49 protein-coding genes, 3 tRNA genes and 2 pseudogenes are annotated in these 49,620 nt (G+C 66.4%); 27 read left to right on the forward strand and 27 right to left on the reverse strand.

Translation table 11 applies throughout. The features are described 5' to 3' along the window. The coding region (locus BN996_RS08800) for an actin-like salactin (RefSeq protein WP_089778318.1) at positions 1–1,025 on the forward strand (1,025 nt) is incomplete at its 5' end. Positions 1,026–1,450: 425 nt separating this feature from the next. On the opposite strand, the gene BN996_RS08805 is transcribed toward BN996_RS08800, so the two are convergent. After that, the gene (locus BN996_RS08805; protein WP_089778320.1) at positions 1,451–3,574 is read right to left on the reverse strand and encodes a histidine kinase N-terminal 7TM domain-containing protein; all 2,124 of its coding nucleotides are present in this window, start codon (positions 3,572–3,574) and stop codon (positions 1,451–1,453) included. Between the two features lie 322 nt (positions 3,575–3,896). Between BN996_RS08805 and BN996_RS08810 the strand changes: the two genes are divergently transcribed. Beyond that, positions 3,897–4,352, forward strand: a complete 456-nt coding sequence (locus tag BN996_RS08810; protein ID WP_089778322.1) for a FlaD/FlaE family flagellar protein — start codon at positions 3,897–3,899, stop codon at positions 4,350–4,352. 24 nt (positions 4,353–4,376) lie between these two features. Here BN996_RS08810 and BN996_RS08815 read toward each other — a convergent pair whose 3' ends face one another. Beyond that, positions 4,377–5,519 (reverse strand): acyl-CoA dehydrogenase family protein, encoded by a 1,143-nt coding sequence (locus BN996_RS08815; RefSeq protein ID WP_089778324.1) that lies wholly within the window; start codon positions 5,517–5,519, stop codon positions 4,377–4,379. Positions 5,520–5,672: 153 nt separating this feature from the next. Between BN996_RS08815 and BN996_RS08820 the strand changes: the two genes are divergently transcribed. Then, positions 5,673–6,110, forward strand: a complete 438-nt coding sequence (locus BN996_RS08820) for a universal stress protein (protein ID WP_089778326.1) — start codon at positions 5,673–5,675, stop codon at positions 6,108–6,110. 39 nt (positions 6,111–6,149) lie between these two features. Then, a complete protein-coding gene (locus tag BN996_RS08825; RefSeq protein ID WP_089778328.1) occupies positions 6,150–6,947 on the forward strand; it encodes an RIO1 family regulatory kinase/ATPase domain-containing protein in 798 nt (265 codons plus the stop codon). A gap of 57 nt (positions 6,948–7,004) precedes the next feature. On the opposite strand, the gene BN996_RS08830 is transcribed toward BN996_RS08825, so the two are convergent. From BN996_RS08830 to BN996_RS08850, 5 genes are read right to left on the reverse strand one after another with little or no spacing between them, the layout of a single operon-like run. Then, on the reverse strand, positions 7,005–7,742 hold the full coding sequence (locus BN996_RS08830; RefSeq protein ID WP_089778330.1) for an ABC transporter ATP-binding protein: 738 nt from the start codon (positions 7,740–7,742) through the stop codon (positions 7,005–7,007). Continuing rightward, on the reverse strand, positions 7,739–8,545 hold the full coding sequence (locus BN996_RS08835; RefSeq protein ID WP_089778332.1) for an ABC transporter ATP-binding protein: 807 nt from the start codon (positions 8,543–8,545) through the stop codon (positions 7,739–7,741). Before BN996_RS08835 ends, BN996_RS08830 begins: the two co-directional genes overlap by 4 nt. Continuing rightward, positions 8,542–9,666 carry a branched-chain amino acid ABC transporter permease gene (locus BN996_RS08840; protein WP_042663491.1) on the reverse strand — a complete coding sequence of 375 codons (1,125 nt, stop codon included), beginning with the start codon at positions 9,664–9,666 and terminating at the stop codon, positions 8,542–8,544. The genes BN996_RS08835 and BN996_RS08840 overlap by 4 nt, the downstream gene beginning before the upstream one ends. After that, the gene (locus tag BN996_RS08845) at positions 9,663–10,604 is read right to left on the reverse strand and encodes a branched-chain amino acid ABC transporter permease (RefSeq protein ID WP_089778334.1); all 942 of its coding nucleotides are present in this window, start codon (positions 10,602–10,604) and stop codon (positions 9,663–9,665) included. The genes BN996_RS08840 and BN996_RS08845 overlap by 4 nt, the downstream gene beginning before the upstream one ends. Before the next feature lie 52 nt (positions 10,605–10,656). Beyond that, on the reverse strand, positions 10,657–11,970 hold the full coding sequence (locus tag BN996_RS08850) for an ABC transporter substrate-binding protein (protein ID WP_193310951.1): 1,314 nt from the start codon (positions 11,968–11,970) through the stop codon (positions 10,657–10,659). Between the two features lie 180 nt (positions 11,971–12,150). On the opposite strand from BN996_RS08850, the gene BN996_RS08855 reads away from it, so the two are divergent. Continuing rightward, positions 12,151–12,990, forward strand: coding sequence for a proline dehydrogenase family protein (locus BN996_RS08855; protein WP_089778338.1), 840 nt, complete (start codon positions 12,151–12,153; stop codon positions 12,988–12,990). A 30-nt stretch (positions 12,991–13,020) separates the two neighbouring features. Here BN996_RS08855 and BN996_RS08860 read toward each other — a convergent pair whose 3' ends face one another. Next, positions 13,021–13,740 carry a helix-turn-helix domain-containing protein gene (locus BN996_RS08860; RefSeq protein ID WP_089778340.1) on the reverse strand — a complete coding sequence of 240 codons (720 nt, stop codon included), beginning with the start codon at positions 13,738–13,740 and terminating at the stop codon, positions 13,021–13,023. A 132-nt stretch (positions 13,741–13,872) separates the two neighbouring features. Between BN996_RS08860 and BN996_RS08865 the strand changes: the two genes are divergently transcribed. Beyond that, on the forward strand, positions 13,873–15,399 hold the full coding sequence (locus BN996_RS08865) for an aldehyde dehydrogenase family protein (protein WP_089778342.1): 1,527 nt from the start codon (positions 13,873–13,875) through the stop codon (positions 15,397–15,399). A gap of 53 nt (positions 15,400–15,452) precedes the next feature. Here BN996_RS08865 and BN996_RS08870 read toward each other — a convergent pair whose 3' ends face one another. The 4 genes from BN996_RS08870 to BN996_RS08885 all read right to left on the reverse strand — a co-directional run bounded on the left by BN996_RS08870 (position 15,453) and on the right by BN996_RS08885 (position 17,155). Then, complete coding sequence (locus BN996_RS08870) at positions 15,453–15,770, reverse strand: DUF7526 family protein (RefSeq protein WP_089778344.1); 318 nt, start codon at positions 15,768–15,770, stop codon at positions 15,453–15,455. Between the two features lie 441 nt (positions 15,771–16,211). Continuing rightward, on the reverse strand, positions 16,212–16,643 hold the full coding sequence (locus BN996_RS08875; protein ID WP_089778346.1) for an SRPBCC family protein: 432 nt from the start codon (positions 16,641–16,643) through the stop codon (positions 16,212–16,214). A gap of 43 nt (positions 16,644–16,686) precedes the next feature. Continuing rightward, entirely contained in the window at positions 16,687–16,911 is a 225-nt protein-coding gene (locus BN996_RS08880) for a DUF7123 family protein (protein ID WP_089778348.1), read from the reverse strand. A gap of 61 nt (positions 16,912–16,972) precedes the next feature. Further along, positions 16,973–17,155 (reverse strand): DUF7525 family protein, encoded by a 183-nt coding sequence (locus BN996_RS08885; RefSeq protein ID WP_089778351.1) that lies wholly within the window; start codon positions 17,153–17,155, stop codon positions 16,973–16,975. 152 nt (positions 17,156–17,307) lie between these two features. Here BN996_RS08885 and BN996_RS08890 point away from each other — a divergent pair, with 152 nt between their 5' ends. Both BN996_RS08890 and BN996_RS08895 read left to right on the forward strand, forming a co-directional pair. Further along, on the forward strand, positions 17,308–18,495 hold the full coding sequence (locus BN996_RS08890) for an LEA/WHy family protein (protein WP_089778353.1): 1,188 nt from the start codon (positions 17,308–17,310) through the stop codon (positions 18,493–18,495). Between the two features lie 174 nt (positions 18,496–18,669). Beyond that, a complete protein-coding gene (locus tag BN996_RS08895; RefSeq protein WP_089778355.1) occupies positions 18,670–19,113 on the forward strand; it encodes a DUF7528 family protein in 444 nt (147 codons plus the stop codon). A gap of 50 nt (positions 19,114–19,163) precedes the next feature. Here the strand turns inward: BN996_RS08895 and BN996_RS08900 are convergent, their stop codons facing one another. Continuing rightward, positions 19,164–20,195 (reverse strand): phosphate signaling complex PhoU family protein, encoded by a 1,032-nt coding sequence (locus tag BN996_RS08900; RefSeq protein WP_004970831.1) that lies wholly within the window; start codon positions 20,193–20,195, stop codon positions 19,164–19,166. A 318-nt stretch (positions 20,196–20,513) separates the two neighbouring features. Here BN996_RS08900 and BN996_RS08905 point away from each other — a divergent pair, with 318 nt between their 5' ends. Continuing rightward, entirely contained in the window at positions 20,514–20,888 is a 375-nt protein-coding gene (locus BN996_RS08905; protein WP_187367337.1) for a carboxymuconolactone decarboxylase family protein, read from the forward strand. 169 nt (positions 20,889–21,057) lie between these two features. Here the strand turns inward: BN996_RS08905 and BN996_RS08910 are convergent. The 6 genes and pseudogenes from BN996_RS08910 to BN996_RS08935 all read right to left on the reverse strand — a co-directional run bounded on the left by BN996_RS08910 (position 21,058) and on the right by BN996_RS08935 (position 25,790). Next, positions 21,058–22,138, reverse strand: a pseudogene (locus tag BN996_RS08910) (ATP-NAD kinase family protein). A 273-nt stretch (positions 22,139–22,411) separates the two neighbouring features. After that, positions 22,412–23,107 carry a competence/damage-inducible protein A gene (locus BN996_RS08915; RefSeq protein WP_089778357.1) on the reverse strand — a complete coding sequence of 232 codons (696 nt, stop codon included), beginning with the start codon at positions 23,105–23,107 and terminating at the stop codon, positions 22,412–22,414. Between the two features lie 87 nt (positions 23,108–23,194). After that, the gene (locus BN996_RS08920; protein ID WP_089778361.1) at positions 23,195–23,950 is read right to left on the reverse strand and encodes a DUF5803 family protein; all 756 of its coding nucleotides are present in this window, start codon (positions 23,948–23,950) and stop codon (positions 23,195–23,197) included. Positions 23,951–23,954: 4 nt separating this feature from the next. Further along, positions 23,955–24,632: a DUF2110 family protein gene (locus BN996_RS08925; RefSeq protein WP_089778363.1), complete on the reverse strand. Its 678-nt coding sequence runs from the start codon at positions 24,630–24,632 to the stop codon at positions 23,955–23,957. Further along, entirely contained in the window at positions 24,633–25,163 is a 531-nt protein-coding gene (locus BN996_RS08930) for a transcription factor (protein ID WP_058567252.1), read from the reverse strand. It abuts the gene before it with no gap. Positions 25,164–25,247: 84 nt separating this feature from the next. Further along, a complete protein-coding gene (locus tag BN996_RS08935) occupies positions 25,248–25,790 on the reverse strand; it encodes a tRNA (cytidine(56)-2'-O)-methyltransferase (RefSeq protein ID WP_089778365.1) in 543 nt (180 codons plus the stop codon). Between the two features lie 144 nt (positions 25,791–25,934). Here BN996_RS08935 and BN996_RS08940 point away from each other — a divergent pair, with 144 nt between their 5' ends. The 3 genes from BN996_RS08940 to BN996_RS08950 all read left to right on the forward strand — a co-directional run bounded on the left by BN996_RS08940 (position 25,935) and on the right by BN996_RS08950 (position 28,282). After that, entirely contained in the window at positions 25,935–26,882 is a 948-nt protein-coding gene (locus tag BN996_RS08940) for an NAD-dependent epimerase/dehydratase family protein (RefSeq protein WP_089778367.1), read from the forward strand. A 157-nt stretch (positions 26,883–27,039) separates the two neighbouring features. Beyond that, positions 27,040–27,786 carry a DUF2797 domain-containing protein gene (locus BN996_RS08945; protein ID WP_089778368.1) on the forward strand — a complete coding sequence of 249 codons (747 nt, stop codon included), beginning with the start codon at positions 27,040–27,042 and terminating at the stop codon, positions 27,784–27,786. Positions 27,787–27,844: 58 nt separating this feature from the next. Then, positions 27,845–28,282, forward strand: coding sequence for a hypothetical protein (locus tag BN996_RS08950; protein ID WP_089778371.1), 438 nt, complete (start codon positions 27,845–27,847; stop codon positions 28,280–28,282). A gap of 26 nt (positions 28,283–28,308) precedes the next feature. On the opposite strand, the gene BN996_RS08955 is transcribed toward BN996_RS08950, so the two are convergent. Both BN996_RS08955 and BN996_RS08960 read right to left on the reverse strand, forming a co-directional pair. After that, positions 28,309–29,424, reverse strand: a complete 1,116-nt coding sequence (locus BN996_RS08955) for a glycosyltransferase (RefSeq protein ID WP_089778373.1) — start codon at positions 29,422–29,424, stop codon at positions 28,309–28,311. A 101-nt stretch (positions 29,425–29,525) separates the two neighbouring features. Then, positions 29,526–30,587 carry a glycosyltransferase family 4 protein gene (locus BN996_RS08960; protein ID WP_226908727.1) on the reverse strand — a complete coding sequence of 354 codons (1,062 nt, stop codon included), beginning with the start codon at positions 30,585–30,587 and terminating at the stop codon, positions 29,526–29,528. A gap of 108 nt (positions 30,588–30,695) precedes the next feature. On the opposite strand from BN996_RS08960, the gene BN996_RS08965 reads away from it, so the two are divergent. The 3 genes from BN996_RS08965 to BN996_RS08975 all read left to right on the forward strand — a co-directional run bounded on the left by BN996_RS08965 (position 30,696) and on the right by BN996_RS08975 (position 32,236). Then, complete coding sequence (locus BN996_RS08965; RefSeq protein ID WP_042666662.1) at positions 30,696–30,971, forward strand: ribonuclease P protein component 4; 276 nt, start codon at positions 30,696–30,698, stop codon at positions 30,969–30,971. A 111-nt stretch (positions 30,972–31,082) separates the two neighbouring features. Further along, positions 31,083–31,331 (forward strand): YhbY family RNA-binding protein, encoded by a 249-nt coding sequence (locus BN996_RS08970; protein WP_042666663.1) that lies wholly within the window; start codon positions 31,083–31,085, stop codon positions 31,329–31,331. Next, entirely contained in the window at positions 31,328–32,236 is a 909-nt protein-coding gene (locus BN996_RS08975) for a mechanosensitive ion channel family protein (RefSeq protein ID WP_042666664.1), read from the forward strand. Before BN996_RS08970 ends, BN996_RS08975 begins: the two co-directional genes overlap by 4 nt. 90 nt (positions 32,237–32,326) lie before the next feature. On the opposite strand, the gene BN996_RS08980 is transcribed toward BN996_RS08975, so the two are convergent. Both BN996_RS08980 and BN996_RS08985 read right to left on the reverse strand, forming a co-directional pair. After that, positions 32,327–33,139 carry an HD domain-containing protein gene (locus tag BN996_RS08980; protein WP_089778375.1) on the reverse strand — a complete coding sequence of 271 codons (813 nt, stop codon included), beginning with the start codon at positions 33,137–33,139 and terminating at the stop codon, positions 32,327–32,329. A gap of 81 nt (positions 33,140–33,220) precedes the next feature. Continuing rightward, the gene (locus BN996_RS08985) at positions 33,221–33,721 is read right to left on the reverse strand and encodes a redoxin domain-containing protein (protein ID WP_089778377.1); all 501 of its coding nucleotides are present in this window, start codon (positions 33,719–33,721) and stop codon (positions 33,221–33,223) included. A 260-nt stretch (positions 33,722–33,981) separates the two neighbouring features. On the opposite strand from BN996_RS08985, the gene tatAt reads away from it, so the two are divergent. From tatAt to BN996_RS09030, 9 genes are all read left to right on the forward strand, one after another. Further along, complete coding sequence (gene tatAt / locus BN996_RS08990) at positions 33,982–34,257, forward strand: Sec-independent protein translocase protein TatAt (RefSeq protein ID WP_089778378.1); 276 nt, start codon at positions 33,982–33,984, stop codon at positions 34,255–34,257. A 78-nt stretch (positions 34,258–34,335) separates the two neighbouring features. Further along, positions 34,336–34,408 (forward strand) — tRNA-Arg (locus BN996_RS08995). Between the two features lie 440 nt (positions 34,409–34,848). Further along, positions 34,849–38,103: a type II/IV secretion system ATPase subunit gene (locus tag BN996_RS09000; protein WP_089778381.1), complete on the forward strand. Its 3,255-nt coding sequence runs from the start codon at positions 34,849–34,851 to the stop codon at positions 38,101–38,103. Then, positions 38,104–40,146, forward strand: coding sequence for a type II secretion system F family protein (locus tag BN996_RS09005; RefSeq protein ID WP_089778383.1), 2,043 nt, complete (start codon positions 38,104–38,106; stop codon positions 40,144–40,146). Continuing rightward, positions 40,143–40,640: a DUF7287 family protein gene (locus tag BN996_RS09010; RefSeq protein WP_042666669.1), complete on the forward strand. Its 498-nt coding sequence runs from the start codon at positions 40,143–40,145 to the stop codon at positions 40,638–40,640. Before BN996_RS09005 ends, BN996_RS09010 begins: the two co-directional genes overlap by 4 nt. Further along, positions 40,634–41,269: a DUF7288 family protein gene (locus BN996_RS09015; protein WP_042666670.1), complete on the forward strand. Its 636-nt coding sequence runs from the start codon at positions 40,634–40,636 to the stop codon at positions 41,267–41,269. The genes BN996_RS09010 and BN996_RS09015 overlap by 7 nt, the downstream gene beginning before the upstream one ends. Beyond that, positions 41,257–42,273: a DUF7261 family protein gene (locus BN996_RS09020; RefSeq protein WP_089778385.1), complete on the forward strand. Its 1,017-nt coding sequence runs from the start codon at positions 41,257–41,259 to the stop codon at positions 42,271–42,273. Before BN996_RS09015 ends, BN996_RS09020 begins: the two co-directional genes overlap by 13 nt. Beyond that, positions 42,270–42,782: a DUF7266 family protein gene (locus BN996_RS09025; protein WP_089778387.1), complete on the forward strand. Its 513-nt coding sequence runs from the start codon at positions 42,270–42,272 to the stop codon at positions 42,780–42,782. The genes BN996_RS09020 and BN996_RS09025 overlap by 4 nt, the downstream gene beginning before the upstream one ends. Further along, complete coding sequence (locus BN996_RS09030) at positions 42,779–43,549, forward strand: DUF7289 family protein (protein WP_089778390.1); 771 nt, start codon at positions 42,779–42,781, stop codon at positions 43,547–43,549. Before BN996_RS09025 ends, BN996_RS09030 begins: the two co-directional genes overlap by 4 nt. Positions 43,550–43,607: 58 nt before the next feature. Here the strand turns inward: BN996_RS09030 and BN996_RS09035 are convergent, their stop codons facing one another. The 3 genes from BN996_RS09035 to BN996_RS09045 form a co-directional block, all read right to left on the reverse strand. Next, complete coding sequence (locus tag BN996_RS09035; RefSeq protein ID WP_042666674.1) at positions 43,608–45,122, reverse strand: DUF7289 family protein; 1,515 nt, start codon at positions 45,120–45,122, stop codon at positions 43,608–43,610. Positions 45,123–45,661: 539 nt separating this feature from the next. Further along, positions 45,662–46,798, reverse strand: coding sequence for a phospholipase D family protein (locus BN996_RS09040; RefSeq protein ID WP_089778392.1), 1,137 nt, complete (start codon positions 46,796–46,798; stop codon positions 45,662–45,664). A 294-nt stretch (positions 46,799–47,092) separates the two neighbouring features. Continuing rightward, a tRNA-Ala gene (locus BN996_RS09045) sits at positions 47,093–47,164 on the reverse strand. Positions 47,165–47,684: 520 nt separating this feature from the next. Here BN996_RS09045 and BN996_RS09050 point away from each other — a divergent pair. Beyond that, on the forward strand, positions 47,685–47,903 hold the full coding sequence (locus BN996_RS09050; protein ID WP_089778394.1) for a DUF8149 family protein: 219 nt from the start codon (positions 47,685–47,687) through the stop codon (positions 47,901–47,903). A gap of 375 nt (positions 47,904–48,278) precedes the next feature. Here the strand turns inward: BN996_RS09050 and BN996_RS09055 are convergent. Then, positions 48,279–48,350: transfer RNA gene (locus tag BN996_RS09055), tRNA-Ala, on the reverse strand. Between the two features lie 233 nt (positions 48,351–48,583). Between BN996_RS09055 and BN996_RS09060 the strand changes: the two genes are divergently transcribed. Together BN996_RS09060 and BN996_RS09065 are read left to right on the forward strand one after the other, a co-directional pair. Beyond that, positions 48,584–49,051: a 30S ribosomal protein S15 gene (locus tag BN996_RS09060; protein WP_042666676.1), complete on the forward strand. Its 468-nt coding sequence runs from the start codon at positions 48,584–48,586 to the stop codon at positions 49,049–49,051. 4 nt (positions 49,052–49,055) lie between these two features. Beyond that, positions 49,056–49,620: pseudogene (locus BN996_RS09065) on the forward strand (exonuclease); the annotation flags it as partial.

Raw genomic sequence — 49,620 nt, forward strand, 5'->3', positions numbered from 1 at the left:
CGGCCATCGGCGTCAAGTTCGGGAGCGCCCGGACGGCGCTCGTCTTCGACGACGGCGACGCGGAGTCGACGGTTTGCCTCCCTTCGTGTCTGGCCGACGACGACGAAAGCGACGTCGCGCTCAGCGGCGACGAGCGCGTCCGCTGCGACGAGGCGGCGGTCCGACGGGCTCCCGAACGAGGCGAGTTCATGCTCCGCTCGGGCGTGCCCGCGACCGCCCGCGACGCCGAGTTGTTCGAGCGGTTCGTCCGCGAACTCTGCGAGCGACACGACCTCCCCGCGGAGAGCGCCGTCGTGTACGCGATGCCGACCGTCGACGACAGGGTCGGCCTCGCGAACTTCGGGACCGCGGTCGGCGAATGCGGTCTCGGCGAGGCGCTCGCTCGCGGGGTTCCCGAATCGCTGTGCGCGTCGATTCCGCCGCTCGGCGACGGCATCGAGGCGGTCGACGAGGTCTTCGTCGCCGTCAACCTCGGTGCGACGAGCCTCGAAGCGTGCGCCTACCGACACGGAACGCGATTGCTCCCGTTCGTCTCCGCGGACGCGTCCGGCGACCGCGTCGACCGGCGCATCGCCGAGGCTGTCGAGGCCGAGACCGGCGGTCGCGCGACCATCGACCCCGTCACCGCCCGCGAGTACAAGGAGGGCCACGCCGACTTCGGCGGGTTCGAACCCTTCACCGACGCGGTCGAACACGGGAGCGAGAGCGCACACGAGTTCACCGTCGAACGAGGTGTGATGGAACCGCTCGACGACTACCTCGACGACGCGGTCGCCGAGCTCGGCGACTTCTTCTCGCGGTTGGCGAACGCGCACATGAAGACCTATCAGCTCGCTCGCGCCCGCCCGCTCGTCGTCTCCGGCGGGATGGCGTGCATCCCCGGACTGGTCGAGGAACTCGAATCGCGTCTCGCCGCGGAACTCGACCGCCCCGTCGACGTGGTCGCTCCCGACGACCCGGCGACCGCCGCGGCCGAGGGCGCACACAGGCTCGCGGTGCGACTCCGAGACCGGGACGCGGCCTGAACGGTCGGGAACCTCGTTTTTGCGCTGGCTTTGTTGCAGTCCGTAGAACCGACTAGAGCAGAGATGCACAGGGAGAGCGCGTTCGGCAACGCTTCGGAGAACTGGTGATCGAGTAAGGAGTCAATCGAGTCGCGACACCCAACTCTCACGGGGAACCCGACAGGAGTACAGTTGAAACCTTGAAATACTGACCGCCTACCGCGACTGTCCACCATCTAGATACGTGTGTGAAAGGTGAAGGAATTCCCCACCACCATGGAGAATACCCCACCTTCGTTCCCTTAACCGAGCGGACGTCTCGGTTAGGCAAGCCGGTGTTTTTTGTCAGAGGCACCCCGGCACCCGACAGTATTGGTCTATCGAAACAAAAACGGAGCGATTTATTCAGGATCGCCTCGGTCGTCCGCGGCCGCAATCCGGTCCAGTCAGTCCGTCTCTGACTCGCTCGTCACCGTGCCACCGTCGCCGACGGAGACCGCTCGGTCGGCGCTCCGGAGGCCGACGATTGCGACGGCCCCTCGCGGCTCGTTTTCCGCGAACCGGAGCCGACCGTTCGAGCGGTCGATTATCCACTGGACCAACCAGAGGCCGAGCCCGCTTATGTGCTGGAGCGGCGTCTCGGTTCCCGATTCGAGGACGGACAGTTCGGCGTCGGGGACGCCCGGTCCGTTGTCGGCGATTCGAATCTCGACGTAGTCGGTCGAGGGCTGACTCCGCTCGACGGTGACCGAGACCTCCGGGACGACGCGGTCGTTGTGTTCGAGCGCGTTGTCGATGAGGTGCTTGAGCGCCGACTCGATGAGGTCGTCCGCGGAGACCCACATCTCCTCGGGCAGGTTCCGATGGACGATGGCCTCGGGGTAGTCGGACTCGACGTCGTCCAACTGCGTCTCGATGCGCTCGACCACCTCGACGGGTTCGAGGCCGGACGACTCGCGGGTGAGCGTCGTGTCGATGTGCCGGGTCTGCTCGCCGAGTTCGACCAGCGACGACGCCTTCCGCTTTATCGTCCGAGCGTGGTCTTTCGACTCGGCGGGGATGCGTTCGTCGAGGAGGAGGTCGGCGTGGCCGAGGATGACGTTCATGTCGTTTCTGAGGTCGTGCCGGAGGACCCGGTTCAACACCCGGAGGCGCTGTTCGTAGCGATGCCGACTCGTCACGTCCCGCGAGTTCAACACGACGCCGCCGACGGCGGGGTCGTCGAGGAGGTCCACGCCCACCGTCTCGAACCGCCGCCACGAGCCGTTCTTGTGGCGGACTCTGAACTCCGCGCGCACGGGCGAATCGCCGGTGACGACCTCGTCGAGGGTGTCGGCGACCCGGTCTCTGTCTTTGGGGTGGACGAGGTCGAGCACCGACTCGCCGACGAGCGCCTCGGTCCGATAGCCGAGCACCTCCGTCACCGAGGGGCTCGTGTAGGTCCGTTCGCCGGCCTCGTCGAGGACGGTGATGACGTCCCGCGAGTTCTCGATGAGCGCGCGGAACTCCTCTTCGGTGCGGCGGCGCTCCGTCACGTCGTAGAAGAGGAGCAAGCGCGCCCGGTCGTTCGTCTGGCCGCCGAGGGACTCGGCGCGGACCTCGAAATACCGGCAGGCACCGCCGTCTTCGACGACCGCCTCGGCTCTGTCGCCGCCCTCCAACACCGCCCGAACCTCGGTCGGGACGCGGACGCTTTCGAGGACGGACTCGCCGATGCAGTCGGCGACCGGCCGCGCAAGCAGTTCCGAGGCGGCACCGTTCGATTCGACGATTCGGTCCTGTTCGTCGAGGACGACGACGGCGTCGCGCATCTCCGAGAGAATCGCGTCGCGGGCGATGGGCGTGATGTCGAACAGCTGGTGTCTGAAGAGCGCCCAGAGCACGACGACCGAGCTGACGCCGATAGAGACGGGGATCGGATTGATGCGGAACGGGAAGAAGAACTCGCCGCCGAGCGCGGCGAGAGGGATCACCCCGGCGACGAAGAGAAACCCGGCCTGTCGACGGTGGATGTTCGTGCTCTTGAGGTACGTCCGCGCGATGACGCTCACCCCGATGACGGCGACGCCGAACCCGTACACGGTGTGTGCGGCGAGAACGAGGTCCGGACCGAACGGACCGAGGAAGTCCGCGCCGGAGACGGTGAATCGGTCCGGTCGCGCGGCCCGCCAGAGGACGAGCGGCGACCCGAGCAGTCCGTGCGAGGCGTTCGTCAACTTGAGGGAGATAGCGACGGCGGGTTCGACGGCCAGAAAGCCGAGCATCCGCGAGGAGAGCAGTTGGTCCTCGCCGGCATAGACGAGCGTGAAGACGAGCCATATCGTCGGGAGCACGGCCGCGCCGGCCCACGCCAACTGCGCGTAGAACAGTTCGCTGGCCGGCGTCGTCGCGAGGAAGACGAAGCCGTACGCGGTCGCCCAGACGCTCCCGGTGAGCGTCAAGAGCGCAAAGGGGAGACGGACGCGCCGCGAGTAGAGTCGGAACCGACCGAGAACGACGAGCGTCACGACCCCGGCGAGGATGCCCGCGGCGAACAGCGCGTACGCGTGTGGGTACTCGACGCTGGTCATGAGGTGGTCGTGGCTCGCATCTGTGACTCTCTTGGAACTGTTCTTTCCGATGAGTGTCACATCGGATCGATATCAAACGTGTAGCCGGTTCGGAACTTAAGCGGTTCGCCCTGTCTATCAACGCTGATATCGGGCTGGTTCAAGTCGGATCGGCCGTATAAGTCCCGGTAGCGCACTGTCGTTCCACCTGCCACTCGCCCCCATCATCCGATTATCAGTCACCCAGTTCGGACGACTCGGTCGGCCCGCGGAACCACGGAACTGTCACGCGTCGGACGTTCGCCCGAACGCTTAATTCGGATGGACGCACACGCAGGGATAGATGCCGCGCGAGTCACGTCACCCCGCCGACGCCGACGACCCGACCGGGCCGAGGCCCCGTCGCGGGGCCGGCGACCGAACGTTCGACTGGGCGGACCCGCCGACGAACCGGACGTGGCGCGACGTGGCCCACGAGCGCCTCCTCGCAACGACCGCGGCGGTCACCTCGGACGGCGAGCCGTTCCTCGACGACGTTCCGCGGACCCCGCGGGCCGAGCGCGTGCTCCTCGACTGGTGTGTCCACCTGGTCGAGCGACTCGGCGGGCGCGGCGCGCTGGAGATGGCGTCGTACTACCGCGACATCGGCTGGATCGGCGACGGGGCCCACAACGCGATTCGCGAGCGCGTCGTCTCGTTTACCGTTCCCGCGGACTTCGAAGACGCGCCGACCGAAGAAGACCACGTCCGCAGTTTCTCGTACGTCGCCCGACTGTCGGCGATGGCCGACTCGGAGTGAGTCAGCGCCGGACTCGACGGCCGCTCAGAGGCCGAGTTCGCGGCCGATGATGAGATGTTGAATCTCGCTCGTCCCCTCGCCGATCTCCATGAGTTTCGCGTCGCGGTAGAACCGCTGGGGCGCGAAGTCGGTCGTGTAACCGTAACCGCCGAGCACCTGCACCGCGTCTTCCGCGACCTCGCGGGCGGCCTCCGAGGCGTCGAGTTTCGCCAGCGCGGACTCCCGGCTCACCCGCTCGCCGGCGTCGTACCGCGTCGCCGCCTTGTGGGTGAGCAGTCGCGCACGCTCGGTCTTGCGGTGCATCGAGACGAGTTTGTCGCGGATGGCGTCGAACTTCGCAATCGGCCGGTCGAACTGTTCGCGCTCTTGAGCGTACGATTTCGCGTGGCCGTACGCGCCCTCGGCGAGCCCGACCGAGAGCGCCGCGATGGAGATGCGGCCGCCGTCGAGGGTCTTCATCGTCTGTTTCCAGCCCTCGCCCTCCTCGCCGAGGAGGCGGTCCTCGGGCACCCAGCAGTCGTCGAAGGAGAGCTCGCAGGTCGGCGAGCAGTTGAGTCCCATCTTGTCCCACTCGGTCGTCACCTCGAAGCCGTCGTCGTTCTCGGGGTCGACGATGAACGTCGAGATGCCGTCGTAGCCCGCGCCGGGGTCCGTCACGGCCTTCACGAGGACCGAACCGGCGACGCTCGCGTTCGTGATGAACTGCTTCGTGCCGTCGATGACGTAGCCGTCGCCGTCCCGCTCTGCGACGGTGTCCATGTCGCTGGCGTCGCTCCCGGAGCCGGGCTCGGTGAGCGCCCAGCCGCCGAGGTGCTCGCCGGTCGAAAGCGGCGTGAGCCAGCGTTCCTTCTGCTCGTCGGTGCCGAACAGCTCGATGGGCTTCGACGCGAGGCTGACGTGGGCGGCGTACGACAGGCCGATACCGCCCGAGACGCGACCGAGTTCCTCGACGACGAGGGCGTACATCAACTGGTCGCCGCCGAGGCCGCCGTACGCCTCGTCGATGGGGACGCCCATCACGTCCAACTCGGCCAACTGGTCGAATATCTCCGCGGGGAACCGGTGTTCGTCCTCGATGTCCTGCGCGATGGGGGCGATTTCTTCCTCGCAGAACTCGCGGACGGTGTCCCGAATCATCCGGTGTTCGGCCGGGATGTCGAAGTCCATGCGGCAAACTATCGCCGTGCCGGACATAAACTAATCGAACGACCATGAAGGATATGTGGCCGTGGAGGCGAAAGCGGCGGCCCGCTCCGGGACGCTCCCACCGCGTGGGAATGGCCGGTCGGGTCTTTTTGCGCCGCGCTCCGAGACGCTCGTATGTACTCTCACATCCTCTTTCCGACCGACGGAAGCGACTGCGCGGACGCCGCCTTGGACCACGCCATCGAACACGCCCGCACCTACGACGCGACGCTCATGGCGCTCTACGTCGCGGACGTGCGCGAGGTCGGCTACGCCGCGCCCGCGCTCTCGCTCGAACGGGTCCGCGAGGCGCTCCTCGAAAGCGGCGAACAGGTGTTAAATCGCGTCGCCGAGCGGGCCCGCGAGGCCGGCGTCGAGGTCGAGACCGTCGTCAGCGAGGGCACGCCCGCGAGCGAGATTATCCGCCACGCCGACGAGCAGGAGGCCGACCTCGTGGTGATGGGGACCCACGGCCGGAGCGGCATCGACCGCTACCTCATCGGGAGCGTCGCCGAGCGCGTCGTCCGCGGCTCCGACGCGCCCGTGTTGACCGTCCGACAGGAGTCGGCGTAGGCCCACGAGGTTAAGCCGCCCCTCGTCTTACGGGGGTGCATGGACCTCCGTCGGCTCGTCCGCGGCCGCCTCGGGTGGCCGCGTCTGGAGACGGTCGCCCGCGAACTCGCCCGGCGATACGACCGCGACAGCCTCCACATCCGATTTCTTGAGGCGGACAACTGGCTTTCGACCCCGATGGTCGTCGACGACGAGTGGTTCGTGAAAGTCATCTCCAAACAGAACTCGCTCGTCCACGCCGTCTTCACCACCGGGCGGAACCTCGGCGCGTTCTCCAGCGGGACGGAGGGATTCTTCGGCCACTTCGGGACGCCGCTGGAGATGGCCGAACACGAACTCGAAGCCACGAAGCGACTCCGCGACATCGGCCTGCAAGCGCCCGCGCCGGTCGAGGCGTTCGAGGTGGACGGCCTCGGCGTGCTCGTCCTCGAATACCTGCCGAACTTCCACACCCTCGACACCGCCCCGCGGGAGGAGGTCGAACGGCTCGCGCCGGAGCTGTTCGCGGCGCTCGCGGAGATGCACGACAACCACCTCGCCCACGGCGACCTCAGAGCCGAGAACGTCCTCGTCCGCGAGGACGGCATCTACTTCATCGACGCGACGAACGTCAACGACGAGGGGATGCGCGACGCCCGCGCGTACGACCTCGCCTGCGGGCTGGCCGCGCTCGAACCGCTCGTCGGTCCCAAGCGGGCCGTCGCCGCGGCGCTCGACTCCTACGACGCGGACGCGCTGTTGGACGCCGTCGACTTCCTCGACTTCGTCAACATCCGGCCCGACCACGACTTCGACGCCGCGTCGCTCAAAGGCGAGATAGAAAAGCACGCGGCGTAGTCGTCGGGGCCCGCGAAAACAGAACGAAAAACGCCGGGACGCGGGGCGCGAACCGCGCTACTCGCCCTCGACGCCCTCGTAGTCCGCGCCGCCCATGTAGAGCCGCGAGACTTCGGGGTCGTCGAGGAGGCCGTCGGCGTCGCCCTCGTAGGCGACGGTCCCCTGGTCGAGGACGTAGCCGCGGTCGGAGATTCCGAGCCCCTCGCGGGCGTTCTGCTCGACCATCAGGACCGCCGTCCCGAGTTCGTTCACCTTCTTCACGTCCTCGAACACCGACTGAACGATGTTGGGCGCGAGGCCCGCCGACGGTTCGTCGATGAGAAGCACTTCGGGCTCCATCACGAGCGCGCGGGCGAACGCGAGCACCTGCCGCTGGCCGCCCGAGAGCGTCCGCGCCTTCGCCGAGCGCTTCTCGTCGAGAATCGTGAACTGGTCGTACAGCTCGTCGATGCGGGCCTGCAGGCCCTCGGAGCGGGCGACGCCGCCCATCCTGAGGTTCTCGTCGATGGTGAGAGAGGAAAAGACGTTGTCAACCTGCGGGACGTAGCCCATCCCGACGCGGACGAGGTCCTCTGGCTCCTCGCCGGTGATGTCCTGCCCACTCAGTTCGACCGAGCCGGTCCACGGCTTGAGGAGGCCGAACACCGTCTTGAGGACGGTCGACTTCCCCGCGCCGTTCGGCCCGATGATGCAGACGATTTCGTCAGATTCGAGGTGGAGCGTCAGGTCGCGGAGGACCTGCACCTCGCCGTAGCCGCTGTCGACGCCGGCGACGTCGAGTGCGCGGTTGGTCACGGGCCGGCCCCCCCGAGATACGCCTCGATGACGCGGTCGTCAGAGCGGACTTCGTCCGGCGAGCCCTCCATGAGCACCTTCCCTTGGTCGAGGACGATGATGCGGTCTGCGAGGTCCATGATAAACGGCATATCGTGTTCGATGATGAGGAAGGTCTGGCCCTCCTCGTTGAGTTCGCGGATGAACCGCTTGATGTCGTTCGCGAGCGTCGGGTTGACGCCGGCGACCGGCTCGTCCAAAAGCAGGATGTCGGGGTCCGTCGTGAACGCCCGCGCGAGCTCGACGAGCTTCATCTGCCCGCCGGAGAGGTCGGTCGACGGCTGGTCGATGAGATGCCCGATTTCGAACCGTTCGAGCAACTCGCGCGTCTGTTCGATGTTCGCCCGCTCCTCTTCGGTCACGTCGGAGCCGGAGAGGAAAAGCGAGAAGACGGACTCGCCTTTCTGCGGGCCGGGACCGACGAGCATCGCCTCGCGGACGGACATCCCCTCCAGCCGCCGGGGCGTCTGGAAGGTCCGAACGAGCCCCTTTCGGGCGCGTTCGTGCGGTTCGAGGTCGGTGACGTCCTCGCCGTTGACGGTGACGTGACCGGCGTCGTTCTCGTAGAAGCCGGAGATGAGGTTGAACAGCGTGGACTTCCCCGCGCCGTTCGGTCCAATCATCCCGGTGATGGTCCCGCGGTCGACCTCGATGGAGACGCCGTCGGTGGCGACGAGGCCGCCGAACGCCTTCTCCAAGTCGGTCGTCTTCAGAACGACGTCGTCCTTGTCGAGGCGCGCTCCCTCGTACGCGTCGTCGTTCATCGGTCGTCACCCCCGTTCGAGACGGTCCCGCCGTCGGAGGCGGCACCAGAGGCGGGTGCGCCACCGGCACCGCTTCCGTCGCGCGCCGCCGGCCAGATGAGTTCGTCCTTCGGGGGAAGGAGCCCGTCCTGCCGGAAGCGCATGATGAGGATGATGAGCCCGCCGACGAACAGCAGTCGGAGCGGGGCCAGGTCGACGCCGAGCGTCTGGATGAACCCGATGTCGTTGAGGAAGCGCGTCCCCTCGCGGATGGCGATGACGACGGCCGCGCCGACGACCGCCCCGCGGTTCGACCCCGTGCCGCCGAGGATGACGGCGATCCAGATGTAGAACGTCGTCAGGGGGACGAGGTCGGAGGGGTCGATGTAGAGGTTCAGGTGCGCGTAGAACGCCCCGGCGATAGCCATGATGACCGAGCCGATGACGAACGCCTGCATCTTGAACCGGTAGGTGTCCTTGCCGAGCGCCTTGGCGAGGTCCTCGTCGGACCGGATGGTCCGGAGGACGCGCCCCCACGGCGACCGGTGGACGCGCCGGAGGAACAGGTAGACGACCGCGATGAGGGCGACCACGATTGCGGCCGTCGTCGCGGCGTCGGTCAGCGGCAGCCACGACATGAGGTTCGGGATGCCGCTGATACCGCTCGACCCGGCGGTCCACCGGCGCTCGTTGAGGATGATGGCGCGGATGACCTCGGCCAGTCCGAGGCTGGCGATGGCGAGGTAGTCCTCGCGCAGGCGGAGCGTCGGGATGCCGATGAGCACCGCGATGAACGCGCTCACGACGATTGCCGCGAGGAACCCGAACACCGGGTGGAGTCCGAGTCCGAGCGGGGAGTTCGGCGCGGTCAACAGCGCGGCGCAGTAGGCTCCGATTCCCCAGAACGCCGCGACGGAGAAGTTGATGAGCCCGGCGTAGCCCCACTGGACGTTGAGTCCGAGCGACAGCAGGGCGTACATCCCGACGAGCGCGATTTGGAACAGGAGGAACCGCGGGCCGATGACGCCGACGAAGACGCCGACGACGAGCAACACGGTGACGAGTCCGAGCGTGGCGAAGATGCGCCGCTCGGTCGCGTCGCGGACGAGCGTCTCGCTCACCCACGAGGAGACGGAGCTCATCCGCTATCACCCGCGATTCCGCTCGGGCGAACGAGCAGGATGGCGACCATGATGACGAACGCGACGGCCGCGGCGTACTGCGAGCCGACCGGGCTGATTCCCCACTGGTAGAACAGGGGAACGAGCTCGTGGACCATTCCGATGACGAGGCCGCCGAGCATCGCGCCGTAGACGGAGCCGATGCCGCCGAGGATGACCGCGGCGAAGACGATGAGCAGGATGTCGAAGCCCATGCGCGGGCGGACGAGTTCCTCCAGTCCGAGGAAGACGCCGCCGGCCGCGGCGAGCGCGCCGCCGATGAGCCACATTGCGAAGATTACCTCGTTGGTTCGAATCCCGCTGACCCGCGCGAGGTCCGCGTTGTCCGCGGTCGCGCGCATCTTCCGGCCGAGGGTCGTCCGCGTCAGCGTCAGGTGCAGCGTCGTCACGAGGACGACGGTGAGCGCCACGACGACGAGGTTGCGCGGCGTGACCGCGATGCCGAGCGACTCGCGGACCCACGGAATCGGCCCCTGTCTCGGGACGCCGTAGCGCTCGGGCTCGGTTCCGAACGACAGGAAGACGAGCGCCCGATAGACGAGCGCGACGCCGATACTGGAGATGAGAAGCCCGATAGAGCCGCTTCCCTTCACCGGGCGGTAGACGACGCGGTCGGTGACGACGGAGATGACCGCTGCCGCCCCCATGCCGAACGCGAGGGCGAGGAAGAACCAAAGCGGCAGTCCGAACACGCCCGCGTCGCCCAGCATCGGTCGGAGGAAGCCGACCGAGAACAGCGTGGAGAACGCCCCGACGGTCATGAGGTCGCCGTGGGCGAAGTTGGCGAAGTCCGCGATGCTGTAGACGAGCGACAGCCCGATGGCCGCGAGGACGATGATGCTCGAAAACACCACGCCGTTGGCGACGTACTGGAAGGGGCTGACTTGGAGCGGTATCACGGCTCCGGAACCCTCCCGGCGGTCGTTCGGCGTCCGTTCCGTGCGTGCATAGTTAGCTCGTGATGTAGTCGCCGAAGACGTACTCGTGGTCCTCGACGCTGTAAATCTGGTAGTAGCCCGGCGGGTCGCCGTTCTCGTCGAGGTCGACCGGGCCGCTGACGCCCTGATAGTTGATGTCGCTCGGCGAGCCGCCGTCGCGCAGGACGGCCGCGGCCTCCTCGAAGTTGAAGACCTCCTCGCCCTCGGGGCGGGTCACGTCGCGGACGACGGCCGACAGCGCCTCGCCGGAGAACTCGTCGGCCGCCTCGATGGCGAGCGCCGCCACCGTGACGGCGTCGTAGGCGTACGCCGACCAGACCGTCGGCGTCGCGTCGTAGTTCTCCTCGAACGCGGCGACGAAGTTCTGGTAGTTCTCTTGGTCCTGCGGGGCGCTCTCGGTGATGCCCTTCATGCCGTCCATGCTGCCCGCGGGCGTGTTCTCGATGATGGAGTCGGCGACGGTGGACTCCGCGCCGTAGTAGTCAACCGCGGTGTTGTAGCCCTGGTCGAACCCCTCGTTGACCATGACGGTGTACTCGTTCGCATAGGTGAGGAAAATCCACGCCGAGGCGTCCGTCGACGCCATCTCGGTGAGGATGCCGCTGTACGACGACTGGCCCTGGTCGTGGGGTTCGTTGTAGGCGACCGTGCCGCCGAACTCGGACTCGAACGTCTCGGCGAACACGTCTGACAGCCCCGTCCCGTAGTCGTTGTTGATCCACGTGACGGCGACGGTGTCGTGACCGTCGTCGCTGACGAGGCCGGCGAGCGCCTGCCCCTTCGCCGCCCCCGAGGGGCTCATGCGGAGCAGTTCCGGGCGCGTCGTGAGTTCGGGGCTCGTGCTGTTCTGGCTGATTTGAACGACGCCCGCCTCCTGCGTGACGCTGTCGTGGATGGCGATGGAGACGCCGGAGCCGACGGAGCCGATGAGGAGCGGCACGCCGTCTTGGTTGACGAGTTTCTGTGCGCCGTTGACGCCCCCCTGGTTCGTACTCTCGTCGTCCTCGACGGAGATGTTCAGCGACGCCCCCTCGGAGCCGATGCCGACCTCGTTGACGGCGGCCAGCGCGAGTTCGCGGCCGCGGGTGTTGCGCTCGCCGTACGGCGCGAGCGACCCGGTGAGCGAGTCGACCATCCCGATGGTGTACGACTCGCCGCCACCGCCGCTTTCCTCGGTAGTCGTGGTCGTCTCCTCGCCACCGCCGCCGCCACCGCCGCTTTCCTCGGTAGTCGTGGTCGTCGTGCCGTCTTCTTCGCTTTCGAGACAGCCGGCGGTCGCTCCGACGAGCGCGAGTCCCGATAGTTTCAGTAGCGTTCTGCGGCCCATGTCGTGGGATGACATAACATGCAAACCACTCCAATTATCGTAAATATACCTGTAACCGCCCATGGTCGGGAGTCGGAAATCCGTCGGACGAAACGAGGCTCCCCGGATTATTTCAGATGTATTTTCAAGAATTATTTGGTAGGGTCTCTCTTTAGGGTACGTGTCTCACAATAGCGGGACATGATACCCCCCATCGCGAACAACTTCGTGGCGGGTGAGACGGCCGACGGGGCGGTCTCGCACGTCGAGTCGCTGAACCGAGACGGCATCGCGGGGATACTGAACCTGCTCGGCGAGCACTACTCCGACCGGGCGAACGCCGACGTCGACGCCGACGCGTACGTCGACCTCGTCCGCCAACTCGGCGCGACGAACCTCGACGGCTGCGTCTCGGTGAAGCCCTCGCAGATCGGCCTCGACGTCGGCGACCGCGCGTTCCGGGAGAACCTCGACCGCATCGTCGACGCCGCGGACGCCGAGGGCGTGTTCGTCTGGGTCGACATGGAGGACCACGAGACGACCGACGTGACCCTCGACGCCGTCGACGACCTCGGTCATCGGACGGGCGGGAACGTCGGCGTCTGCGTGCAGGCGAACCTCAAACGGACGCCCGACGACCTCGAACGCCTCGCCGACGTGCCGGGGAAAGTCCGCCTCGTCAAGGGCGCGTACAACGAGCCCGCGTCCATCGCGTACAAGGAGAAGTCGAAGGTCGACGAGGTGTACAGGGACCTCCTCGAACAGATGTTCACCGAGTTCGACGACGGCGTCGCGGTCGGCAGTCACGACCCGCACATGATCGCGCACGCCCGCCGCCTCCACGAACAGTACGGGACGCCCTACGAGGTGCAGATGCTCATGGGCGTGCGCGAGGACGGCCAGCGCGACCTCGCGGCCGCCGGCATCGAGACGTGGCAGTACGTCCCCTACGGGGACAACTGGTTCTCCTATTTCTACCGGCGGGTCCGCGAGCGGAAGTCGAACGCGCTGTTCGCGCTCCGCGCCGTCGCCGGCGTCTGAGCCGGGGCCGGTCCCTCGATTCGGCCCGCGCTACTGCGGGTCGAGCAGTTTCGATTCCGCCTTGCGCAGGTGTTCGAGGAGCGTCGTCTTCGAGATGTCCATCTCGGCGGCGAGTTCGCGGGTCGACACCTCGCGGGGCCAGCGGTAGTATCCTTCTTCGCGCGCGAGCTCGAACGCCTGCCGCTGGCTCCGGGTGAGCGTGTCGAGTCGCCGACTGCGCTCCGGTTCCGCCCCCTCGGACGTGGAGATGGAGGCGACGCGAATCTCCGCGCCGGTCTCGTCCATGACGGTCTGGATGCGCGGCTGTATCTCCCCGCGCGCGCCGGCGAACCAGACCTCCCACCGCTCGCGGCCGTTTTCTATCTGCGTGGGTGCGCTGTGGACGAACCCGTGTTTGAGCAGTTCCGGGCACATCATGTCGCTCGGGTCGTACTCAAGGAAGAACTCGCGGGCGACCGGGCCGGGGGCGACGTGCTTCCCGCGGGAGTCGAACCGCTCCTGGAGTTCCAACACCTCGCCCGTGAGGTCCGAGTCGGCGATGACGTCGAGGAGCGTCTCGACCTCGTCGAGCGACTCGCCGTAGGCGGTGAAAAGCCCGTTCGACCGCTCGACGCCCGCGGTGGGGGCGTCGTAGATGGCGTGTGCGAGGATGCCGCCGTCGTACTCGCTCGTCGATTCGATTGCCCAACAGTTCGGATGCCACAGGTCGAGCGTGAGGCGCGTACCTTCACCTGCCGTGCGCTCGCTCATACACCGGGTAGCACGGCGTTACGTAAGATGTTATCTGTGGTCGCGTGGGGCGACGCCGCCGTCGACTCGCCGAGCGACCCCTTCCATGGGAGGGTCCGGGGTTATTAATCCTAGTTGTGACTCTAGAATCATATGGCGCAGGACGAATATCGGCACTATATCGACGGCGAGTGGACGGACGGAACCGGCGACGAGACGTTCGAGAGCACGAACCCCGCGACGGGCGAGTCGCTGGGGACGTTCCGGCGCGGCACGCCCGAGGACATCGACGCGGCGGCCGCCGCGGCCGACGAGGCCTACGAGGAGTGGCGCGAACTCTCGCACATCGACCGCGCGGAGTACCTCTGGGACATCTACCACGAACTGCGCGACCGCACGGAGGAACTCGCGGAGGTCGTCACCAAGGAGTGCGGCAAGGAGATCTCCGAGGGGCGCGCCGACGTCATCGAGGCGTACCACATGGTCGAGTGGGCCGCGGGCGACGCCCGCCACCCCAAAGGCGACGTGATTCCCTCCGAGATTCCCGCGAAGGACGCCTACATGCGCCGCAAACCCCGCGGCGTCGTCGGCTGTATCACCCCGTGGAACTTCCCGGTCGCCATCCCCTTCTGGCACATGGCCGTCGCGCTCGTCGAGGGCAACACCGTCGTCTGGAAGCCCGCCGAGCAGACGCCGTGGTGCGGCCAAATCATCGCCGAGATGTTCGAGGACGCCGGCATCCCCGACGGCGTGTTCAACATGGTGCAGGGCTTCGGCGACGCCGGCGCGAGCATCGTCGACGACGAGCGCGTCGACTCCGTGCTGTTCACGGGCTCCGCCGAGGTCGGCCACGAGGTCGCGAGCAAGGTGGCCCAACAGCCCGGCAAGCTCGCCGCGTGCGAGATGGGCGGCAAGAACAACGTCGTCATCACCGAGAAGGCGGACCTCGACATCGCGGTCCACTCCGCGACGATGTCGTCGTTCAAGACCACCGGCCAGCGCTGTGTCTCCTCCGAGCGCATCGTCGTCCACGAGGACGTCTACGACGAGTTCAAGGAGCGCTTCGTCGAGAACGCGAAGAACGTCTCCGTGGGCGACCCGCTCCGCGAGGACACCTTCATGGGCCCCCTCATCGAGGAGGGCCACAGGGAGAAGGTCACGAAGTACAACGAACTCGCGGAGAAGGAGGGCGTGAACGTCCTCGTCGACCGCACCGAACTCGACGCCGACGAGATTCCCGAGGGTCACGAGGCGGGCCACTGGGTCGGGCCGTTCGTCTACGAGGCCGACCCCCACGACGACCTCCGCTGTACCCACGAGGAGGTCTTCGGTCCCCACGTCGCCCTCCTGAAGTACTCCGGTGACATCGAAGACGCCGTCGAGATTCAGAACGACACCGACTACGGGCTGGCCGGTGCCGTCATCTCCGAGGACTACCGCCAGATAAACTACTTCCGCGACCACGCCGAGGTCGGCCTCGCCTACGGCAACCTCCCGTGTATCGGCGCGGAGGTCCACCTCCCGTTCGGCGGCGTGAAGAAGTCCGGCAACGGCTACCCCTCGGCCCGCGAAATCATCGAGGCCGTCACCGAGCGCACCGCGTGGACGCTCAACAACTCCAAGGAGATTCGCATGGCTCAGGGCCTCTCCGCGGACATCAAGACCAGAGAAGACGAGTAAGGCCCGCACCGCGCCGCGGCCCCGCACTCGTCCCGCTTTTTTCTGTCGCTCTTTCAGTGTCCGTCGTCCGACTCTGCCTCCCCGTGAGCGGCCGCCTCGACGTAGACGCCGGGCATGTCCGTCTCCTCGACGGTCAGCGTCACCTCCTCGTCCTCCCCGACGCGGCGGTCGGTCACGACGGTCACCGCCTCGATTGGGTCGCGGCGGACGAACGCCCAGACGAGGTCGAGTATCGAGGGATGGCCGCCCTTCCGGACGACGAGGACGTGCCGCGACTCCGCCAGCGCCCGGAGTTCGGGCGACAGCTCCTCGTCGTCGAGTTCGTCCGGCGGGATGGCGTGCAGCACGTCGCCTCGAATCGTCTCGGTCATGGTGGCTCCACGGCCCCCGGGGGAAAGAAGCGTGCGCTCTGAGACGAGTGTGCGTCGCGGCTCGATAGCGGCGCGGCTCGGAGCGAAGCGGTCGTCAAAAGGCGGAGGCGAATTCGCCTCCCGCCGAATCTCGTGTCACCAGTTGGCGAAGTGAGACGAGGGGAGTGCGCTCCCACCGGGCTTGGGAGCGCGAAACGACGTGGCCACGTCGTTTCGGATGCCGCAACGGACCCCGAAACGTTGCGGCGGGTGCGGCGGATGTGGAGTCGCCGACGACTGGCGAGAAAAGCGCCTATTGCGTCGGCGACTTTCGCTTAGGAGCCACGATGTATAAACCCACCGCAACACCCGTTCGCATACCCCGTGAACCCACGGTTCTCGCCGTCTCGAACTCCGGGCCACGGGGGCGACGAGCGCGGACCGACGAAGCCGTCGCCGGCCTCAGGCGGTCGCTTCGAACTCGCGCCGGAGCGCCGATTCGAGGTTGTCGAGTTCGCGGTCGAGGTTGCGCTCGAAGAACGCCTCGACGCCCGGCAGGCGGCCGTCGACGGTGAACTCGTTGACGAGTCGGCTCCCGCCGTCGCGTTCCTCGATGGTGTGTTCGCCCGTCACCCGCATCACCCGCGACTTGCCGACGAACTTCACGTGCGTCGGCTCGTCGACCTCGATATCCTCGGTCTCGACGGTCACCGTCGAGCGGACGAGCGGAATCGGGAGTTCGAGATACCACGTCGCGTGGCGGCCGTCGTCGGCCACGTCGAAGCGGTCGACGACGCTGATAGCCCCCGCTCGCTTGGCCGGGTCGGCGATGAACTCCCAGACGCGCTCGCCGGGAGCGTCGAACACGAACGTTCGTTTCACGCGGACGGTCATGGGATACCATCACACCTCCACAGTAAAAAGCCGTGGAATCGCCTCAGCTTCGGGTGACGCGCCACGTCGTCGAGCGGGCGCGTCCCCACTTCTCGATTTCGACGTCCTCGGACTTCTCGGCCAGCCGCGGCAGGCGGGACCCGACCTGCTTCGCGGTGAGACCGATGGCTTCCGCGATGTTCTTCGCCCGGAAATAGCTCTCTCCGCGGCTGACGCTGTCGCGGAGATAGGCGAGAATGCGTTGTTCCTCGTCGGTGTACTCAGTCATCCTCGGACCGTCTAGGGAATGGGCGTTATTAACGGTTACCCGTGTTCCTCAACGTTGATAGCTACTGGAACAAATGCGCGCCGGAGACGGCGAGCGAGGCCGCGATAATCGCCAGCATGAACCCGAGCGCCTTCGTCAACTGGTCCGGTCCGGCGACCATCAGCCCTGCGCCGACGAGCGTGAGCACGCCGAACAACGCCGCAAAGCCGATGGACTTGTCGGATTGCACCGTCTTGGTTTCCATGTTTCCGACCTTCGCGGGTGCGCACTTAGTTCATTCGACACCGCCTGTCGTGGGGCGACGTGACGAGGGTCGAGGCGTGTGGGAGCGCCCTCAGGGCCGCGTCGCGCTCAGTCGTTCGACATATGTACCACCAGTCTCGTGTGTCAACAACGATGGGACTGAGATCCGCGCTGCTCGGCGGAAGACTCCGTATTGCACTCGTCGCGCTGGTGGTCGTCGCGGCCGGCGTCGGCGGGGCGTTCGCGGCCGGCGTCATCGGCGCGCCGAGCGTCGACCGAGTCGACAATCGGTTCGCCGGCGTCAACGAGACGGCGACCGTCATCGACACCGACCTGTACGTCTCGAACCCCAACCCGCTGTCGGCGAACCTCTCGGGGCTCGAAGTCGACTACGGCGTCGAGATGAACGGCATTCAGATGGCGACGGGGGAGAAAGGCGGCGTCGCTATCGGGCGGGGGACCACGGCGGTTCCGCTCCGGACGACGCTCGAAAACGAGCGCATCCCCGAGTGGTGGGTCTCGCACATCCAGAACGGCGAACACACCGACCTCGCCGTGGACGCCACCGTCACTTCTGAGACGCTCGGCCGGACGTTCGAAGCGCCCGAGATATCCCGGAGCATCGACACCGACCTGCTGTCGGCGTTCAACTCCACCGAAACCCGCGAGATAAACGCGGAGTCGCCGGTCGTCTCCGACCCCGTGTTGTACGTCAACGAGACGAGCGCCGAGTGGGGCGAGTCCACGGGCGAGCGCACGGCGCTCGAACTCACGTTCGTCGTCCACAACCCCAAGCCGTACCCGATTGCGGTCTCCGAACTCGGCTACGACATCTCCATGAACGACGTGGACGTCGGCGAGGGGACGACGAACTCCGAGTACGTCATCTCCCCGCGGTCGACGGAGACCATCGAGGCGACGACCCACATCGAAAACGACAGACTCGACGAGTGGTGGGTCTCGCACCTCGAACGCGACCAGACGACCGACCTGCGCATCGACTTCTACGCGAACCTCGACGCCGGCGGCACGACGCTTCGCGTCCCCCTCGACCCGCTGACCTACGAGAAGACGTTCGAGACGGACATCTTCGGGAACAAGGCGGCGTCCGGCGGAGGAGAGACGACGGACGAAACGACGGCGACCGAGACCGAGACCGCGACCGAGACCGAAACTGCGACCGAGACCGAAACTGCGACCGAGACCGAAACTGCGACCGAGACCGAAACTGCGACGACCGCGGCGACGGGGGAGACGACGACCGCGACTGCAACCGAAACCGCGACGACGACGACCGCGACGGACGGCGAGACCACGACCACCGACGACGGCCTCCTGTAGCGGTCCCGCCCCGCGGGCCGGAGTCGGCTCGCCGTTCGACCGCCGGGACTACCGAAGAATCGTCGGTGAATCCTGACTGAGCCGATAACTCTTTACCGTCGGCTGCGATAGTCGAGGATATGACACGGAGTACCCACGCTCCTGATCGAGTTCTTCTCCCGTAATGAGAACCCTGTGTCCGTCGAGAGCGACGACGAAACCATCGTCGTCTCCTTTGGCGACCAGTCCTGTGAACTGTCCCGAGACGCCGCCGCCGACCTGCAGGAGGCCATCGGTTCGGCGCTGACCGAGAAACGGGAGTTCTTCCGCACGGCCGGCGAGTACCGCCGGGACGGCAGTTACGTCGTCTCCCGCCGCGGCGCGGACTCCACCGGCAACGCGAAGGTGTTCGCCAGTTTCGACGAACTGCGCCGCCTGTACGACCGCCTGCCCGAGCGCTTTACCGCCGAGGACATCGGCCGCACCGGCATCACCGGCTCGCGCCGCCACATGATACTCCGGCACTTCGGCGAGCATCCCGGCTTCGACTGCCGCATCGCCAGTCGCAACCCGCTGACGGGCGAAAAAGAGTCGTCCGAGACCGAGAACAACGAGGCGATGGAAGTCATCGCCGACTGAGGGGTGACGGCGCGCCGCCGGAGTCGGTGGCCGGGTCCTGTTTCGGTTTCTCAGTCTATCGTGACGTGGTCCGACTCCTCGTTGAGCGCGAGGTTCGACGCGATTTCGGCGTTCCGCATCGCGTACTGCGCGGTCTGCTGGAGGCTCACCAGCACCTCGCGAATCTGGAGGAGCTTCTGGTTTTCCATCTCCGGGAGGTCGTTGAGGATGTCGCGCTCGCGGTCGCTAATCTCTCGGAACAGCTCTCGGCACTCGATGGTGAGGTCGTAGTCGCGCTCGACGACGGCCCGCACCGCGGTCGTCGTAATCTCGTCGACGTGGTCCGTGAACTCGCGAATGCGCCGCATCGTCGACTGGTCGACGTCGATGGTGTGGCCCTCGGCGTCCATGACGATGTTGGCGATGTCCTCGGCGTTGTCGGCGGTCAGTTCGAGGTTCTTCGCCACCGAGCGGTAGCCGATGAGCGGGAAGCCGGAGTCGAGACCGACCGCCCGCGCGAGGTTGGGGTTCTGGTAGGACGTGAAGATGAGCCGAAGCAGGAGGACGAAAATCTTGTTCGCCTGCCGCTCGCGGTTGAGCGCCCGCTGGGCGAGGTCGGGGTTGCCGTGGGCGAGCGCCTTGACGGCCTCGCCGCGCATCGTACTGCCCGTGTTTTCGAGTCGTTCGAGCAGGTTGTCGAGGGTGAAGTCCTCCGCGTCGACCGAACAGCGAATCGCGATTCGCTCGGGCGTCTCCTCGATGACGCCGAGGCCCATGAGCTGGGTCTCGGCCTTGTAGACGGCGTTGATGTGGTCCGAATCGAGCGCGCCCTCGCTTTTCTCGATGTGGATGACGCGCCGCCCGAGGACGTACTGCGCCACGATGGCGCGTTCGAGCGCCTCCGCGTTCAGACTGTCGGCGCGAATCGTCGCCTTCGAATCCTCGGTGTTGACCGACTCGGGGAGAACGGTCAGCGTTCCCTTACCGCTCGTCCGAATGGTCACCTCGTCGCCCTTCTCGACGTTGTGTTCCTTGGCCCACTCCGCTGGAAGCGTCATCGCCAGCGTGGAGGGACCGAGACGCTGGACTTTCCGGGTTTCCATGGCAGTCAGAACCCATCCAATGACCTTAAATCTCACTATATTACACCCTCTGTGAATAATGGATAGTGGGTCTCATTGCACACGATTCAAAATATTAAATCATCCACGTCCTCCGGCTTCGAGCGGGGGGAGAGAACCGTCCCGTAGACCGGCGTATTAACCGCGAATTTCTGCAGAACGTCGTCGATACGAGCAGATTACACATATCCAATCGGCTCATAACTTTACGACGTCGAATCCATACAATAATCGCCTCCTAACGCAGAGAATCCCGGAGGTGAAGGGGTAACTATGGTATCGACAGCCACACGACAAGAAATGGAGGGAATGCTCGGCCAGGTCCCGAGTTGGATGGAGAATTTGGCGGAACCGGCGAGCGAACACAGTTGGGGACTCTTCCGCGACCTCAATTTGGGGACCGACACCGAGTTGGCCGCGCGAGAGAAGGCGCTCATCGGGGTCGCCGTCGCGGCCGCGATTAACTGTCCGTACTGCACCTACTTCCACACGGAGGAGGCGCGGTTGAGCGGCGTCGCGGACGCGGAACTCAAAGAGACCGTCAACCTCGCCGCCGACACGAAGTACTTCTCGACGATTCTCCACGGGAACGAGACCGACCTCGACGAGTTCAGAACCGAAACGGACGAAATCGTCGAGCACATCATGGAGCAGCAGGCGGCCGCGGACGACTGACGAGACAGCCGAGGGGGCGTCCTCCCGCTCGCGTCCTCTCGCTCGATTATTTTCCGCTGACGCTCCGGTTCGAGCCGGTCGCCGAATCGGCCGTGACCGATTCCCGCCCGCTCTCCAGCGCGATCCAGCGACCGACTTCGACCCCCGGCAGCGGCTTCGACAGCGCCGTTCACTCGATTTTCATCATCCGGCGTTCGACGCGGCCCACCCGGACTTTCGTCCACCCGCGGAGGTCGGCGTCGAGGTCGGGGTCGTCGGTGTCGACCCGGAGGACCGGAATCGCGTCGAGCTTCGACCGCGAGGCGACGACCGACACGTCACAGCGGCGAATCACCGCCGGGGAGAGTTGGGGGTTGCCGCGGCCGAAGACGAAGCCCTGTCCGCCGATGGGCGTGACGACGATGACGTTCTCCTCGCCGAGGTTATCGAGGATGTCGGCCTCCGTCGCGTCGCGGGCGAGCACCTCGCCGTCGCGGTAGACGTCGACGCCGAGCGGCGACCCGTCGATGCCCAACTCGGCTTTCACCGCGCCGACGGTGCTGCCGGGGCCGAGGACGTAGGTGACGCCCTCGGTCGCGCGGATGTCATCGGCGACGCCCGCGGCGAGCGCCTCGACGGTGCCGCCGCCGGTCTGCTTCGACGACTGGAGGTCCTCGGCGACGGGGACGTGCGCGACCGCACGAAGCTCCGGCCTGACCTCGCCGGCGCGGTAGTCGTCCTCGTCGATGTCCATGACCTCGCGGGCCTCGGTCCGCTCGAACGACGCGACGACGTGGGCGGCGTCCTCGGGCGAGACGGCGAAGACGGAGGAGTAGACCTTCACGCCCGCGGGGACGCCGAGCATCGGCACGTCGGTCCCGTCGAGCGCCTCGGCCACGTCCGCCGCGGTGCCGTCGCCGCCGACGAACAACACGAGGTCCGCGTCGGCGGCGACGAACGCCTCGACGGCGGCGATAGTGTCGGCGGCGGTCGTCTCGTCGCCGGACGGGTCGCCGAGCACCTCGGGGTCGAAGCCGGCGTCTCGGGCGGCCGCCGCGCCCATCTCGCCGCCCCACGCGAGCAGTTCCGCCTCGGGGGCGGCCTCGGAGAGCCGGGCGAGCGCGGCGCGGAGCCGCGGCCCGTCGCGCCCGCTCTGGCGACCGCGGCTCCGCGCCGCGCCGTCTGGCCTCCGCGACTTTCCCGTCGGTTCCCTTCAGGCCGACCCGGCCGCCCATCCCCGCGACGGGGTTGACGACGACACCGATTCGCATGACTGAACGAACCCGCGCCCGGGAGAAAAGCGACGCGGTAGCCGGCGAGGGGCGACTGGGTCGCGCCCCCACAGATTCGCGGACGGACACGCCGCGACAACTGTCGCCAGAACCTCACCGTTTAAGAACCGGACGTGGGAACTGTCACCTATGATTCCGCTATCAGCCAGCGAGCAGGTGTTGCCGACCTCGGAGACGGCCGCGACCGTGCTTCTCGTGGGTATCCTCATGACCGCCGGGTGGCTCTGGTACCTCCAGCGCTGACCGTCGGTCCTACGCTTCTTCGTACAGTTCCACGCGCGCTTCGAGCCACGCGGCCGCCGATTCGACCGCCTCCTCGTCGGCTCCGGCGAGCTTGATTCTGACGTGGTCGCCGGGGTAGCTCCCGACAGTCACGTCGAACTCCGATTGGACGGCCTCGAACCGCTCGATGAGCGAACTCTCCGGCTCCGAGGTGTGGACGAACCGGACGTGAGTCCGCTCGCCGGCGAACTCGTCGGCGACGCGGGCGAACATGGCTTTCATCTCGCCGGGGACGCCGGGGAGCACGTACACCGACCCGACGACCGCGCCGGGCGCGACACCCTCGTCGTTCGGGAGCATCCGCGACCCCGCGGGGAGGTCGGTCGTCCCCTCCACGAGGTCGGCCGCGGAGTAGCCGCCGTTGGCCTCCAGCCACTCCTCGGCGTCGGCGTTGCGCTCCAGAGCGCGCCCGAACGCGGCCGCGACGCCCTCCATCGTCACGTCGTCGTGGGTCGGACCCAGCCCGCCGGTGACGACGACGGCGTCGTACTCGGCGTGGTACTCGTTGACCACGCGGGCGATGTCGGCGACGCGGTCGGGGACCGTCGTCACGCGCTCGACGGAGACGCCCCGCTCCGTCAGTTCCTCGCAGAGCCACGCGGCGTTCGTGTTGACGGTGTCGCCGGCGAGGAGTTCGTCCCCGACGGTGACCACGGCGACTTGCATACCCCGACGTAGCGGGCTGGGAGGCAAAAAAGCGTTCACACCGGCGAACCGAGTCGGCCGACCGACGCCGCGTCCGTCGGGCGTCGCTCAGCGGTCGTCGTCTTCGACGTCCAAGCCGAGTTCCTGTCGGCGGTCGCGGAGCGCCTGAATCTGCCGGCGGTAGTAGAGTATCCCCGCGCCGCCGACGAGCACCGACACGGCCGCGACGGCCGCGAAGATACCGAGGTCGCGCTGGAGGTAGAACTGCACGACGACGTTCCCCTCCGTCACTTCCTCCCACCGGATGTGAAGCCGGTCGTCGACGACCTCGGTCTCGTAGCCCGACGGCTGGACCGAGCCGAATATCGGGAAGTCGACGCGGCGGTCCGCGGGGAGGACGACCTCGTAGCTCCCCTCGACGAAGACGGGAAGCGAGAACCGCTTCGGCGTCGAGGTCGAACTGAACGCGATTTTCCCCTCGGTCCCGGCGTCCGCGGGGAGGGTGACGTTCGTGATGCGGTCGTTCTGCGTCACGTCGCCGCCGCGGGCCTTCAGTTCGGTCCCGTTGACGACGGTCCCGTTTTCGTAGCGGTAGCGGACCGCCTCGACCGAAAGCGGCGTCCGACTGCCGAAGCCGTCGAACCGGTAGAGCTCGACCGAGGAGCTGTTCACATCGTATACGGCGCGGAACCGGCCGTTGTCCTGAACGGTGATGTGCGCGTCGGCATCGGCGGTCCACGCGTAGTCGCCGTCGGGCGCGGCGTCGAGGCGGTCGTTCGAGACGCTGGAGGTGCCGCCGAGACACCCGGCGGTCACGAGGAGGAGGGCGAGCGCGGCGATACCGACGAGGAGTCGCCTGTTCATCGTCTTACTGGCCGATGACGCACTTCAGCTCCGACGGGAGGTACGAGCCGATGCTCGCGAGGAGGCCCGGCGGGTCGGTCTCGTCCCGGCAGACGATGCTCTGTTCGAGGAGGCCGAGGCGCTCGACGGTCACGATGTCCTTCGCGTGGCCGGCGCGGTTGACCGTCGCGCGGACCTCGCCGCGGGTCGCGCTGTTGACGTTGACGCGACCGCTCCCGCGAGTCCAGTCGTAGAGGCGGTCGACCTGCTCGTCGGCCAGCCGCGAGGGCCCCTCGTCGCCGCCGTAGACGAACGTCAGCGGCATGTGCTGGACGAGACCGAAGCGGTCCCGAATCTGGGTCGCAGAGCCGCGGCCGAGGCCGAGTTCCTCGGTCGGGACGCGAACCTCGATGCCCGCGTCGAGCACGAAGCCGTCGTCGTCCCAGTGTTCGAGGGTGCCGACGTAGGTCTCGCCGGCCGACAGGTGCGGCGTGACCTCGCCCCACTCCTCGCGGAGGACGTTCCGGGCGACCGTCTCGTCGTCGCCGGAGACCGTCACGGAGATGAAGCCGTCGTCGCGGACGCCGATGTCGTAGTCGACGTCGAGGTCGCCGATGTCGTTGGCGACGAGCGAGGTGAGGCTGTCGAGCGCCCGCTCGCGGGCGTCGCCGTCGATGTAGCACTTCGTTGCGAGAACGACCATTCAGTTCGTCCCCGTCACTTCGACGTTGAGCTCGTCGCGGAGCTCTTCGATGCGTCGCTCCATCGCGTCGACGAGGTCGTCGTTGTCCATCGGTTCGAGCGGCGCGCCAGTCTCGGGGCACTGGAAGCCGTGTTCCATCGCCTCGGAGAACTCGAAGCGGATGCCGGCGGGTTCCGAGAGGTAGAACTCGTGGTCGCGCTCGTAGTCGAGGCGCTCTTCGAGCGCGTCGAGGAGGCGGTACATCTCCTCTTCGAGGTTCTCGGGGATGTTCTCGTAGTGGAAGGTCCAGAGGTAGGTGAGCCAGCCGGAGTCCTCGTCGCGGACGCGACGATACGACGCGAGGTCGTTCTCGTAGAGGATAAACAGCGCGCGGCGCACGTCGTTGAGTTCGAGCCGCAGTTCCTCGGCGAGTTCCTCGTCGGTGACCTCGCCGTCCGGGGGTGCCGCCGCGACCGGCATCCCGGTTGGTCCGACCAACTCGTGGAGGTACTTCTGGATAACAGGGTCGTTCAGTAACTCCTCAAAAGCCATTGTGCGAAATGGCGTCAGGAACGCCATTAAGTCTTATTACTCCCGGGCAGCGGAGAACCGCCAGCGGGCGCGCCGACGCGCCGATTACTCCTCGTCGGCCGGGACGACTTTCTTGCCCGTCGCCATCGGAACCACCCGGTTTTCGGCGTCCTTCCACTCGCGGTCGAGTTCGCGCCCGTCGAACAGGCGGTCGAGGAACACCGCGAGGCCGGCGACCTCCGAGTGCGGCTGGTTCGTGACGCCGACGTTCCAGTCGGCCCCCTCGTACACCTCGAAGGGGACCTTCTCCCCGCCGACGACGACGAGAAGCGGTTCCCCGGCGTGCGCCTCGCGGATGTCGGCTTCCACGTCCTGAACGCGCTCGCCGTACATCGTGAGGTGGACGACCTTCCCCTCCCAGTTGCGGATGACGCCGTTGAGCGCCTCGGTGAGTTCGACCTCGAAGGGGCCGCCGAACCGGCCCGTGATGTCCTCGACCGTCTCCATCGAGTGGCCGGCGTTGTCCGGGAGGATGACCCGGTCCGCGCCGAGCGCGCGGGCCGTCAGGCCGACGTGCGTCGTCATCCGGTCGTCGCGCCCCGGTCGGTGTCCGTACCGGAGGACACAGACCTCGGGTTCGTTGTGCATGTCTCTCCGAAGACGGCGGGGGAAAGTGGTGCTTTCGGAACGCGGGCGTCGGTGGTCGACGGCGGGCCTCGCGGGTTCGCGTTCGACGCCCGTCGGCGACGCGGAGGGGAAACGGACTTATCACTCGGCCGAATCATCTGTGCCATGTCGCTGGAACTCTCCGACAAGCGCGTCCTCGTGACCGGGGGCGCAGGTCTCGTCGGGTCTCACCTCGCCGCGCGCCTCTCCGAGGACAACCACGTCGTCGTCGCCGACGACCTCTCGAAGGGCGTCCGCGAACGGGTCCCCGACGGCGTCGAGTTCGTACAGGCCGACATGACCGACGCCGACGACGTCGCCGAGGCCGTCACCGAGGACCTCGACATCGTCTTCCACTTCGCGGCCTACACCGACACGAACTACGGCAACCCCCGTCAGCTGTTCGAGGAGAACACCGAGATGACCTACAACGTCCTCGAACGGATGCAGGAGGTCGGCGTGTCGAACATCGCCTTCACCTCCTCGTCGACCATCTACGGCGAGGCCCCGCGGCCGACCCCCGAGGACTACGCCCCCCTCGAACCCATCAGCATCTACGGCTCCTCCAAACTCGCCGACGAGGGCCTGCTTTCGACGTTCGCCCACTCCTACGACTTCACGGTCTACATGTACCGCTTCGCCAACATCGTCGGCCCGAACCAGCGCGGCAACGTCATCCCGGACTTCATCGAGAAGCTCCTCGAAGACCCCGAGACGCTCGAAATCCTCGGCGACGGCCGCCAGGAGAAGTCCTACCTCCACGTCGAGGACTGCATCGACGCGATGTGCCACGTCGTCGAACACGCCGACCGCGACTACAACGTCTACAACCTCGGCACGCGGACGACAACCTCCGTGACGACCATCGCGAACATCGTCGCAGACGTGCTGGACCTCGACCCCGAGTTCGAGTACACCGGCGGCGACCGCGGCTGGACCGGCGACGTGCCGAAGATGCGCCTCTCCATCGAGAAGCTCTCCGCGCTCGGCTGGGAACCCGACGGGTCGAGCGACGAGGCCGTCCGCCGCGCCGCCGAGGAACTCGCCGAGGAGCTTCGCGCCGAGTACGAATAACGGCGCTCGGTAGCCGCGGCCGACAGCCGCGACCACGGCCGCGACTCGCGGCCGACTCCGCGGGGCGACGCCCGGCAGTCCCTAACAGCCCCCGACCGCCCCCGACGGCCCGCCCCGGAGCGAGCCACCTTTCTACCGCGACTCCCTACCTCGGAGCGTGCAGGTCGTCGGCTACGATACCGGAACCCCCGCGCTGTTCGTGAGCGCGAGCGACGGCATCGACTCGGTCGCGCTCGACCCCGGCACCGAACTGGACTACCGCCTCGGCGACCGCCACTGCGCTGGCACCATCCACGACGACCGCCACGTCGCCTGCGACAACGACCGCGCGCCGTACTGTTCTGACCACCGCCACACGTGGGTCTGCGCGAAGTGTACCGGGACGTGTCTGAAAGACGAGATGGACTGCTACGAGGACCACGCGGTCTACCTCGCGGCGTTCGCCCCCGACACGTTCAAGGTCGGCGTCACCCGCGAGTGGCGGCTCGACACCCGCCTGCGCGAGCAGGGCGCGGACCGCGCGGCCCACGTCCGGACGTTCTCGGACGGCCGCGTCGCCCGCGAGTACGAGGCCGAACTGGCGACCGAGATTCCCGACCGCATCCGCGTCCCGACCAAAATCGAGGGGTTCGGGCGGTCGGTCGACGCCGCGGCGTGGGACGACCTCCTCGCCCAGTTCGACCCCATCGAGACGTTCGCGTTCGACTACGGCCTCGACCTCGACGGCTCGCCGGTCGCCGAGACCGTCGTCACGGGGACCGTCCGCGGCGTGAAGGGGCGCGTGCTCGTTCTCGACCACCGCGGGACGACCTACGCGGTGGACATGCGCGACCTCGTCGGCCACGAACTCGACGACGGCGGGACCGACCGCGACCTCCAGTCGAGCCTCGGCGCGTTCGGGTGAGGGGTCACGGATTTCAGAGACCGTCAGCACTTTCCGGGCGGACAGCCAACGCGACACCATGGCTGACGACGAACCCGCAGACGAGACGCAGACGCCCGACGAGGGCGACGACGGCGAAGAGGAGAAGTCGTTCCGCGAGCGGGTCGAAGAGATTCGACAGCGCCGCGAGGAAGAGCGCGAAGAGGGCGAGCGCCCCGACCCCGAAGAGATGATGGGCGGCGGCGGTCCCGGCGGCATGGGCGGCGGCGGCAACCCCTTCGCGCAGATGATGAGCGGCATGATGGGCGGCGGCGGCCCCGGCGGTATGGGCGGCGGCGGCGGTCCCGGCGGCATGGGTGGCGGCCCCGGAAGTATGGGCGGCGGCCCGCGCGACCCCGAGCAGGGAAGCGGGAGCGACGAACAGCTCGTCCGCGAGGTCCGACAGCTCCGCGACGAGGTCCGCGACGTGAACCGCGAACTGCGCCGCATCGCCGACGCGCTCGAAGACCGCGACTGACGCGGTTTCGCAGTCGGTCTCGCTTTTTATTTCGACGCCACTCGCTCGTAGAGCGCCGCGAGCCGGTCGACAGAGCGGTCGACGCTCACCTCGTCGCGGCGGTCGAGACACCGCGCGCTGAGTTCCTCGCGCTCCGCGAGCGCCCGCCGAATCCCGCGTCGGAAGCCGTCTAAATCCCCGGACTCGTAGTGGTAGCCAGTCACGCCGTCGAGGACGGTGTTCTCCAGCGCGCCCTCGTTGACGCCGACGACGGGCGTCCCGCAGGCGTTGGCCTCCAGCGCGACGAGCCCCTGCGTCTCGACGGGGCTCGGGAAACAGAACACGTCGAGCGCGGAGTAGAGCCCCGGCAGCTCCTCGCGTTCGAGGAACCCGAGAAAGCGGGCGTCGACGCCGAGGTCCTCCGCGAGCGCGGAGAGCTGGTCGCGGGCGGGGCCGTCGCCGCCGAAGACGAGCGTCGCGTCGAGGTCGTCGAGGTCGGCCGCGGCGCGGACGAGTTCGTCGAGGCGCTTCTCGTAGCCGTGCCGCCCCGTGTAGCCGATGAGCGGCCCGTCGCCGAGGTCGTGGCGGCGGCGGAACGCGGCCCCGTCCGCGGGTTCGAACCGCTCGACGTCGATGCCGTTCGAGAGGACGACGATTTCGGATTCGACGCCGACCTCGTCGGCGAGGCGGCGCTCGGCGTCCTCGCTGGGGACGATGACCGCGTCGGCCCGGTCGAAGAACCACCGCTCGTAGCGCTCGGCGGTGCGTTCGACGCCGCGTTCGATAGCGCCGACGGAGCTGAGGTACTCGGCGTACTCGCCGGTCGGCGTGTGGTAGCTCGCCACGAGCGGGAGGTCGCGCCGGCGGGCGAGCCGGAGCCCCGCCAGTCCGAGGCCGAACGGGGTGTGGGCGTGGACGACGTCGACGTCGTCGACGGCCCTCGGAATCCGCGGCGCGCCGATGCGGACTCCCTCGTAGAAGGGGAAGGGGAGGCTTCGGACGCCGAACTCGCCCGGCTCGGGGTCGTAGTCGTCGTCCGCCGGGAACACCACGTCCATGCGGCCGCCGCGGCGGTCCCACCGCTCCCGCCACGTCTGAATCGTGTAGGAGACGCCGTTGACGGTCGGCAAGTACGTGTCAGTGAACGCGGCGACCGACTGCATGGCCGTTCGTGCGACCCCGACAGGATAAACCGTTGTGACTTCTCGCAGGAGTGTTGTGTGTTACCGTGTCTGTTGCGTCCGGTGGCCGATTATCTCGCCAGTCAGTCGGTGAGTCGCCCGGACAGCGCGTCCTCGTACGTCTCGACGAGCCTGTCGCCGACGCGGTCGAGGCTGTGTTCGGCGGCCGTCTCGCGGGCGTTCTCGCCGAGCCGCCGCCGGAGGTCGGGGTCGCGGGCGAGCAGGTCGAGCGCCCGGCGGAACTCCGCGTCGGTCGAACACTTCAGGCAGTCGTGGCCGTGGGTGTAGAACTCCTCGAACACCGGGATGTCGCGGAGGACGACCGCCTTCCCGCAGGCCATCGCTTCGAGGACCGCGATGCCCTGGTTCTCGTTTTTCGTCGCGAACAGGTAGACGTCGCCCGCGCCGAACGCGCCGCGGATGTCGTCTATCCAGCCGGTGAACGTGACGTTCTCCGGGGCGTGTTCGACCCAGTACCGAACCTTCTTCGAGGCGTGCGGGCCGGTGTCGTACGGGCCGAACCACGCGAAGTCGTAGTCGGTCTCCTGCGCCAGCGTGCAGAACGTCGTCAGGCCCTTGCGCTCGAAGACGTTGCCGACGGTGAAGACGGTCATGCCGTCGAGGTCGTACTCCGCTCGGTACTCGTCGCGAAGGTCCTCGAAGCCGTCGAGCGCGTCGGTGTCGACGCCGTTCGAAATCGCGCGAATCGGCGCGTCGACCGGGTAGGATTCGAGGGTTCGCTTCGTGTACTCGGAGGGACAGAGCACCACGTCGGCCTGCGAGTAGAACCACTTGAGGTACCTCCCGAGGGCGGGGGCGACCGCGGTCGACCCGCGGAAGCTCTCGGCGAAGTCCTCGCGGGTGACGTGCGAGTGGAGGACGAGCGGGATGTCGTTGCGGTTGGTGTGTCTGGCCACGGCGAGCGAGCCGGGGCCGATGAGGTTGCAGTGGGCCACGTCGTAGTCGCGGACGACCCCGTCGCCCCGCAGGAGGCTCGCGGCACCCGCGGCGACCGACTCGGGCCACGGGGAGGTGACGACCTCCACGTCGGTCGTGGCGAGGGCCGCCCGCTGCTGGTCGGTGGCGGTGCCGATGCCGCTACGGTCGAGCTGCGAGGCGAATTCGAGGTAGTTCAGGACGCGCACAGTCGCCGTTCTTCGGGGCGGGGTATCACAGTACCGGCTTCGGTCCCCGTTGTCGCTCCCGCGTCGCGGTTCGGAACGTCTTTGTCCGGGCCGCTCGCCCGAACGTGTATGAACATCGCGGAGGAGCGCATCGACCGACTCCACGACCTCGCCCGCGAGGCGGCGAGCGACCGCGACCACGACCGCGCCCGCGAGTACGTCCGCCTCGCCCGGCGGGTCGCAGAGCGGAACCGCTGCGGCCTCCCGAAGGCGTTCCGTCGGTTCACCTGCGACGACTGCGACGCCTACCTTCTCCCGGGCGTCAACGCCCGCGTTCGGACCCGCGCCGGCGGTCACGTCGTCGTCAGATGCGACTGCGGGGCGACGAAACGCTACCCGTACTGACCGCCCTGCGGCGATTCCGGCAGTATCGGCCCGTTCCCGCGTGTGTACGACAACCAAACGGCCGCCAAAGCCTTACTATTGAAGCCCTCCGGCACATAGTGGAGGCCACGCATGAACACGCAGGAGCTGCGAAAGGAGGCCCACGACCTCGACGTGACCGTCTGGGTGGGTAAGAGCGGAATCGAAGCGGTGGTCGGCGAACTCAACGACCAACTGGCCGACCGGAACCTCGTGAAAGCGAAGTTCCTCCGGGCCGCCCTCGGCGGCACGACGGTCGACGAGGCGGCCGCCGACCTCGCCGAGCGGGTGAACGCGGAACTGATAGAGACGAGGGGGAAGACAGCGGTTTTCCATCGATGAACGGACTCGCGCTTCCGCTCCAACTGCAGGGTGACGGCGGTGCGGTCGGTCGGTTCCTCGCCCAGCAGAATGTTCCGTACCCGGAGACGCTCGGGACCCTTCTCGGGTTCGTCCTCGGCTTTGCCGTCGTCTACATCGTCGGCAAGGCCGTCGTCTCGTCGCTTCTCAACCGCGTCCTCGACCGGCGGGGCGCGGAGGAGCACGCGAAAAAGCCCCTGATGAAGGTCGCGACCCTCGTCGTGGCGTTCGTCGCGCTCGGCTTCGGCTTCGGCTTCGCCGGGCTCGGCAACTTCCTGCAGTCGCTCGCGACCATCGGCGCGGCCGCGACGCTCGCAATCGGCTTCGCGATGCAGGACGTCATCGCCAACTTCGTCGCCGGTATCTTCATCTTCACCGACAAGCCGTTCCGCATCAACGACTGGATTGAATGGGACGGCAACTCCGGCGTTGTGGAGGACATCTCCTTCCGCGTGACGCGCGTTCGAACCTTCGACAACGAACTGCTCACCGTGCCGAACTCGCAGCTCACCGACGGCGTCATCAAGAACCCCGTCGCGAAGGACAAACTCCGCCTGCAGGTGCCGTTCGGCATCAGTTACGACGACGACATCCACCAGGCGACCGACATCATCCTCGACGAGGCCGAAAAGCACGACGGCATCATGGCGACGCCCGAGCCGTCGGTCAGACTGACCGAACTCGGCGACTCCGCGGTCGTCCTGAAGTCGCGCATCTGGATTTCCGACCCCAGCCGCGCCGACTTCGTCAAGACCCGCGGCGAGTACGTCACGGCCGTCAAACAGCGGTTCGACGACGCGGGAATCGAGTTCCCCTACCCGAACCGCACGCTCAGCGGCGAACTCTCGGTCGGCGGCGTAGAGCAGTTCGCGCAGTCCAACGACTGAGGCGCAGAGCCGACCGCGGGACCGGTCCCGGACGGTTCACACACCGATTTTCCATTTTGCCACCGGCCGATAGCGCCGGGAAGACGCCGCTTAGAGTTCGATGCGCTCGACGAGCCTGTCGTCGGACTTCGTGTTGACCGCGACGATGCGGACGTGGTCTTCGAGGCCCGAGCCGTCGAGTTTCGCCTTCAGGAGGTTGTCGACCTGATAGACGCCCGCGGCGTTGACCATCTCGATTTCGACGAGGACCGCCGACTCGTCGCCGGGCTTGAGGACGACATCCTTGATGGCGCGGCTGGAGAGCGTGTTGATGCCGCGGCCGCCCTTCTCGTAGGGGATGCGCGACCGGCCGCGCTCCATGTCGAGCGCGTCGGCGACGCGGATGACGCCGGCTTCGAGCGTGAGCGGGTCCTCCTCGCGGTGGTGACAGAGGATGGCGTGGAGGACCTCCGCTTTGATGCGAACCGAGTCGGCGAGGTCGTAGAACTCGGGGAGGAAGCGGTCGAGCACGTCCGCCGCCAGCGGAATCGAGTAGTAGGCGTGGTTGTCGCGGTGGACGATGTGACCGATGTCGTGCAACTGCGCCGCGAGAGCGATGATGACCGCCTCGTCGGCCTCGTCGAGCCCCTGTTCGGCCGCGCCGTTGAACTCGCAGCCGCCGGCCTTGAGCAGGTCGTACAGCCGGAGCGCGCGGTTGAGAACGATTTCGATGTGCTTCGGACCGTGGTCGTTGTAGCCCTTGCGCGTCACCGCGTTCACGTTCTGCGCTTCGAGGAGCGTCGTCACCTCCTCGTCGTCGAGGAGCGCGGGGAGCACCTCGTTGAGCTTCTCGTCGGGGAAGGCGTGGTCGGCCTCGGGGTCGTAGACGCGGCCGCCGTTCAGCGTGTCTTCGGTATCGCTCATGAACCACAACGTGGTCGCACTGAGAGAAAAGGACTTGGGCTCCGAATCAGGTGCGCTACCGCGTCGCGCGGCGGGGCGGCCCTACGCGGCCTCGCTCGGCTCTTCGAGCTTCCCGGCGGCGGCCTCGACCGCCTCGTAGTCGGGTTCGACGCCGGGGTCGTCGCTGACCCACGCGTAGGTGATTTCGCCGTCGCCGTCCACGACGAACACCGCGCGCTTCGCCACGCGGTTGACGCCGAGGCTCGCGAAGTCCATCGCCACGTCGTAGGCGTCGACGAGTTCGCGGTTCGTGTCGCTGATGAGGCCGAAGTTGAGGCCGTTCCGCTCGGCGAACTCCGTCAGCGTGAACGGCGTGTCGATGCTGATGCCGTACACCGTCGCGCCGACGTCCTCGAAGTTGGCCATCTGGTCGCGGAACGTGCACATCTCGGTGGTGCACGTGCCGGTGAAGGCCGCGGGGAAGAACGCGAGGACGAGCGGCGCGTCGTCGAGGTTCTCCGAGAGCGTGAACGACTCGATGTCGCCGTCGATGTCGGTGAGCGGTGCGGTGAAATCCGGGGCGTCGTCGCCGACTGATACCATACGGGTGCCATTCGACTCCGCACACATTATTTCACCGTCGGCGGAAATTCAGGCGTCGCCGACGGCGGACCCGTTGGTCGCCAACGCAGCGGCCGGCCGACTGCGCTCGACACGCCGGCCACAAGCTTTTCGTAGGAGCTGTCGGCCGAGACGCGTCGATTCGGCCGATACGAGGGTTACGACGCGCCGATATTCCGTCTTTCCAGAACCCGTAGAAGGCAAAAAGCCTATAATTGCCACTAGGTAACGCAGAAATAGAGATGTTCGAGACCATCACCCCACTGTTCCCGGGACTCCCGGGCGGACCCGAGCTGCTCGTCGTGCTGCTCATCGTCGTCCTGCTGTTCGGCGCGAACAAGATTCCGAAGCTCGCACGGTCCTCCGGGCAGGCCATCGGCGAGTTCCAGCGCGGCCGCGAGGAGATCGAAGACGAACTGCAGGACGTGACGGGCGACGACGACGAAGACGACGCGACCGACGAGAGTCCGGCCGAGTCGGTTTCGACCGAATCGGTTTCGACCGAGTCGTCGAACTAATCGCAGCTCACTCTCTCTCCTCTGTCCGCCCAGTGCGAACCACGCGATTTTTGGCCGGTCCTGAGAGATAGCGCCGTGGGGCGTGTGGCCTAGTGGACAGGGCGAGAGGTTCCTAACCTCTCGATCGCGGGTTCGAATCCCGTCACGCCCGTTATCGTGACGAGCGCCGCGAGTCCGATAACGCACCGTGCGGGATTCGAATCAGAGAGCGAGCGTAGCGAGCGACCGAGGTTCGAATCCCGTCACGCCCGCCTCTCTCACTCGTTCGGCTGACGCGGCGTACATCGCAAGCGCTCCGCGTTCGCTCAATCCCGTCACGCCCGCCTCTCTCACTTCGTTCGCTCAGCGACCGTTCCCGAGTCCCACTCGTTTCACTCGCGGGACTCCCGTCACGCCCGCTCGGGCGCGTTGCTCCGTCACCCCGTCGTGAGCTCGGCTCGTGCGACGGTTAAGCGCCGATTTATCGGCCCGATACGCGGAGTGGATACGACGTTCTCATATAAATGGGTATAAAAATGGAACTTAAAAAGGTCTTAAATTGTGAGTTAATTGAGGAAAAGACTTTTCCATCGGCCCGAATACCCCGTCACAATGGCAACGGACGACGCCGACGGAGGGGATCAAAAGGCGTTAACGGGTGATGTAACGTCACCCGAGGAGAGCGACACCGCTCCGGAGCAGGCGTCGAACGCGCGCGTCGGGTCGTACACCTGGGCCGACTTTCTCGACGAATACGGAACTGACGGCGATGTGAGCGCGCTCTACGGCAACGACCCGCGGACGAAACGCGACGCGCACGGAACCTCCCGGTGGGAAGACGGCGAGCGGTCGGCCGCGACGCCGACCCGGACCGACTGGGACCGCGTCGACCTCGACCCCGAGGAGTACCTCGACTGTCACCCGGTCGACGTGGCGGACGTCGTCGGCGAGCGGGGCGCGCACGCGAGAGACATCTACAGGCAGTTCGAAGCCTTCTGCGACCCCGAGACCACGCCCGTCGTCAAGGACGTGTGGCTGTGGGAACACTACAAGCGCGAGTACTACTACGAGGACGACGGCTCCCGCCCGCGGGATTCGGCGGGGGAAATCGTCCCCTTCGACGGCGAGGAGGCGCTGGGCTTCGACCCCGACCACATCGAGAACGCGCTGGCGCGGGCCGGACAGCGCGGCAAGGAGCTCGACGCGGTCGTCGACGAGCGCACGGTCGACGTGGACCCCGAGTTCGACGAGGACGCGTTCTTCTCCAGCGTCGACGGCACGACCACGCTCGCGAACCGCTACGACCTCGAAAAGGCCGTCCCGATGGAGAAGAAGTCGCACTTCCGCGAAGTCGAGCGCTACTGGGTGAACAAGCCCTACGCGTTCGTCATCATCTTCCACTCCGTCAAGGAAAACGAGAAGAAGTACTACGTCATCGAACCGTACCTGAACCGCATCGAAGACGACCTGACGGACTTCCTGACGAACAAACTTCGGACCGCCATCAAGTACGGCGACGAGAGCGTCGTCGAGGGCGGCCGCGACAACCGCGGACGGGTCATCGAAGCCGAGACCTACGAACTGCTCTCGCGGTACGACCTCTACGACCCGCCGGCGTCCGCGACCGGCGAAAGCGACGACGGTTCGGCCGCTGACGGGGCGTCGGCTGCCTCTTCGGGCCTCGCCTCTCGACTCGGGCTGGGCGGTCTCTTCGGCGGCGGAAGTGGCTCGGCGGCCGACGCATCGACGACCGCCGCTCCCGCCGGGCGGTTCGGCGGACTCGGGACCCGTCTGGGGCTGGGTTCCGTCTTCGGCGGTCGGTCACGCGACGCCGACGAGGACGAGCCGCTCGGCGGCATCGACGGCATCGCCGTCCGGCCCGAACCGGCGGTCCTCGCCGACGACCCCAACGAACTGAACGACTACCAGGTGCGGAAGCTCCAGTACTACCTCCGCCGCGACTTCATCGGCTACGAGCGCATCGACGGCATCAAACACGACATCAACGTCGAGGACATCTCCTGCGACGGCTACAACTCGCCGGTGTTCGTCTACCACTCCGACTACGAGCAGATCATCTCGAACGTCTACCACGGCGAGGGCGAACTCGACGACTTCGTCGTGAAACTCGCCCAGCGCTCCGGGAAGGGCATCTCGAAGCGCCGCCCGCAGGTCGACGCGACGCTCCCCGACGGGTCGCGCGCGCAGCTCACCCTCGGCCGCGAGGTGTCGGACCACGGGACGAACTACACCATCCGCCAGTTCAAGGACGTCCCCTTCACGCCCATCGACCTCATCAACTGGTCGACGTTCTCGCTGGAGGAGATGGCGTTCCTCTGGCTCTGCATCGAAAACGACAAGAGCCTCATCTTCGCCGGTGGGACTGCGTCCGGGAAGACCACCTCGCTCAACGCCGTCTCGCTTTTCATCCCGTCGAACACGAAAATCGTCTCCATCGAGGACACCCGCGAGGTCGAACTCCCCCAGCGCAACTGGATTGCCTCCGTCACCCGCCCGTCGTTCGCGGACGACGACAAAGGCGACGTCGACGAGTTCGACCTGCTCGAAGCCGCGCTCCGCCAGCGCCCCGACTACATCGTGATGGGTGAGATTCGCGGCGAGGAGGGCCGGACGCTGTTCCAGGTCATGTCCACCGGCCACACCACGTACACGACGTTCCACGCCGACTCGGTCGGCGAGGTGCTCAAGCGGTTTACGACCGCGCCCATCAACGTCTCGAAGACGATGTTCACCGCCCTCGACCTCGTGTCCATCCAGACCTCAACGCGGGTCGGCGGCAACAAGGTGCGCCGGAACAAGTCGCTCACCGAAATCAACCACTACGACCCCGAGAACGACGAGATTAACGTCCAAGACATCTACCAGTGGCAGGCCGAGACCGACGAGTTCCTCCAGATGGGCTCGTCGAACACGCTCGAAGACATCAAGTTCGACCGCGGCTGGAACCACGAGACGCTCGAACTGGAGATTTTCAAGCGGCAGGTCATCCTCGCGTACCTCATCGACCGCGGGCTCAACACCTACACGCAGGTCGCGGCGACGTTCCAGGCGTTCATCAACGACCAGGACACCATCCTCGGGCTGATGGCGACCGACGACCTCGAACGGAGCCTCGAAGACCTCCGGGAGATGGAGTCTGTCCACATCAACATCGACCCCGAGAGCGAGGCGATGGTCCCCCGGCCGGACCCGCCCGAACACGTCCGGAAGCTGGCGCAGGACATCCTCCGTCGAGCCGAAGACGAGCTGTTCCCCGACTACCGGGGGCGCGACGTCGGCGAGGTCGCGGATGCGCTCAACCACATGCGCGATGCAACGGACGTGGAGGCGACGCCCGGCGAGCGGGACGAACTCGACTCGCTCGAAGCGTCGAGCCGCGACCCCGAACTCGACGAGGGACGCGACCGGTCCGAACTGGACGCGGGCGACGAGACCCCCGAAATCGAGGGCGACCGCGGCCCCTCCTCGCTCGACGGCGAGGACGAGACGCCGGCGCTGGAATCGGGGCGCGACGCGGACGACGAACCGGACGGCTTCGGAGACGACGACGGGCCGTTCGGTTTCGACGACGCCCCCTCGTTGTCCGACCCCAACGACGACGCCGACCTCGACGACTTCTTCGGCGCGTTCGGTATCGACGGGGGGTCGGGGTCGGCTTCGGGGCCGGCCGCCGACCCGGACGACGGGGCGAACCCGGGCGGGCACGGAGACCACGAAGCGGACTCAGACGACGAGGGCGACCGCGGAGACGAGACGTGGGGCGGCTTCGAGGCGGCCGAGGCCGACGACCCGCCGGACGCCGACGACGCGGACGCGCGCGGTTCGGACTCCGGTGAGGGGGAGTAGATGAGCAACCTCGATTCGAACGGCTCGGGCGGGCTCGACCGCAGCACCGACACCCTCGGCGACGCCTTCTACCCGCTGTTTCAGTTCATCTTCGACACGGACGGGGAGTTCGTCGCCGACGTCGAAGAGAAGCTCCAGCAGGCCCGGATGCCCGACACCGTCGAACTCTACCTCTCGCGGGCGCTCGCGGTCGGCGTCCTCGTCGGCCTCGTGCTGTGGCTCGTCGGGATGGTCGTCGGCTACGGCGTCTTCGCGCTCGGACTCGTCTCGGCCGACTCGCTGAGCCTCGGGATTCCGGTCGGGAGCGAGGCCACGGCGGCCACGCTCCGGTCGCTCGCGATGCCCGCGGCCGTCGTCCTCTCGGGGCTGGTCTTCGGGTCCCTCGGCTTCGCCGGCGGGTTCGGGACGCTCGTCGCCATCCCGTACTCGACGGCGTCCGCCCGCAAGCGCGAGATAAACATGCTCCTGACGGACTCCGTCTCGTTCATGTACGCCCTCTCCGTGGGCGGACTGAACCAACTGGAGATACTGGAGGCGATGGCCCGCGCCGAAGACACCTACGGCGAGGTCTCCCGGGAGTTCCAGAGCATCGTTCAGGAGACGGAGTACTTCGGCACCGACTACCGCAACGCCATCCGCCAGCAGGCGATTTTGACCCCCTCCGACGAGCTCTCGCAGTTCCTGACGGACATGCTCTCTATCGTCAACTCCGGCGGCGACATGCAGGGCTTCCTCGACGACAAGAAGGACAAGCACCTCCGGACCGCGAAACAACAGCAGGAACAGACGCTGGAGACGATGGAGCTGTTCGGCGAGATGTACATGACGCTGTCGCTGTTCCCGCTGCTTCTCATCATCATCCTCGTCATCATGAGCATGCTCGGGGAGGCCCAGTCGAGCCTGCTGTACGCGACCGTCTACGGGCTCATCCCGCTGACCGGGGTCGGCTTCCTCGTGCTCGTCTCGACGGTCAAACAGGACGAAATCGGCGACGGCTTCCTCAGCCCCGACGACGAGAGCGACCGCCTGCAGGGCCAACAGCGAGAGGGCCTCATCCACATGGGGCTCATCGAGAGCTACGTCGGCGAGTTCAGCCTCTTTTCGCGCATCAAGTCTCGCGAGGGGACGTTCAAGACGAAAGAGCTCCTGCGCCGGCCGCACCTGTTTTTCAAACAGCATCCGCTTTTCACCCTCGCGCTGACGGTGCCCGCGGCGCTCGCGCTCCTCGCCGTCGCCGTCGTCGGCGGGGCCGCTCCGACGACGTGGGACGGGATGATAGCGAACCCCGTCTGGGGGACGTTCATCTGGTTTTACGTTCCGGTCTACCTCGTCGCGGTGCCGCTGACCGTCTTCCACGAGTGGAACGTCCACTCGCGGTCGGCCATCACCGGAAAGCTCTCCGACAACCTCCGCAAGCTATCGAGCGCGAACGACACCGGTCAGACGCTCCTCGAATCGGTCAAAACCGTCTCCGACACCTCCTCGGGGAAGCTCGCCGACGAGTTCGAGGTGATGCACGCGAAGGTCCACTACGGGATGAGCCTCAAGGAGGCGCTCGTCGAGTTCAACAACAAGTACCACATCCCGCGGCTCGCCCGGACGGTCAAGCTCATCACGAAGGCCCAGGAGGCGTCGAGCCAGATAACCGAGGTGCTGACGACGGCCGCGCAGGCCTCCGAGAACCAAGACGACATCGAGCGCGAGCGCATCTCGCGGACCCGGATGCAGGTCGCCATCATCCTCATGACGTACGTGACGCTGCTCGCGGTGATGGCCATCCTGAAGACGCAGTTCCTCGACGTGATGGCCGGGCTCTCGTCGCAGGCGTCGAGTTCGGGCGGCGCGACGACCGGCGGACCGAGCTTCGGCGGCGGCATCGACCCCGACCTGCTGTCGCTTCTGTTCTTCCACGGCGTCACCATTCAGGCGATGCTGTCGGGATTCATCAGCGGCTACATCCGCAACGCGGACCTCCTCTCGGGGGTCAAGTTCGTCGTCATCCTCCAGACGCTCTCGCTCGCGGTGTGGATGGTGGTCGGATGACTCGGCCCCGCCGCCGCGGCGACGGTCGCCGCGAGACGGGCGGCCGGAGCGCCCGCGCCCAGACGACCATCGACTTCGCCGTCGGCGTCGGCATCTTCCTCCTCGCGGTCGCGTGGGTCGTCGGCACCATCCCGCAGATTCTCGACCCCTTCGAGGCCGAACAGGACCGCCCGCTGGTCGCCAACCGCGCCGCCGACTCGCTCACCCAGCGCCTGCTCGTCGACGACGAGAACCCCGACGTGCTCGACGCGGCCTGCACCGAGGCGTTCTTCGACGGGAACCCGCCGCCCGGCGACTGCGACTACGGGAACGCCGACCCCAACGCCGCGACCGGTATCGGCGCGTCGTACGGGCTCAACGTCACGCTCTCGCGGGGCGGGAGCGTCGTCGAGACGACCGGCGAGCCGGTCCCGACCACCCGGAGCGTCGTCACCGCGCGGCGGGCCGTCCTGCTCGACGGCGACCTCCACGAACTCGCGGTGAGGGTGTGGTGACCGTGTCTCGCGCACAGGCCCACGCGCTCGAAGCCATCGTCGCCGCGATGGTGCTCCTCGCCAGCGTCACGTTCGCGCTGCAGGTGACCGCGGTGACGCCCCTGACCGCGAGCACGTCGAGCCAACACATCGAAAACCAGCAGGCCGCCGTCGCCGACGGCGTCCTGACGGCGGCAGCCGAGACCGGCGCACTGAAGCGAACGGTCCTGTTCACGCACCCCGAAAACGGGAGTTTCTACGGCATCGACGCGCGCGGCTACTACGTCGACGGCGGGCCGCCGACCGCCTTCGGGGCGATGCTCAACGAGTCCTTTTTGGACCGCGGCATCGCGTTCAACGTCTACCTGCACTACCTGCGCGACCGGGAGGTCAGACGGACGACCCGCCTCGTGTACATGGGCGAGCCGAGCGACCACGCCGTCTCGCGGACCCGGCTCGTGACGCTCACGGACGACGACGCGCTGACCGAACCGGGAACCTCGCCGGGCGGCGAGCCTCGCGCGGTCGAGACGCCGAAGACGCTCGAATCGGTCGACGCCGCGGCCGACGAGGAGTACTTCGTTCAGGACGGGAGCGCGGGGCCGCTGTACGGCGTCGTCGACGTGGAGGTGGTCGTATGGCGGATGTGACCGACGCGTTCGAGCGCGCGAGCGATGCAGTTGGAGAGGCGAGCGAGGCGGACGGCCCGAGGCGGTTCGGCGGCGACGACCGCGGCCAGCTGATGCTCGTCGCCGCGCTCGCAATCGCGGTGCTCCTCGTCGGCCTCGCGCTGACGCTCAACACCGCGATTTACACGGAGAACCTCGCCACGCGCACGACCGACACGAACCTCGACGGGGCGGTCACCCACGGCGGCGCGGTCGAGGCGGGCGCGGGGGCGGTCCTCGACGAGACTAACCGCGAGGGCGGAACGTACGGCGAACTCAACGACTCGTTCGGCGAGGCGTTCGGCAACTGGAGCGACGCGGCCGCGACGCTCGCCGCGGTCAGAGGGGCCGCGACGGACGCCTCGCACGTCGACCGCGTCCGAGGCACGCGAATCTCCCAGACCGACGCGGCGCGGAACTTCACGGACAGGAACGAGACGACCGACTGGACGCTCGCGAGCGACGTCGGCGTCCGGGGCGTCCGATTCAACGTCTCGCGCGACTCGCTCGCAACGAGCAGCGGGTCGGCGTTCGAACTCGTCGTCGACGACGGGACCGACGCCGTCGAGACCGAAATCTACCAAAATACGACGCAGGGGCGCGTCTTCGTGACCGTCGAGGACGCCGGCGGGACCCGGACGACCTGTAGCGTCGCGGCCGATGCCGGCGACTACGTCACCGTCGACGTCGCCGACGGCCGGCTCAACGGGACCGCTTGCGACCCGCTCGACGCGGTTCACACCGACCTCGACGGCGCGGCCACCGTTTCGTACCGGAACGCGGGGGCCGCCGAGGGCTCCTACGAACTGTACGTAGACGAGACGAACGCCACGGTCTTCGACGCGACGAAGTACGCGTCCGCCGGAAGCGGGTCGTCACCGGTCGCACAGGAGGCGCTGTACGCCGTCACCGTCTCGTACGTCTACGAGTCGGGCGAGACGTACGTCTACCGAGAGCTTCGGGTCGCGCCGGGTGAGATTGCGTGACGCCGCCGACGTCCCCGACCGACCGGGGTGGCCGCGGTCGGTGCGAGGAGCGCGCGGGCCGCTCTCGGTCCCGCTCGACCGACCGCGCCGTCTCGACGGCGCTCGGCTACGTGCTCACACTCACCATCACGGTCGTCCTCATCTCTGGGCTGCTGGTCGCCGCCGGCGGGTTCGTCTCCGACGAGCGCGAGCGGGTGACGGAGACGGAACTCGACGTCATCGGGAACCGGCTCGCGGCCGGCATCGAGTCGGTCGACCGAATCGGGGCCGCCCCCGGCGAGTCGCGGGTCGAGGCGACGGTTCGACTGCCGCCGAGGGTCGCCGGCACGACCTACACCATCGAGGTGCTGTCGGCGTCGAACGAACTCGTGCTCACCTCGACCGACCCCGAGGTGGTGGTCCGCGTGCCGGTCAAGACCGAGACCTCGCTGGCCGCGAGCAGACTCGACGGCGGCGACGTGACCATCACCTACGACTCGGCATCGGGGACGCTGGAGGTGGTGTCATGAGCGACCGCGCCGTGAGCGACACGCTCGGGTTCGTGTTCGTCTTCGCCATCGTCCTCTCGATGGTCGGTCTCGTCACGGCCGTCGGGATGACCGGCCTCCAAGACGCCCGCGACGTCGAGCGCGTCAACAACGCCGAGCGCGCGCTGGACATCCTCGGCGACAACATGGAGGACATCGCGAACCGCGGCGCGCCGAGTCGGGCGACCGAGGTGAAACTCCAGGACGCCAGCCTGACGCTCGGTCGCCCCGTCGAGTTCGTCGTCTCCGGAGAGCGGTCGGGGGACCCGTCGGTCAACTTCACCAACACCTACGAGGTCTCTCCGGTCGTCTACGAGAGCGATTCCAGCGACGAGCGAGTCGTCTACGCGTTCGACGCGCTCTTCCGGACGCGGGGCGACAGCGGGACGTTCGTCCGCCGGCCGTCGCTGGTGCTCACCGACGAGCGGGTGTTGATTCCGGCGTTCGTGACGCGGCCCGACGAGGAGGCGACGACCTCCGTCGGCGGGTCGGGGACGTTCCTCATCCGCGCCGACAAGGCCGCCAGCGACGTGTTGGCCGCGCGGACCGACGGGCCGTACGACGTGAACTTGACCGTTCGCTCCCCCCGTGCGGCGCTCTGGGAACGGGAGCTATCGAGCCGCCCCGACGTGGACTGCGGCGACGTGGTCGAGCCGCCGGACGCCTACCCGAGCGTCTCGTGTCACGTCAACGGGACGGCGCGCGTCCACGTCGTCTCGACGTCGGTCGACATGACGTTCGCCGACTGAGCCGAAACCGGCACCGGCACCGACCGTGACCGTCGGGTCGGCGGGCGGGCGGACCCGCTCACTCGACGTCGACTTCGACCTCGTTTTCCGTGACGTGCAAGAAGGTGATGAACTGGCCGCCCTCGGCTTGGTCGTAGTCGAGTTCGCCGCGGGACCCGGACTCGTCGACGCTCTGGCTGTTGCCCGGTCCGTCCGTGACTGTCAGTTCGAACTGCGGCGCGGCGAGCGAGAAGTAGTGGTTGACGACGAACTCCATCGAGGCGGTGTCGCCTGCGGCCTTCGAGAACGTCTGGCCGCTGTCCGCGGCGTGCTCGTCGAAGGTGACGCTGTCGTAGGCCTCGCCGTCGACGATTTCGGGGGCGAACTGCCACTTGTTCTGGTTGCCGAAGCCCTTGTCCGACTGGATGTCGCCGTAGGTCATCGTCTCCGAACTCGTGAAGTCGACGGTGAGTTCGGGGTTGCTCAGCGAGCAGTCGATGCTCACCGCGTCGCTCGTGTCCGGGTCGAGGTCGGTGGCCTGCCACCCGTGGTATCTGCCGTCTTCGGTCGCGTAGTAGAGCGTCAGGTCGAACGTGCCGTCGTAGCTATCGCCGCTACACTTGTCGTCGGCCTGCACGTGGAGTTCGAGGTCGCGCTGGTCGCCGTCGTAGTACATCCCCCACTCCATGTTCTGGAGGTGCTGGTCGTTCGAGAGCGTGAGGGTGAACGTCGAGACGTTGTGGTTCCCGGCCATCCCGCGCACGTCGACCGAGGTGCCCTCGTTCGGCATCTGGAACTCGCCGACGAGGCCGAGCGTCTCCAGTTTCACGCTCGCGGTTTGGTTGGCGTCGTCGACCGTCACGGTGCCCTCGCTCCGCGACTCGAAGAACGACGCCCAGCCGCGGTAGTGGTCGCTGTGGACCGTCACGACGATTGTCCCGTTACTGACCGGGTTGTCGTAGCTGGCCGTCGGTAGCTCGTCGTAGTACGCCGTCTCGTTCGGATAGATGCGATGGGCGCGTTCGGTCGCCGCGACCCTCGCGGAGACGTCGCCCGACGACGACCCGTCGCCGGCGACGCGGACGACCGGAAGCGTCAGCGTCGCACCGCGGTAGTGGAACTCCGGCGGCGAGACCATCGTCGTGCCGCCGTCCTGCGTGCGCCAGACGCCGCCGCCCTCGTAGGCGATGCGGGCGTCGCCGTTGCGGTACTCGACGCTCCCGAGCGATTCGTTGTAGAGCTCTTGGTCGTCGCCGGCGTCGGTGTAGTTCTTGTGCGTGATGCTCAGCCAGCCGCTGTCGTCGTCGACGACGTAGGCACCGCCGCCGGTGCCGCTGAGGTCGACGTACTGCGTTTCGCCCTCGCCGAGCGCGGAGATGGCGACCCGCGAGTCGAAAAGCGTCATCGAGTGCTCGGCGCGCGTCAGTTGGGACGCCTGTTTCGTCTCGTCGAGGGCGACGCCGCCGAGGGCGACGACGGCGGTCGTTCCCGCGACCGTGATTGCTAACAGGAGTACCACCGCGATCGGCGAGGTCTGCGCCGTCCGGTCTCTGACGACGCGATAGACCAGTGGGACTCGGGGGCGACCGCTCATTACCTGACTGAAGGAGATGCGGGGTGAAAACCTCGCGGGGTACCTGACAGTCCGGTAAGTAGAATCGTTCGAGAGGCGTGTTCACGAATGCTATTAAGGTGGTCTTGGAGGAGGCGAGGCCGGGTTCGTTGGCGGCAGAACCCGGACGGGGAAATTAGCAAATCGGAGATCTGATCGGTGCTCTCAAACCAAAGGCAGAGTACAGACTCACTCACCGTAACTCACCGACCACATTGAGGCTTTTGAGGACTAACTACTGGAAATGGAAACTCAAAGGCTCTGAGCCGTAGTGTAACGTCCGTTCTTGCTGGCAGTAGTATCCCCACACAACCGCTGAGAGCAAACTGAGGGTGTGTTGATTCTCTTTGATAGCGGGCTGAGAATACTAGTACAAATATCCACGTCACTCCCACAAATCTCGACAACCAACTCCTCCGCAGAGGTTGGCCTGTCTCGTACAGATACTTTAGAAGAGTCACTTGACCACGTGGCATGCCAATCCGATAGAGTGCTTATTTGATCCTTTGAGTTGTGTCTGACTAACCCAATGAATCACTCTTGTTGTATGTCTCTTCCAATATCTGCTTACGATATATCTCATCGACTGCCATCCGATACACTAGCGGTTCGTGGTACTTCTGATATGGCGAACCGGACGCCCGATCTAATTCATCAGAGATTGCATTCATCCAACCACGGCGAAATGACCGGTCCAGCATTCGCTTGGGGTAGCCACTATACTCGACCCAATGTGGAGTTTTGTCTGCACTTTCTCCGGAGAGTGCCTTGAAGGCCATATACTCGTCAGCTGTCTCAATGAGTTTCTCTACGTTCTCCGTGTCATCCTCGATGATGAAACCTGCCGCGGGCTCATTCGCCGGAAACGCGCCTAACACGTATCGGTTGTTAATAGACACCGCGATGCGGTCTCCCCGGGTAATGGAAGTTACCAAGCGTGAGTCTTCGTTTTCGAGTTCCCAAGTGAAAATCACGTCGGCAAGCAGGTCGAAGAAAGATTCTGCCCACTCTTGACTCGGTGCCAACTCAAGGATATTCACCAGCGCCTCTCGTGCATCATCATCATCCGGCTCAGGCCCTACTGATTGGGACTCGTCCATTACAAAGCTGGCATTGACTCTCGGCGCGTCAGACGAGACCGAGGCTGTAGTTCTCAAGCGTGTCGTCGGCAGTGCAGATAGAGAGTGGAGATATTTTTGAAGTTCGTCAATGTTGACCGCGGAACTTTCAGACCAAAGGCGAAGAAACCAATCTTGCAACTCTTCAATCACATTCTGATCCTCAAATTGGATGCCCATCTCAGTCCGCCCAGTCACGCCTTTCTCCGTCAGATTTGCAGACCCGACGACAGCAGAGCTATCAGAGAGTATCACTTTGGCGTGAACATCCGGAAAATGGTGAATTCGCTCTTGATTCGTTTCTACGAGTTCTTGTATTTCCTGCCGGGAACTGCCTCCAAATGTCCCTACCCACGCTTCTACATCGGTGATAATTCTCCACTCGCCTGTGTCAGAAAGGATAGTTCTCAGATAGCTTGGGCTAATATACGGACACACCAACCATACGGTGTCTGAGTTGGCAGTCTCTCGAATGGCCTTGTCGAACGGAGATTCCCCTCGGTCGTAACTCCCCTTCGGATGATATATCAGTTGAGCCATACCCTGAGACTAGTTGGTAATCAGACAAAAAGCCACAGGTAGAATGACTTCGGCGTAATGTGGTCTGCACGCGCTCATAATCTCTTCCGCTAACGGTTGCACTCGGCAATATCGACAAAGGGCCACAGTTCTCCGCCAAGTGGACACAGCGGCGTTCGGAGAATGGACTCGCCGGGATTTGAACTCACTCGCAAATCGAAGATTTGCTCGCTGCTCAAATCCCGTCTCGAACAGGACGAATTTACTCTGGCTTCGCGACTCGCTCCGCTCGTCGGAAGTCCAGAGAGAAATTAGTGGACTCGCCGGGATTTGAACCCGGGGCCTCTCCCATGCCAAGGGAGTGATCTACCCCTGATCTACGAGCCCTCAAACGCAATCATTCATTCCCCGGTCGAATAAATAAGGGCTTCGAATCGTTCGACGGCCGTGGGGCGGTCGCGTGGGAGGCGGTCGACCGCCGTTCCGATTCGCTGAGAGTTCATTCCTCGTCAGTCGCTCGGTTCGGGTCGGTGAAGACGACCAACGTCCCACCGTCGGTCGCGCGGCGTTCGACGTCGCCGGTGGCTCGGTCACCTGCTCCTGTGTCGTCGTGTTCGCCTCAGAAACCAGACCCGCACCGTCTCCGATGCATCCGGCAGTCGCCACATCTATTGTCTGCGTATATACATGAACGGCAGACTATCTCGGAAGACGTGAGCTAGTACGTGATTGTCCCGAAAACGGCCAACACGGCGGGGTTCTCAAACGGGCGTCGGGGCGTGGGACGAACAGCGACGCTGGAACGCGACGGCGACGACGTGCAGCGAATCGGGGTGGAGCACCGCGGATTCGATGCCGCCGGCGACGAACCGACTCGCTTTTTCCGTCGCTGGCGAAACGACCCGGTATGACCGACGACGACGCTCCCGAAGTTCCGGTGGTGTGTGAGGCCTGCGACACGACCACTCGCGTTCCGCTCTCGGAGGTCGCGGACGCCATCGAGCGACACAACGAACAGGTCCACGACGGCGACGACATCGCGCAGGTCGACCCCGAAATCGTCAAGCACGTCACCGACCTCGCGGCGAAGGACATGAGCGTGTTCGAAGACGAAGACGAGGCGTGAGTTCGCGGCGAAACACCGAGCCGTAGCATCGGCTCGCCATTTTTTCACTTCGTTCAGAAATGGACTCGCCGGGAGTCCCGCGAGCAGAGCGAGACGGCATCGCCGTCTCGTATGCCATGCGGGCGACTCACGGGTCGCCCGCAGACGAAGTGAGTGGACTCGCCGGGATTTGAACTCACTCGCAAATCGAAGATTTGCTCGCTGCTCAAGTCCCGTCTCGAACAGGACTAATCTACTCTGGCTTCGCGACTCGCTCCGCTCGTCGGAAGTCCAGAGAGAAATTAGTGGACTCGCCGGGAGTCCCGCGAGCGCAGCGAGTGGGACGTCGGCGAGTCCACGAACAACTGACGGAGCGAAGCGACGGAAGAAAGTGAGTGGACTCGCCGGGATTTGAACCCGGGGCCTCTCCCATGCCAAGGGAGTGATCTACCACTGATCTACGAGCCCGCACCCTCCGATAGCCGTCGCCCGTTTAGAAGCCCTTCGATTCCGACCGGGACGAGGCGGGGCCGAGTCGAAACGGTTTAACCCGGCGCGTGTGGACACTTCGATGGGAATCCAGCACGGCCGCAAATCTGACTTCGCCCGTTTGGGCTTGGGATTGCGGTAGTGCCCCGGCAGTCGGTGATACGACTGCGGGGTACTCGTTTCTGCGGTCAGTGCGGTTCCAACCCGCAACAATGGCACGAATGCACACCCGCCGCCGTGGCTCGTCCAGCTCGGACAAGCCGGTGGCAGACGAAGCACCGGAGTGGAGCGACGTCGACGCGGCTGACATCGAAGCCCGCGTCGTCGAACTTGCAGAACAGGGCAAGGACCCGAGCCAGATCGGCCTGTCCCTGCGCGACGAAGGCGTCAAGGGCGTTCCCGTCCCCGACGTCAAGCTCGCCACGGGCAAGAAGGTCACTGCCATCCTTGAGGAGAACGACGCCGCAGGCGACCTCCCCGAGGACCTCCGCAACCTCATGGAGCGCGCCATCCGCCTCCGCGAGCACATGGAGGAGAACCAGCAGGACAAGTCCAACCGTCGCGCGCTCCAGAACACGGAGTCGAAGATTCGCCGCCTCGTCTCGTACTACCGCGGCGACAAGCTCGACGACGACTTCACCTACAGCTACGACGTCGCTGTCGAACTCCTCGAAGAGTAACTGAATGTCCGTGAGCCCCGCCGAACAGACACCCGCCGCCGACGCCGCCGCGACCCTGCGCGAGGCGACGTTCGTTCGTCTCCGCGTCCACGGGAGCGGTGCCGCCGTCGCAGCCGCGGGTGTCGTCGGACGGGCGCTCAGGACACTCGACGTCCCCTTCCGCATCCGCGCGACCGACGCCCCGGACACTGTCGCAAACGACGACGTTGTGGCGGCCATCGGGCTGTCGGACGCCGGTGCGGACCTCGAACTCGACCCGAACGACGCCGTCTCGGTCGTCCGCGAACTCGGTGTCGACCCCGACCCGGCGGTCGCGCTGGCCGGCTTCCACGCCGCCGGCGAGACGCCGGACGACGACACCGAACTCGCTGACGCCGCGGGCGTCGAAGCCGGACCCGGCGTGGCCGTCCCCACGGGCGACCTCGCAGACGGGCTGGCGCACTCGACGCTCGTCCACGCGCCGTTTTCGGCCGACAGGGAGCGCGCGCAGGCGACGCTCGCCGAACTGTCGCTCCCGGCCGAACTCGACGCGGACGCTCGCAGGCGCGTCGCGTCCCTCGTCGCCATCG

Source organism: Haloferax massiliensis (assembly GCF_001368915.1).
Lineage (GTDB): Archaea > Halobacteriota > Halobacteria > Halobacteriales > Haloferacaceae > Haloferax > Haloferax massiliensis.

Excerpts from the sequence above, each read along its gene's own strand:
- BN996_RS08920 (WP_089778361.1), bottom strand. The coding sequence starts at position 23,950 with ATGAACAGGCGACTCCTCGTCGGTATCGCCGCGCTCGCCCTCCTCCTC.
- BN996_RS08880 (WP_089778348.1), bottom strand. The coding sequence starts at position 16,911 with ATGACTGAGTACACCGACGAGGAACAACGCATTCTCGCCTATCTCCGC.
- BN996_RS08905 (WP_187367337.1), top strand. The coding sequence starts at position 20,514 with ATGGAGGGAATGCTCGGCCAGGTCCCGAGTTGGATGGAGAATTTGGCG.
- BN996_RS09040 (WP_089778392.1), bottom strand. The coding sequence starts at position 46,798 with ATGGCTCAACTGATATATCATCCGAAGGGGAGTTACGACCGAGGGGAA.
- BN996_RS09050 (WP_089778394.1), top strand. The coding sequence starts at position 47,685 with ATGACCGACGACGACGCTCCCGAAGTTCCGGTGGTGTGTGAGGCCTGC.
- BN996_RS08855 (WP_089778338.1), top strand. The coding sequence starts at position 12,151 with ATGATACCCCCCATCGCGAACAACTTCGTGGCGGGTGAGACGGCCGAC.
- BN996_RS08890 (WP_089778353.1), top strand. The coding sequence starts at position 17,308 with ATGGGACTGAGATCCGCGCTGCTCGGCGGAAGACTCCGTATTGCACTC.
- BN996_RS08970 (WP_042666663.1), top strand. The coding sequence starts at position 31,083 with ATGAACACGCAGGAGCTGCGAAAGGAGGCCCACGACCTCGACGTGACC.
- BN996_RS08950 (WP_089778371.1), top strand. The coding sequence starts at position 27,845 with ATGGCTGACGACGAACCCGCAGACGAGACGCAGACGCCCGACGAGGGC.
- BN996_RS08915 (WP_089778357.1), bottom strand. The coding sequence starts at position 23,107 with ATGCAAGTCGCCGTGGTCACCGTCGGGGACGAACTCCTCGCCGGCGAC.
- BN996_RS08870 (WP_089778344.1), bottom strand. The coding sequence starts at position 15,770 with ATGACCGAGACGATTCGAGGCGACGTGCTGCACGCCATCCCGCCGGAC.
- BN996_RS08925 (WP_089778363.1), bottom strand. The coding sequence starts at position 24,632 with ATGGTCGTTCTCGCAACGAAGTGCTACATCGACGGCGACGCCCGCGAG.
- BN996_RS08825 (WP_089778328.1), top strand. The coding sequence starts at position 6,150 with ATGGACCTCCGTCGGCTCGTCCGCGGCCGCCTCGGGTGGCCGCGTCTG.
- BN996_RS08885 (WP_089778351.1), bottom strand. The coding sequence starts at position 17,155 with ATGGAAACCAAGACGGTGCAATCCGACAAGTCCATCGGCTTTGCGGCG.
- BN996_RS09030 (WP_089778390.1), top strand. The coding sequence starts at position 42,779 with ATGAGCGACCGCGCCGTGAGCGACACGCTCGGGTTCGTGTTCGTCTTC.
- BN996_RS08965 (WP_042666662.1), top strand. The coding sequence starts at position 30,696 with ATGAACATCGCGGAGGAGCGCATCGACCGACTCCACGACCTCGCCCGC.
- BN996_RS08815 (WP_089778324.1), bottom strand. The coding sequence starts at position 5,519 with ATGGACTTCGACATCCCGGCCGAACACCGGATGATTCGGGACACCGTC.
- BN996_RS08820 (WP_089778326.1), top strand. The coding sequence starts at position 5,673 with ATGTACTCTCACATCCTCTTTCCGACCGACGGAAGCGACTGCGCGGAC.
- BN996_RS08860 (WP_089778340.1), bottom strand. The coding sequence starts at position 13,740 with ATGAGCGAGCGCACGGCAGGTGAAGGTACGCGCCTCACGCTCGACCTG.
- BN996_RS09020 (WP_089778385.1), top strand. The coding sequence starts at position 41,257 with ATGGCGGATGTGACCGACGCGTTCGAGCGCGCGAGCGATGCAGTTGGA.
- BN996_RS08875 (WP_089778346.1), bottom strand. The coding sequence starts at position 16,643 with ATGACCGTCCGCGTGAAACGAACGTTCGTGTTCGACGCTCCCGGCGAG.
- BN996_RS08980 (WP_089778375.1), bottom strand. The coding sequence starts at position 33,139 with ATGAGCGATACCGAAGACACGCTGAACGGCGGCCGCGTCTACGACCCC.
- BN996_RS08865 (WP_089778342.1), top strand. The coding sequence starts at position 13,873 with ATGGCGCAGGACGAATATCGGCACTATATCGACGGCGAGTGGACGGAC.
- BN996_RS08930 (WP_058567252.1), bottom strand. The coding sequence starts at position 25,163 with ATGGCTTTTGAGGAGTTACTGAACGACCCTGTTATCCAGAAGTACCTC.
- BN996_RS09000 (WP_089778381.1), top strand. The coding sequence starts at position 34,849 with ATGGCAACGGACGACGCCGACGGAGGGGATCAAAAGGCGTTAACGGGT.
- BN996_RS08935 (WP_089778365.1), bottom strand. The coding sequence starts at position 25,790 with ATGCACAACGAACCCGAGGTCTGTGTCCTCCGGTACGGACACCGACCG.
- BN996_RS09060 (WP_042666676.1), top strand. The coding sequence starts at position 48,584 with ATGGCACGAATGCACACCCGCCGCCGTGGCTCGTCCAGCTCGGACAAG.
- BN996_RS08985 (WP_089778377.1), bottom strand. The coding sequence starts at position 33,721 with ATGGTATCAGTCGGCGACGACGCCCCGGATTTCACCGCACCGCTCACC.
- BN996_RS08850 (WP_193310951.1), bottom strand. The coding sequence starts at position 11,970 with ATGGGCCGCAGAACGCTACTGAAACTATCGGGACTCGCGCTCGTCGGA.
- BN996_RS08900 (WP_004970831.1), bottom strand. The coding sequence starts at position 20,195 with ATGGAAACCCGGAAAGTCCAGCGTCTCGGTCCCTCCACGCTGGCGATG.
- BN996_RS09005 (WP_089778383.1), top strand. The coding sequence starts at position 38,104 with ATGAGCAACCTCGATTCGAACGGCTCGGGCGGGCTCGACCGCAGCACC.
- BN996_RS08835 (WP_089778332.1), bottom strand. The coding sequence starts at position 8,545 with ATGAACGACGACGCGTACGAGGGAGCGCGCCTCGACAAGGACGACGTC.
- tatAt (WP_089778378.1), top strand. The coding sequence starts at position 33,982 with ATGTTCGAGACCATCACCCCACTGTTCCCGGGACTCCCGGGCGGACCC.
- BN996_RS08975 (WP_042666664.1), top strand. The coding sequence starts at position 31,328 with ATGAACGGACTCGCGCTTCCGCTCCAACTGCAGGGTGACGGCGGTGCG.
- BN996_RS09035 (WP_042666674.1), bottom strand. The coding sequence starts at position 45,122 with ATGAGCGGTCGCCCCCGAGTCCCACTGGTCTATCGCGTCGTCAGAGAC.
- BN996_RS08805 (WP_089778320.1), bottom strand. The coding sequence starts at position 3,574 with ATGACCAGCGTCGAGTACCCACACGCGTACGCGCTGTTCGCCGCGGGC.
- BN996_RS08840 (WP_042663491.1), bottom strand. The coding sequence starts at position 9,666 with ATGAGCTCCGTCTCCTCGTGGGTGAGCGAGACGCTCGTCCGCGACGCG.
- BN996_RS08810 (WP_089778322.1), top strand. The coding sequence starts at position 3,897 with ATGCCGCGCGAGTCACGTCACCCCGCCGACGCCGACGACCCGACCGGG.
- BN996_RS08940 (WP_089778367.1), top strand. The coding sequence starts at position 25,935 with ATGTCGCTGGAACTCTCCGACAAGCGCGTCCTCGTGACCGGGGGCGCA.
- BN996_RS08955 (WP_089778373.1), bottom strand. The coding sequence starts at position 29,424 with ATGCAGTCGGTCGCCGCGTTCACTGACACGTACTTGCCGACCGTCAAC.
- BN996_RS09010 (WP_042666669.1), top strand. The coding sequence starts at position 40,143 with ATGACTCGGCCCCGCCGCCGCGGCGACGGTCGCCGCGAGACGGGCGGC.